Origin of the sequence: Streptomyces sp. NPDC049887, assembly GCF_040656535.1 — a bacterium.
GTDB lineage: Bacteria > Actinomycetota > Actinomycetes > Streptomycetales > Streptomycetaceae > Streptomyces.
Genome location: NZ_JBFAMM010000015.1, coordinates 65,924 through 123,045, shown reverse-complemented (window position 1 = coordinate 123,045; position 57,122 = coordinate 65,924). Strand labels below are relative to the sequence as shown.

Here is a 57,122-nt window from a genome sequence, read left to right as displayed (position 1 = left end):
CGGCACCAGGGGCAGCTGCTCTTCCGGCATGGCGTCCTCCTCCCTCGCGGGCGCTGGAACGGCGCCCCCGTGCTTCCGGCTCACCATGGGGTCTGACCCAAGTTGTGTGGGCCGGTGACGCTGAGTTGAGACTGCGCCCTTCAGTTGGCACCTGACCAGCTCAGTTGGCCTCAGGAGCACCTCAGCTGGCACCGGGCGGTTCCTGCACGGCCTTGACCGGGTGCTTCAGCACCGTGAATGGAGCCGCCCAGGCCTCTGGCGCGCCATCCGCCTGCTCTGGGAATCGGCGACTCGGGCACAATCAGGGACCATGCCTACCCCTCCCGATCCCTCCGTCCTGTACCCCGACGTCGCGGCCTGCGGCAGCCTCGCCGCAGCGCTCCGGACCGAGGCGGACGGCTGCCTCGGTGCCGTCCCCGTTACGTCCCCGGACTTCGCTCCGCTGCGCCACGCGGCCGTCGCAAGTACCCTGCCGCACCGCGAGCCGCTGGCGATCAGCGCCTGGTCGCACGAACGGCGGTGGTCGATCCGCGGCGAGGAACCGTTCCAGAGCATGGCCCTCATCGACGGCAGGACGGACGACCTGGCGGAGGTCGCCAGGGCCGCCCGAGCGTGGCACGACGGGGCGCCCCTGGACGACATCCGACAGGCGGCACCCTTCGTGCACCTGACCGGCCGGTTCGAGGTGCCCGACAACGATCCCGCGCGCTTGACGGAATCCGAATGGCAGGGCAAGCGCCAGGAGGCGGCCGAACTGGAATACGCCTGGCGGGAGACGTACCACAAGCTGGTCGAGGCGGCGCACGCCGAGCCGGCGCTGCGCGTCCTCTACCCATTCACGAGCCACTGGGCACTGCGCTTCTCGACCACCACCCGCCCGAACCTGACCGTCGTCGGACCATGCCTGAGCGCCAACAGCGACGGCACGTACGGAGTGGGTAGGGGCTTCATCAGCCAGGACCTTGGCCAATTCGCCACGGCGCAGGAGGCCGTGGCAGTTGCAGTGCGCCAGCTGCCGTCCGGCCTCGGCCCAACCACGCTCGGCGGATATCCCGCCCGGCAAACGACTCGGTCGACAGCGCAGCAGCGGACTGCGCCGTACTTGGCGAACGGTGCCACCTGAGCTGCTCAGTCACATGAGTCAGGCGAGGAGGACGCGTTTCCGGAGGAGGGGGAATCCGGCGCGCCCGAACATCTGCCGTTTGAGCATCTTGATCCGGTTGACTGTTCCTTCGACGGGTCCGGAGTTCCAGTCGGTGGTGAGTCCCGCGGTGACCGCGTCGAAGTCGCTTTCGAGTCCGGCCGCGAAGGTGCTGATGCCGGGCAGGCTGGCTGTCATCGCCTCGGTGATCCACTCGGGCAGGCGCAGGCCGTTGAGCGTGGTGAGCATTTCTGCGAACGAGCTGGTCAGCTCGGCGGCGGAGGCCAGTTCCGGGATGCGGTCGAGGACTGCCTTGCGGTGGAGTTTCTCCTCTTCGGTCAGGGTTGCCGGGTGCCGGGTGAGCCAGCCGGTCACCTGCCGTACCGACGGTGGTGACGGGGCAGGGGTGAAGCCTTCCCGCTGGGGCAGGTCGCGGCGGACCCAGTCGCAGACGATGGAGTAATGGCCGCGGAAGCCTTGGGCGGTGATCTCCCGGAAGAGAGCGAGGACGGTCACTCTTCCACCTGTCTCGGCCCAGCGTGCGGCCAGGTAGGGCTTGAACGGGTCGAGCTTGCTCGGAAGCTGCCGTTTGCGCCCTTGACCATGTCCTGCCAGGACGCGGCGCGGGCGTATCGCTGCACGGTGTGCCAGCCCCAGCCCCAGATGCGCACAATTCGCCACCAGCGCCACGCACCTCTTCATCCAGGCCGGCAAGAACATCAGCGCGTACAAACTCACCAACCCCTGAGCGTCCCCGCGCCGCCGAGGATGGGGCTGCCGCGCAGGCCGCGTAAGCCGCGGTGCGGGATCAGCCAGGGCCCTGCACTGCTCCGTCCGGGTGGTCCCGCACGCCGGGGTGAACCACCGGACGTGAGGCAGCCGTCGCCCTCATAAGAAGGAAATCGACGCGCAGCACATCGCCGAGCCCGGTTTGGTCGTCCTCGACATCACCGCCGCGGACGAAGACACCCTCCGCATCGTGATGGACAGCCTGCAGCGGCAGTGGCCACCTCCGGCGTCACTCCGGCCTGGCGCACCCCGGGCCAGCCCGGCATCACCGCCCGGGTCCACGCCGACATCCGGCGACCCTGCGGGAAGTAGGGATCACTGTGTCCACGTGCGTCTGAGGGGCGAGGCTGGGGCTGTCGCCAATTGGCGACAGGCCCCCCGCCGCTCGGTGGACGGGTCCCACACGACTACAGGGCTGAGCGGAGCGCCCATGACGGGCCCGGCCACATACCTTTCCTCAGTCTGTTCCTCCCAGTGGAAGCGGGCAGCCATGTCTGGCTGCGCGACGTGCAGGACAGGGAGAGGCGGCAGCGACGTCATGCTTTGGCGTCGGCCATGCCACTGGTGACGACGATCGCGGCCACGTCGCCGGTCTCGGTCCGCCCCAACCAGACAACGCCGCCTGACTGTGCCGTGAACGTAACCAGATCGGCTTGTTGTGACTCGTCGCTGATCCGCTCGCAACCGTCCGGCAGCTGTCCGCTGTCACGCGGCTCCCAACGGCCATCCACACATGTGCGAAACGGCGCGGACAACGTCGTCCACGCGCCGGCGTCGGCGAAGCAGCCAACATTATGGTCCGCGCCGAACCGGGGATGCTCACCCGGCGGAAGCCGGTCGACGTCCTCGCCGACACCCAGGCCCATCTCCCACCCGACTACAGCAGCATCACTGATGCGCAACCGGGTCGCCGCGCACTCGACGCCATCGAAGTGTTCGCCGAAGAACTCGTACGGGCCCGCCGTCCACGCGATCTCCACTCGGTAGACGCCCGGTGGAATGCGCACCGCCAGCTCCCGCGGGGGCCTCGTCGGCAACCCACGCTCATATCTCCAGGTGTCGTCATCGTCCCACGGCGCATCCACCACAAGGCGGCCGCTGGGTACACGGATGGTCGTTACCTCCTCGATGCTCGTCACAACGACGGGTGTTGTCAGATCGTCGTACACCGTCCCCAGGTGAGCACCGGGCGTGAAAGCCGTCTCCAAGTACCAGGCGGCCTCAGGCCCGGCTGCCAGCCGCGCGTCCCCGACCCACTTCATGTCTCACCCTCCTCGCCGCCCGGCCGGGCGGTCAGCCGAAAGCTACGTGGGCCCGCTGACATCGACACTTCGCGCATCGTCACGATCCGTGATCGCTCCCCAAGATCTGTGCCAGAACCGAGTTTCGACAGCGGTTGTTCACCATCTCGGGAGGCATCCGGATTGGCCCTGGGGCGAGGTTTACGAGAACGGGAGTCACCTCAAACCCGCCGGCCAGCCGGGCCGAGGTGGGCGTCGGCTGGCCTCACGCCTGACGTCAGCGCGCCCCGTAGGGTGGTCTGATGTTCGATCGTTTGGAGATCAGGGTGTTGCCGCCGGGACCCCGGTTCGCTGCCCAGTTGCGGTTCTGGGTCACCGGCGAGGACGTGGTCGAGGCGGCGGTCGGCGAGGGCGGCCGCGGACCGTACGCGGCTGATGCGCTGCCGGCCGGCCATCCCAGCCCTCTCCGGGCGACCAGCGACGCGCGCCGCCTGGAGCTGGGGGAACGGGACTGCACCGGCGGCTGCTGCGGCTTCCTGACTGTGGTTGTGCAGCGGTTCGGGGAGATCGTGCAGTGGTCGGACTGGGAGGTTCCGTTGGGGACGGGGATGACAGCGCCCTACCCGCCGCCGGAGCTCCACTTCGATGCGCGTCAGTACGACGCCGGATGGTGTCCCGCCGAGTGGTGTAGCAGCGATCTCCGCATAGCCCCTGGTCATGAGGCGGCCATCGCGCAACTCTCCGAGTAGCGAAGCTCGTTGAGAGAGGTGACGCGATGGCCTTGTCCCAGCATGACTTACTCCGGCTGATGGAGTCACTGCGTACGGCGGACGGAATCGAGTTGATCAGGGTCCTGGCCCAGCGGAGCCTGCAGGAACTCATCGAGGCCGAGGCCACCGCCCACATCGGCGCGGAGCCCGGCGAGCACGCCGAGACCCGTACGACCTGGCGCAACGGTCACCGCGACAAAGTGCTGACCACGCAGGCCGGAGACCTGGACCTGGCCATCCCCAAGGTCCGCACCGGCACCTTCTTCCCCAGCCTGCTCGAACGCCGCCGCCGTATCGACCGGGCCCTTTACGCCGTCATCGTTGAGGCATACGTCCACGGAGTGTCCACCCGCAGCGTGGACGACCTGGTCAGGGCCCTGGGCGCGGACACCGGGATCTCCAAGAGCGAGGTCTCCCGGCTCTGCGCCGGACTGGACGCCGAACTCACCGCCTTCCGCACCCGCCCGCTGGACCACACCCGATTCCCCTACATCTACCTGGACGCGACGTACTGCAAGGCGCGGGTGAACCACCAGATCGTGTCCCAGGCCGTGGTGATCGCCACCGGCATCACCGAGGACGGCGGACGCGAAGTGCTGGGACTGATGGTCGGCGACAGCGAGACCGAGGCGTTCTGGAGCGAGTTCCTGCGCTCCCTGCGCGAACGGGGCCTGAACGGGGTCCGCCTGGTCATCGCCGACCACCACTCGGGTCTGGTCAAGGCCGTGCGCAAGGTCATGCTCGGCGCCGGCTACCAAAGATGCCGCGTTCACTGAAGCCGTAAAGAATCAAGGTGCTGCTTTACGAGTGTGGGCTCGTTGTCAGGGTATGGCGGTTCTGGAGGAAATACGTTCCCAACTCCACTGCAGGTTTTCGGTGTTGTTGCCGCATCTGAACGAGCGACAGCGGCGACTGGCCTTGGCCACCGAGGCCCGGCTGCTCGGGCACGGCGGCGTGCGGGCGGTGGCGCGGATTGCGCAGGTCAGCGAGACCACGGTGCGTCGTGGCGTGTCGGAGCTGGAAGCGGGGGCCGGGCCACTGCCCGGCGGCCGGGTGCGGGCGCCCGGCGGAGGCCGCAAGCGGCCGATGCCAACGATCCGGCCCTGCTCAAAGCCTTGTTGGGCCTGGTCGAGCCGGACGAGCGGGGAGATCCTCAGTCTCCGCTGCGGTGGACGACGAAGTCGCTGCGGAACCTGGCCGAGGAGCTGACCCGGCAGGGGCACCCGGTGTCCGCGCCGACGGTGGGTCGGCTGCTCAAGCAGGAGGGCTTCAGCCTGCAGGCGAACGTCAAGACCCTCGAGGGTGCCCAGCATCCCGACCGGGATGCCCAGTTCCGCTATATCAACGAGCAGGTCAAGCAGCACCAGGCCGACGGAGAGCCGGTGATCAGCGTGGACACGAAGAAGCGGGAGCAAATCGGACGGCTGCCCATGGCCGGCCGCGAGTGGCGACCCAGGGGCGAACCGGTCGAGGTGGAGGACCATCACTTCTTCTTCAGCGGCCCGGACGTTCAGCAGGCGATCCCGTACGGGATCTACGACATCGCCCGCAACACCGGCTGGGTCAACGTCGGTGTCGACCACGACACGTCGGTCTTCGCGGTCGAGTCCATCCGCCGCTGGTGGCGCTGTCGCGGCAGCCTGGACTACCCGAAGGCGTCACGGTTGCTGATCACCTCGGACGCGGGCGGCTCCAACGGTTACCGCTATCGGGTCTGGAAGAGTGAACTGGCTGCTCTGGCCGCCGAAACCGGACTGACGATCACGGTGTGTCACTTTCCTCCGAGCACAAGTAAATGGAACAAAATCGAGCACCGACTGTTCTCCCATATCACCCACAACTGGCGCGGCAGGCCGCTGACCAGCCACGACGTCGTCATCGAGACAATCGCAGCCACCCGCACCCGGGCCGGTCTGCGCGTCGAGGCCCACCTCGATACCGGCGACTACCCCACCGGCATCGCGATCAGCAAGGACCGCTTCGCCGCGCTGCCACTGGTCCGGCACGAAATCCATGGCCAGTGGAACTACACCCTGCTGCCCGAGTCCTCCGCGCCGCAGGCCCTGCCCGCCAGTGAGACGCGCGGCGTCGCCGACCGGCGCCGTGAACTTCTGGCCCGCCTGGCAGACCCGCGCCTGACCGGCATGAGTAGTACGGAACTCGCGGATCTGTGCACCGAGTTGGCGCCGCTGCAGGCTGCCCGGTCCCAGGAACGCTACAGCGAGCAGCGAGGTGGACGGGCCCGGCGGGCCACCGGCAATCAGCGGGCCAAGCCGCTGTTCGACGACGCCGCCCGGGTGATGCTCACCCTCCTCTACCAGCGGCAGGTCTGCTCGATGAAGCTGCTGGGCGACATGCTGGAGGTCACCCCCACCTGCATCGGCCACCTCGTCGCCGAGACCCGCCGGGTCCTGGAGGACCACGGCCATCAGCCCGGATACGCCTCCAGCCGGTTCACCACGGTGGACGCGCTGATGGCCTTCCTCGACACCGACCAGACCCCGACGCGCACCCGGATCATGCAGAGCTTGTCCCATCCACGGCTTACCGGCATGTCCCGCGCGCAGCTCGATGAGCTCACTCGCCGCCTCGCCCCACGCCAGGCCGCCCAGGTCGAACGTGCCTCCTACCAGCGCCGGGGTGCCGATCGCCAGCCAGGCAGCCGCGGCGGCGTCTTCCCTCAGAAGCTCGGAGACCGAGAGCGTGTCGTGGTCGCCATCCTCTACCTGCGGAAACTGTGCACCCTGGACGTCCTTGCCGATGCGCTGGGGGACGTAAGCAGGTCTTCGATCGGGAACTTCGTCCGGGAGATCCGGCCCCTGCTTACGGAAGGGGGACTCCTTCCGCCCCCGGCCACCACCCGCTACCGCACCGCCCCCGACCTCCTCGCCGCCGCCCGCGAAGAAGCCGACACACCGACAAGTTGATTCTTCACGGCTTCACTTCCTGCGCAACGTCTTCGCGATGATCCCGAAGGACTCCGCGGAAATGGTGGCCGCGACCATCCGCACGATCTTCGCCCAGCCTGACGCCGCATCCGTCCGGGCCCAGCTCGACACCGTCGCCGACATGCTCGGCCGCCAGTTCCCCAAAGTCAGGGCCATGCTCCTGGAGGCGAAGGAGGACCTGACCGCGTTCGCGGACTTCCCTGATCGGCACTGGAAGAAGATCCAGTCGACCAACCCGCTGGAGCGGATCAACCGCGAGATCAAACGCCGGACCGACGTCGTGCAGATCTTCCCCAACCCCGACGCCCTCGAACGACTCACCACCGCCGTGCTCATCGAGATGCACGACGAGTGGATCGCCTTCCCACGCCGCTACCTCCCCGAAGGCAGCATGGACAAGATCTACCCCAACAACGACCAGATCGGTCCGGCTACACCACCACAGGGGGCATGACCCAGCCGAGAGGAGCTGGAACGGCGCATCGCCGCCCTGGAAGAAGAGAATCAACCCTTCGAACCTCTGGCTGGGGGGGCCGGCGCCGCAGGTAGGGGGAAGCAACGGGCCCTTTTCTAGCGTAGTTCTCGGTCGAAGGGGTGCATGCCAAGACCCGCCCTGGTCACGTTGGCTCGCGCCGCGGGGGACGGCGGGGCACCTGGGTGACCAGGGCGGGGGCTTAGCCTCGGCGGAGGAACCTGCTCTGGCCCCGATGCTTGCCGGTCCTCCTGCCGGAGGTCGGCTGTCCCACTGCGGCGGCTTCGCTCGGCCGAGCGGAGCGTTCCGGCCGGTCCTTGCTGAGGAGGGACTGCCAGACCCGTTCTTGCAGCTCGTGGATGCAGGGGCCGCACGCGTACATCGGCGCCTGGGCGCCGGCGACTCTGGCGGGGCCGATCCACAGGACGCGCGTCCACCGCTGCCCGCAGTAGAGCCAGCAGAATCCGTCGACCCATTCGTTGCCGTCGTCGGTGGCCGCCGGTGCGGGCAGTCCTCCGCGGGCGAACTCGGCGATACCAGGGATCACCCTGTGCTGTAAGGCGACTTCCATCAGCATTGCTCGTCCGCCTCCGTCATCAATGGTTCGGGACCGCCGTAGCAGCGCCCTCTTGCTTCTCGGCGTCGGAGAACAGGAGGGTGGGCTCGGCGAGGATGTCGCGGCCGGCCTCGCTCTTGTAGATCTCGTCGACGCTGCCGAACCGGGCTTCGGAGTAGTCGAGGTCCAGCAGCGCGGCGGCCTGCCGCACCGACGCCTCGTCGGGCCCCTCGATCTCCAGGAAGGTGGGAAGGTCGGGCCAGGAGTCGAAGTCGAAGGCGACCTCGCCCAGGCGCCACTCCTCGCGGTAGTTCTCCTGGTAGCGCACCTCGGTAAGGCCGACCCGGCGCAGGATGTCGGCCATGGCATGTAGGTCGGCGACCACGGTCTCGATCTCCTTGGTGCCGTCGATCGTCGTGGCGTCGGTGACCTGCTTGAGCGTGAGCGTCGAGCGGGTGCCCTCGTCACGCAGCCGAATCCAGGCCCCGCCATCCAGGGAGTCGTTCTCGAAGATCTTGCGGGTGAGGAGCGTGCGGGGGAACGCCTGGACGGCGCCGAGGGCAGTCAGCTTGGCCTGGAGGCCTGCGGCGTCGACGGCCAGGAACTTCGCCTCGTACTCGTGCTTCATGGGTTTCCTCTCTCAGAAGTGGTCGGTGAGGGCGGACATCCGGGCTGCAATGAGCAGGCCCATGCGGTGGGTGTGGTCGTGCAGCTGACCGACGTGGGGCCGCTCGGTGAACTCGGTCGTGCGCAGGGTGAGCAGGACCTCCCAGTCGCCGAGGAAGTGGTAGCGAAGGCGCTCGGGAGAGGTGTAGTGCTCGATCATGTGGTGGCGTCTTTCGACGGGCATCATGAACTCCGCGCCGAACACACCGCCCGGGCGGACCAGGCGCTGCATGCGGTCGACGAACTCGGCGAGCGGGCGGTGGTGGTTGGCACTGTAGTGCCACGAGCAGCTCGTCCAGACCGCCTCGCACTGCAGGCCCAGGGGTTCGCCGTCGAGGAAGTCGTCCTCAACGACCTGTACGCGTTCGTGGAGTTCTTCGAGCTTCAGTCGATCGATCAGGCCCAACGCGTGTGCCTGGCTGTCACCCGGGAGGTGGACGTCGCCCCCGTGCAGGGCGACCGAGTCGCGTTCGACGGCGACGACGTGGTAGCCGGCGGCGGCGAGGGGCAGGACGAACTTGCCGTCGCTCGCGCCGACGACCGCGATGGTGGCGTCATGGGCGACGCGTTCCCGCAACGTGGCGAGGAACTGTGGGAAGAAGGTGAGGGTGTGCTCCCACAGGCTCTGTGTCGGCATGGGAGTGCGCTCCTTGCGTGTCGGTGTCCGTGATCACGCGGAGGACCTCGTCGGGGCTGCGCCCCGTGGTATCAACGCGGTGCATCGGGAACGAGGCATAGGCGTCCGTCACCCGGTGCGTGACGGTCTCGATCAGTGCGTCCCACCGCGATGCCGGCTTGTTTCGTCCAGCGAGGCGGCGCTGTCGTTCGTCGTCGTCGCAGACGAGGTGGTACGTGACGGGTGTCGGCAGCCAGCTCGGCAGGGTGATACCGAGATGGGCGCCCAGGGCCCGGTGGGTGGCGAGGCACCGGGCGAAGTAGCTCTCGACGACGACCGGGACGCCGGCGTCGAGATGGTGCTGGATTTCCTCGGCCGCGGTGAACAGCGCGGAAAGGTAGAGGCACATCCGCGCGTCGACGTTCGTCCGCTCGTCCACCGCGTGTCTGAGCGGCTGGTAGAGGGACGGGACGGTGGCGACGAGGACGGCTTGTCGGGCGGCGGCGAGCATCGGCGCCAGGGTGGACTTACCGGTGCCGCGTAATCCCTCCAGGCTCTCGAAACGCGGGTGATCAGGCACGGCCGTACACCACGTCCGGCACCGCGAGGGCCAGTTCGTCTGTGGCAGAGGGCTTGTGGACGATGCGGCCTTTCGCCTTCTCGTACCAGAAGGCGTGCGCGTCCTTGCCCACGGCCTTGCAGGACATGGTCAGCGCACCGCGCGGGTCGGCCTCGATGCGGTCGATCTCGCGAGGACCGTCGGAAGGTGCGCAGACCTGCGGGGCGCCGTGTTCGGAGAGGTCCTCGTCGACGATCACCTCCAGGGGGAGGTCGACCGACGCGAGCTCTCCGCGGAGCCGGCCGTAGGCGGAGGGGGCGGTGACCAGCAGCTCGGGGTGGTCGGCGGCGTTGCCGACCGGCCGCAGGTGGTGGAGCTTGAGTTGCCGGACCCCGAGTTGCGCCAAGACTCTTGCGAGAGGGAGGACCTCATCGATGTTCCGGGAGGTGACGGTCATGGTCGCGCCCGTCGATACGCCGAGGTCCCGCGACAGACTGAGCGAGTTCAGGGCGCTCTGGTAACTGCCCTGCCTGCGGATGCCGTCGTTGGTCGTTCCGACGCCCTCCAGCGAGACCCTGAGCATGTCCACGTGCGGAGCGATCTCGGTCAGGCGGCGCTCGATCCGGTACCCGTTGGTGCAGATCTCGACGCGCTGGCCCAGCTCCTCCTTGGCGTGGCGGACGACCCGCGGGAGGTCCCGGTGGACGAACGGCTCCCCGCCGAGCAGAGTCACGGCCTCCGTACCGTACTCGTCCCGCATCAGGGTGAGGAGGCTCGCGGCTTCCTCGGCGGTGAACGCGTCGGCGTACTGGAGCCGCTTGCCGTGGAAGCAGTGCAGGCACGTGAAGTTGCAGCGGTAGAGCAGCTGCAGGTACAGCATTCGGATCTTCCTGATCCCGGTGACTTCCCCGATCACATCGGCTCCTTCGGCTGACTGCCTGTTGGGAGCCTGATAGTGGCTTTCTGCCTGGGGACCGCGGCACCGCGTTCAGGGACGGTCTGAGGACGTCCTGGGACGTTTTCAGTGGCCGGCGAAGGACTCCAGGATGCCGAGGACGCGCTTCGTGTCCGACAGGTCGGGCAGGACGTGAGCAGCGCCGGCCGCGGTCAGTTCCTCCGGCGTGTGGATGCCGGAGGCGACGGCGAGGATCCCGGAGCCCGTGGTCAGAGCTGCTTCCACGTCACGGGGAGTGTCTCCCACCAGGACCGTGGGGACGTCAGCTGGAACACCATGAAGCCGCTGCGCGCGCTCGCGGGCGGCAGCGACCAAATGGGGACGGAGTTCAGCGTCCGCTCCGTAGGCGCCCACCGGTAGATCCAGCAGTGGGTCGAGGCCGAACGCGGACAGCTTCACACGGGCGTTTGCGGCGATGTTGCCGGTGAGGACGGAGGAGATCCAACCGCTCTGAGCGGAGGCGGCCTTCAGCGCCGTATCGGCGCCGGGCAGGGCGGTCCCGCGCCTGCGCAACTCCTCCAGGCGCGCTTCTCCCGCCTGGGCCAGCGCGGTCTCGATGAAGTGCCAGGCAGGTACGGGCAGCCCTTCGCGGACGAACATGTCGCGCATGATCAGTCGATCCGTACGCCCCTTGGTACGCGCCGGCTCCGTGGGCTCGCGCCCCGACAGGGCAGCGAAGGCAGCAGCGTAGATCTCCTTGCTCACCCCCGCGTTCTCGATGAGGGTGTGGTCGATGTCCCACAGGACGAAGAGCTCCATGTCGCCAGAGTAGGCAGTCGGCGAGGTTCCGCTTCAGCCACCGCGTCCCAAAACGTCCTTGCGCGATCACGCGGTGCGCCGATTCGATGGTTGCTGTGAACGACCGACTGCGCACTGTGCTCGGCCAACGCGGAGTCTCGCCCGACTCGCTTGCCGAGGTCTGCGAGGTAGATCCCAAAACGGTGAGCCGGTGGCTGGGCGGGCGGATTCCCCATGCCCGGCACCGCTTCCGCGTCGCGCGACACCTGCGCGTGGAAGAGACCTTCCTCTGGCCCGAGCCATCCAAGCGCCCCGGCCAGCCGCGGGACGGGTTAGGTACCGAACTGGTCGGCACCTACCAGAACAGGGCCAGCGTGCCCCGGGACGTCTGGCTCGCGCTGCTGCGAGAGGCTCGGCACGAGATCGGCGTCCTCGTCTTCTCCGGCACCTTCTTCGCCCAGTCCAACCCCCACGTCGCCAAGATGCTCTCCGAACGTGCTGCCGAGGGAGTGCGGGTGCGCCTGTGCTTCGGTGACCCTGACGGGCAGGCAGTCGCCATCCGGGGCCGCGAGGAGGGAATCGGCGACACCCTCGCCGCCAAGATCCGCGCCTCACTGACGTACTACCGGCCCCTGCTGGGCGACCCAGGGTGCGCCGTACGGCTCCACGACACCACCCTCTACACGTCCATGTTCCGCTACGACGACAACCTGCTCGTCAACCCCCACATCTGGGGACAACCGGCCAGCGCCAACCCCCTCCTCCACCTCAAGAAGGCGGACGGCACAGGGTGGTTCGACAACTACGCTCAGAGCTTCGACGCCGTCTGGGCCGCTGCGCGGCCATGGGCACCCGACCAGGAGAGGACCGCCGACCATGGGCAGGACTGAGTACTACAACGACCCCACCGCCCCGAAGGCGAACACCCTCATTCCGGCCAGCAACCTGCTCGTCGTCGACGAGACCGGCGCGATCCTCCTCCAGCGCCGCCGCGACACCGGCCAATGGGCGCTCCCCGGCGGGGCCCAGGACATCGGCGAAACCGCGGCCCAGTGCGCCGTCCGCGAGTGCTTGGAGGAAACCGGCATCATCGCCGAGATCACCGGCTTCCTCGGCGTCTACACCAACCCGAACCACATCGTCGCCTACACCGACGGCGAGATCCGCCAGCAGTACGAGAACACCTACATCGGCAGCCCCATCGGCGGGGCACCTACGATCAACGACGAGGCCGACGGCGTCCGCTTCATCCACCCGACCGACCTGGACCAGTACGACATCCACCCCAGCATGCGCCAACAGATCGGTGACTACCTCGCCGGCACCTACCCCTACCTCGGCTGAGCCGCCAGGACGGCCTCCACCCGCCCCACAGCGCCGAAGATCTCCGGAGCGGCCCGGCGGATGAACCGCCCGACCACACTGTCGTCTCCGTATCGACCAAGAATCTCTGCGACACGCTCCTCGGCAGTCGTAGGGCCGCCGTCGGGAGTGGTCGTCATGTCGCAGTACACGAGCGCGTCCACCAGCAGACGCTCCTCCAGCAGGGGGAACTCGCTCGCGAGTTCCCCCCGCAGCCCCCGCTCCTCGGCTTCCAGAAGCGCGAACGAGTGGTTGGCCACCAGCCGTACCAACCGCTCGTCAGCCCCATGCTCGTCCCGAAGGAACCGCGCTCCGTCCAGTGGATGGAACCCCGTCACGGCCAGCCGTGGCGCGTACCCGACGTCGTGCAGCGTGGCGGCAGCGACGAGGAGGCCGGCGTCCTCGCCGAGAACCTGACCTACTTTGACCGCGCGTTTGGCCACTCCCTGCGTATGTGCCCACCTCCGTGGAAGCGTGCTGCTGAGCTCGGCCTCCGCGACGTGGGTGGCCCATACCTCGGTCAGATCAACCATGCGAGCTCTCTGCCCGGGGCGTGGACCGCACAAGCCTGGCCAAGGGCAGGGTTCGTCTCGGCTCCGACCGAGGCTGGCCACACCCGTTTAACCACAGATCAAAGATCAGTTTCGTACTTCCCACCTGCCATTAGGCTTTTCGCTTGTGGTGATTCGACACAGCAGGCACGCACCACGGCCCGTGTAGCGCGGAATCCCCTGAGCGCGACAAATCTGCCGTACGACACCTCCATGAAGGTCATGTCAGCAGCAACCGCACGGAGCCAAAGAGCATGACCGGGCACGCACCTGAGCACCGATCCGGTGCAGGTAACCCCGGGGAGGTCGACGTAGCCCTCCCTGCTGAGCCGCCTCTCGTGACCGAGTCCGTCGCCACCAGCCTTTTGGATTTCCTTCGCGTACTTGGCGGCGACCCGAGTCAGGCTTGTCCGAGAGCAGGCGGCAGTGCACCACAGGGCTGAGGGTCCGCTGGCGCTTCTCGGCCCCTCCGGGTAGGACAGAACGCCATCAACTCACGTATCCCAACCGCTGCACCGAACCGCCGTGGAGGTCTCAGCGCTCGTGATCCGTTTCGCCTTCGCCGGACGCTGCTCAACCGAGGACCTTCAAGACCCCGAAGCCTCACGGAACTGGCAGCTCACCCGCGCCCGCGCCCTGATCGAACCCGCCGAGGGCCACATCGTCGCCGAGTACTTCGACATCGGCCACAGCCGCGCCCTGCCCTGGCAGCGCCGCCCCCGCGCCAACGAACTCCTCAAAGCCCTCCGTGACCCTGGACGCGGGTTCGACGCGGTCGTGATCGGTGAGCCCCAACGCACCTTCTACGGGAACCAGTTCGGCAACACCTTCCCCGTCTTCATCCACTTCCGCATCCCACTGTGGGTGCCCGAGGTCGGCGGCCCCATCGACCCGGACAACGAGGCCCACGACCTCGTCATGTCCGTCTTCGGCGGCATGAGCAAGGGAGAACGCAACCGCATCAAGATCCGGGTACGGACAGCCATGAGTTCCCAGGCCCAACTACAGGGCCGCTACCTCGGCGGACGCCCACCGTACGGGTACCGCATCGCCGACGCCGGACCACATCCGAACCCGGCCAAGGCCGCCGCCGGCCAGCGCATCCACAGACTCGAACCCGATCCCACCGCCGCGCCCGTCGTCCAGCAGATCTTCTCCCTGTACCTCGAGGGCCTCAGCGACAAGGGCATCGCCGCCCGCCTCACCCGCGACGGAGTCCCCTGCCCTTCGGCTCACGACCCGGACCGCAACCCCCACCGGGCGAAAGTCGCATGGCAGCAGGGTGCAGTGAGAGCGATCCTGCTCAACCCCCGCTACACCGGCTACGAGGTCTGGAACAAACAGCGCAAGGAAGAACGCCTCCTCGACATCGACGACGTCACCCTCGGCCACACCACCCGCATGACACACAACCCCACCGAGAAGTGGATCCGCTCCAACGAACCCGCCCACGAAGCGATCATCAGCCCCGACCGTTTCGACGCCGTCCAAGCCCTCCGCAAACAGCGAGCCCGCAACCAGGGACGACAGGAACGAGCCGCAAAACCCAGCGCCCGCCCCTACGCGCTGCGCGGCCGCGTCCGCTGCACGCTGTGCGGGCGGAAGATGCAGCCCGCGACCATTCGCGACCGCGTCTACTACCGGTGCCAGTTCACCGAGCACGAAGCAGCACTCCACCCCGGCCTCGACCACCCCCGCACTGTGTACCTGCGGGAAGACATCGTGTGCCAGGCCCTGGACCAGTGGATCGTTCGCGCCTTCGCACCCGACCGGCTCACCGCCACGATCCAAGCCCTGGCCCAGGCCAGCGCCGCCGCAAGCGCCGCCGAGTCGCAGACACCCGAGCAGGCCCAAGCCCGCAAAGCGATCAAGGACTGCGACCGCCGCCTCGCCCGCTACCACGCCGCCCTCGACGCCGGCGCCGACCCCGCCGTCGTCACCCAATGGATCAACGAAGCTCACCGAGACAAGGAAAGCGCCCAGAAGCAGCTCGACACGCTCCCTCACGCGAACCGACACAAGGAGCCACCACTCGACGCACACCGCATCCGACAGCTCACGGACAGCCTCGGCGACATCGCACAACACATTCACGCAGCCAGCACCGACACAAAAGGGCCACTCTACGAAGCCCTCGGCATCACCATCAGCTACGAACACGAAACGAGGACCGCAACCGTAAGGTCGAGGCCCTCGAATCCGTATCGTCAGTGGTTGTGTCCGAGGGGGGACTTGAACCCCCACGCCCGATAAAGGGCACTAGCACCTCAAGCTAGCGCGTCTGCCATTCCGCCACCCGGACCAGGTGTGCAGTCGGCCCCGGGGTGTTCCCCGCGGCGACATGGACAACTCTACCAGGGGTTCGGGGTGCCTCCGAACCGCATTTTCCGTGGTCAGTGGGGTGGGGCGGGGAAGGAGCCGCCCCATCTGCCCGTCTCTCGCGCCCACCGGAACCCGACGCACGGAGAGTGATCGCGCGCGCACGTGGCGTATGTCGTCGTCTAGCCTCACGGCGTGAGCCGTGAACTTCGTCATCGCAGGCCGCGTGCACTGTCGCCGCTTCGGGAGCATCTGCGCGACACCTTCTGGTTCGCACCCACCACGGCCCTGACGCTCGTCCTGCTGCTCTGGGGTGTCGCCGACACCCTCGATGCCGCGATCGTGGACGCGCTGAGGGAGGACGGGGACCTCGAGGGCATCCGTCGGCTGATGGCCGTCGCGGAGGACGCCCGGACCATCGTCACCACCGTCAGCGCGGCGATGATGACCTTCATCGGCGTTGTCTTCAGCATCTCGCTGGTCGCCGTCCAGATGGCCGCCGGGAACTTCACACCCCGTATCGTGCGGATCTTCATCCGGAGCAGGATCAGCAAGCTCACCTTCGCGGTGTTCCTCGCGACGTTCCTGCTGTCGCTGCTGGTCCTCACCTCGTACGAGGGCGAGGCCGACCCGCGGAACGTCATGACCGTGCCGGTGGTGCAGAGCGCCCTGACCGTCGTCCTGGTCGTGCTCAGCCTGGTGCTGTTCATCGCGTACGTCACCCAGACGCTGCAGCTGATGAAGGTCGGGCCCGTCGTGGAGCGGATCAACAAGGAGTCGCTCGGGGAGGTGGCGAGGATGCCCGTGCAAGGGCCCGACGGGGCGCCTCTGGCGCCCGAGATCGCGCGCATGAGCCACCAGGGGCGTGCCGGTGTACTGCGGGACGTGCACATCGCACGGCTGGTGCGTGTCGCACGGCGGAACGGCGTGGTGCTGCGGCTCATCCCCCGGATCGGGGATCACGTGGTGCCCGGTACGCCCGTGCTCGCGGTGCACGGGCCGCGCGTGCCCGCCCGGTCGGCGCTGCGGCACAGTGTGTCGGTCGGGGTGGAGCGCACCTTCCACCAGGACCTCGGCTTCGGACTGCGGCAGCTGTCCGACATCGCGCTTCGGGCGCTGTCGCCCGCCGTGAACGATCCGACCACCGCCGTGCAGTGCCTCGACCGGATCGTGGAGTTCCTCGCGGCGGTCGCCGTACGCCCCCTGGGCGCGGTGCACCACCGGGACCGCAAGGGGGTCGTGCGGCTGGTGCAGAACGTCCCCGGCTGGACCGATCTCGTCGATCTCGGGCTCACCGAGATCCGCGGGTGCGCCACGGCAAGCCCGCAGGTCTCCCGGCGGATGCTGGCCGGCATCGACGATCTGCTGCGGCTGGTGCCGGAGGAACGGCGCGCCCCGCTGGTACGGCACCGGGCGCTTCTGGTGCAGGCCCTGGAGCGGACGCTGCCCGAGGCGGCCGAGCGCGTCTTCGCACTTCAACCCGACCGCCAGGGCATCGGCTGAGCGTGGGGCGGAAGGCCGGTCCGGTGCCCTGCTGCCGGCCCTCCGGGGCAGCGACGTATCCGCCCGGCGCGCGTTCAGGACACCGGAGGCGGTTCGCCCAGCCGTCAGTCGCACGGTGCGCAGGCCGCCGCGTTCGACCCCGACGTCCGTCACCTTCAGCCGGGTCCCCGGCAGGAGGACGAACCCGTCCTCCCCGGTGAACGCGGAGAAGCCGCGGATTCACGGCCCGGGCGGGGACCGCCTCGAACGGCGCCCGCTTGCCGCGGCTGCCGAGGACCGCCTTGGCAACGCCGCGCTCGGCAGTGCACGAGGGCACACCCCACCAGGTCACGGCCCGGCCGAGGGGATGCTGCGCGGACAGCTCGAGGGACACCGCGCGCCCCAACGGACGTGTGATGGCGGGAAGCTGCGACACACCGCGGTGAACAGCAGCCGCGGATACGTCAGATACGGGACGAGTCAGGTCCGGGGAGCAGTGCGGCGTTGGTCTCCCGGTGGAACGCGGATTCGCAGGTGCGGAGGTGGACGGCGACGCCGGCCCACCGGGGCCGGGAGCCGAGCGGACGGTGGCACTGGTGTGCCGATCCGCCGCGTTCGGCGGAGCCGGAGCGCGCTGATGGCGCGGGAACCCGCTGGTAGATTCGTCCGCCATGCGTTCACGTGAGTACGATCTCGACTTCCGCGACAGGGCCGCCCGGATACGCGCCTGGGGGATCGGGCTGTTGGCTGTCGCGGCCCTTCAGTGGGCATGGTGCGCCCTGCTGCTGCTCACGCCCTACACCGTCGACGAGGAGCCCGACGACCAGCACCCCGCGAGGTGTGAGTCGCGGTTGCTGACCGAGGACGGTACGGCCAACGGGGGGCTGCGGAGGGGATATCGGTGCCAGAACGAACGGGACTGGCCTGAGGCCCTGGCCGTGCTCGGACTTTCCGTACCGGTGTCGGTGGCCGGTGTCGGGCTCTTCACGAGCGGCAGTGTGAGCCGCCGGATGAGTGCCCACGCCGAGGCCATGCGCGAGCTGGACCAGCTCGTCGACGCACGGAAGGCGTAGCCAGGGGCGGCCTCGGCCGTCCCCGCGCGACCGGCCGGAGCGCCTCGTCCCGCGCCCGCAACCACGCTCCGTCCGGTCACCGGGACCGCTCCGGCCCGGACTCCGGTCGTGATGGTGCCCGTCGACGGGGCGGGGGCGGGCGGTCCGGTGCCGGCCGGGCCCGGGCGCCGTATGCGTTCCTCATGCCGGTGTGAGATCTTCATGTCCGGTCAACGGGCGGCTTCTTCATACGCAATCGGTGATGTCGGCACTACCGGGCCTCATGGGCGTTCACAAGAATCGGTGTGACATCAGGTTCACCGGTTGCCGGGACGCAGGGTCGTGCATCCGGGAATCCCGCGGCTCCGTCACGAGGAAGTCAACGACAGAGGCTCTCGCCAGGACGAGCGCACTCGCGCTCGGGTACTTCGTCCGGGAACAGGCCGGGAACGCGGGATGCCTGTTCCTTTCCGGCCCAGCCACGCGCCGCGCAGGCCCAGGGGCCGGACCTCGACGGACGGAGACGCCATGACCGCACACCAAACGACCTCGCTCCTGGTCGGCCTCGCCGCAATGGTGCTCCTGGCGCGGCTGCTCGGAGCACTGGCCCGTCGGCTGGGCCAGCCGGCGGTCGTCGGCGAGGTCCTCGCCGGAGTCGCACTGGGGCCGACCTTCTTCCACGGGGCGATAACCGACGCCCTGTTCCCGCAGGACACAAGGCCGTTGCTGGGTGCGCTGGCCACGATCGGTGTCGCCGTCTTCATGTTCATCGTCGGGCTGGAGTGGGACGCGGCCCTCATCCGCGGAAGCGGTGCCATCGCACCCACCGTGTCGATCGTTTCCATCATCCTTCCGTTCGGCCTCGGCGCGGTGCTGGCCGTCCACCTGATGCAGGACCACGGTACGGGCGACAGGGCGGCGTTCACGCTCTTCATGGGCATCGCCATGTCGATCACCGCGTTCCCGGTGCTGGCCCGCATACTCACCGACCGGGGCATGACCCGCACCCCGCTCGGGGTCGTGGCCCTCGCCTGCGCCTCGATCGACGACGTCCTCGCCTGGTCCGTGCTCGCCGGCGTGGTCGCGCTCACCGGTTCGACGGGCCCCGAACAGTGGCGGATCCTGCTCGCCCTCCCGTACATGCTCGGCATGCTGTTCCTGCTGCGTCCGGTGCTGCGCCGGCTGGCGGGCCGGCGCGGCCCGCTCCGCCTCACCCCCACCGTCCTCGCGGGTGTCCTCGCCGGACTGCTGCTCTCCGCCGCCACGGCGGAGTGGCTGGGCCTGCACTACATCTTCGGCGCGTTCCTCTTCGGCATCGTCCTTCCGCGCACCGGCACCGAACGGCTCCGCCGTGAGGTGCACGACCGTCTCGGCCAGATGAGCGGCACTCTGCTGCTGCCCGTGTTCTTCCTCGTCGCCGGCCTGAAGGTGGACCTGTCGGGGCTCGACGCCGGGATGCTCGGCGACCTGGGGCTGATCCTGCTCGTGGCGGTGGGCGGAAAGTTCGTCGGTGCGTACGCCGCCGCCCGCGTCAACCGGATGCCCGTGAGGCAGTCCGCCGCGCTTGCCACGCTGATGAACACCCGCGGCCTGACGGAACTCGTCGTCCTGAACGTGGGACTGCAACTGGGCTTCATCCGGCAGGACCTGTACTCGCTCATGGTCGTCATGGCCGTGGTGACGACCGCGATGGCGGGCCCGCTGCTGACGTTGCTGCTGGGACGACCGGCCGGTGACGACCTCGCCGATCCCGTCGCCACCGCCGGCGCGCCCGAGCGCGCGAAGGAGGCGGTCTCCTGACCCGCGGGACACCGTCCGGCGGCGCCGGCGGGTCTCCCGGCCCCGGTGGAGCGCACGGTCCACGAGGCGCGCCCGGCCGTGGTGTTCAGGGAGACCGCGTGGTGCGCGGTGCCCCGCGGGGCGGGGTGCCGCGGTCGGTCCCAGCCGGGACGGAACACCGCCTTCGGGGGAGTGAAGGGAGCGCGAGGCACCCTCCGGGACGAGACAGGCGTGTTCGGGCCGTACGGCGCGTCGAGCACATCGCAGCAGCCGTACGTGACGACGAGCGCGGGCACCGTCGCCGGGAAGTCCTCCGGACGCCGCCGGAGGTCGATCCCCGGGGGGAGGAGCGTGACGACGAGCAGCGGGCACCCGGACCCGCCCGCGATCTCCGCCGGCGGCAGACGGCCCGCGGGGAAGGATCAGCCCTTGTCCACCTGCTCGCGCAGGACCTCGCCGGTGGCGGCGTCGATGTCGAAGGCCGTCTTGCTCCAGTCCTGCTGGTTCACGACGTCGACCGACCAGACGAGCGTGTTGTCCTCGTCGCCCAGGTGGACGTCGGTGACGGTTCCCTGCTTCCTGTCCGTGGCCGTCTTCACCGCCTGCTCCGGCGACACCTGAGCCCTGGTCAGGCGGTCGGTGAGCTCGCGCATGTCGTCCGCGTCCTGGTCGGTGTCCGGCTGGGACCGAAGCACCGTGCCGGACACCCCGTCCACGAGGACCCGGTGGACCATGCCGTTCTGGCCGCCCACCTCGGCCGTCCACTCGGGGCTGCCGGGGTCCGGTGCGGGAGAGGTGGTGGCGCCGCCCTTGTAGCGCCGCAGTTCGATCCCGACCAACTTGCCGCCGGAGACGGTGCCGACGGCCGTGTCGGCGGCCTCGTCCCAGGGGACCTTGGCCGCCTGCACCAGCGACATGCGCGCGACCTGGTCGTCAGTGAGGCGGGCTCCTGTGCCCGTGGGGTCCGGTGAACCGGTGGGGCTGACGCCGGTCGGGGCCGCCGGGGTGGCGACGGCCGCCGGACCCTTGGTGCCCCCGCCGCTGCCGCAGCCGGCGAGGAGCAGGGCGGAGCAGACGACGAGACATGCGGGCAGGACGGTACGCGTACGGAGAGCATGGAGCGATTCGTTCATGTCGCCACGCGTAACCGCTGCCCCGGCGAGGCAGACCGGCCGCCCTGAAGATCACCCGTTCGCCGCCCCGACCGCCGCCGGGGGCGTGGCCTCGGCTCCTCCGGTAGCCCGATTCCCGTTCCGTGCGCGGCGCGGAGGTCTGCGGGTCTCGGGGCGACGGATCCAGCGGCCACCGCCCGCGAGCCCCGGATTCCCGGTACGTCAGCGGCTCCGGCGCACCCGGTCCGCGGGCAACTGCCGGTCCTCTTCCCCGCGGTGCCCGTCGCCGGCGTCCGCAGCGCCCCCGCGAAACCGCCCGGCCTGCGTCCACTCGGCAAACCACCAGGCACCCGTCACCACGCCGGACCACAGGAGTCCGGCCGACACCGCGGAAGGCCACGACTCCTTCTCGGTCCACCTCTCCACCGCCGCCAGCACCATCCAACTGCTCAGAAGGACAATCGCAACCCGTACACGTCGATGCTTGAACATCCGGCCCGGCTACCCGCTCCGGGGGGAAGATCACCCGACGACCGGCGCCGTGCGGGCGGGCCGGCGTACGCGGGCGCGGTCGCCTGGCCGGACAAGGTGCTGAGGTGCCCTCAACCGCACATCAGTCAGCATAAGTGCGCAGATATGACTTTATGAGTTTCCGCACGCATATTCCGCTGCCATGCCCGTTGGGCAGATAGTGGACGGGAAATGCTGGACTCCGAAAAGGAGGTTCGCCATGTCCTGTCCACCGTCGGTCGATGCGCGCAAAGCGCTGGATTTCCTCAGAACCAGTGGACTGGTCGATCTCAGCGTTCCACTGGAGCGTGTGGTCGGCCAGGTCAGCCAACTGGACGATGTCGCGGGCTACGTACTGGCCTGGGAACGCTACGTCCTGGTCGTGGCCAACGAAGTAGCGGACGCCTCGGCGCCCACTGACAGCTGAACGAACGAAGCAAGATGACTGCCGGGAGGATCACGGTGAGAACAGAACGGCCCGGCGTCCGGTCATCTCGAAGGCGCGCGGTGGAGGACCGGGCGGTCGCCTGGCTCGCTGCGCGCCGGGCCCTGCTGGACCCGCGCAGCGCCCGGCCCGACAGTGTGCTCTTCACCCGCAAGGCGCTGATCGAGACGGCGTTCCTGGCAGGACTGCGAGCCCGGCTCGACGAGGCGCCGCTCAAGGACGACTACGCGTCGATTCTCGAGCAGGTCGAGGACGTGGCCCGGGAACCCTCCTATCGGGAGATGATCGCGCGGGACGAGAGCGCCCTGCTGTTGTACGCCGGTACGTACGCGGCTCTGCGGCTCTGCGGCCGCGACGCCCCGGAGTTCGAGCGCATCGTCCGGCAGGCCGTGGAAGGCGGGTACGCGGCGGCTTTCGAGCGCGTGCCGTACCGGCAGCTGGACCTGCTCCACACGCTGTACCTGTGCGGAATCGAGCACGACCTGTCCCCGATGGACGATGTTCTGCCGTTCTCGCTCCTGTGCCGGCGCCCGAACGTGCTGAAGCTGGCCGATCGGGACGTCTACGCCATCACCCACACCATCTTCTACGTCACCGACTTCGGCCTGCGCGAGCCGGTATGGCCTCGCGAGTTCCACCCCGGTGAGGCGGTCGAGCTCCTCGAAGCACTTCTCGTCCTGGCCGAGGCCCGCACCAACGCCGACCTGGTCGGTGAGCTCCTGTGCTGCCTGTACTGCCTCGGTGTCGGCGAATCCCGCGCGACGGAGCGAGCCTGGGCCTTCCTGGAGTCGGTCCAGGAAGACAACGGTCGCGTGAACGGCCCCGAAGGCGTGCTCCACCCCGGAACCGACGCCGGGGACAGCGACTTTCGGCACTGGGCCGAGGGGTACCACACCACCATCGTCGCCGCCCTGGCCGGCCTGCTCGAGCGCAGTCCAAGGCGCCGCACCCAGTCGCCCCCGTCTCCGCCGGCCGAGAACGTCCTCCTGCGGGCACCCCTGCGGCACGCGGTGATGTGGCTGTGCGACGCGAGTCCGGAGCAGGACCGCCGCTCCGGCCTCGCCGGGGTCACCGCCGCGGCCGTCGGCGCGTCCGCGATCCGGGAACACGACCTCGCCCGCCCCTCACTCGAGCGCTGCGCGGCAGACCTCGCGGACGCCTCCCCGGCCTTCTGGCAGCAGCAGGGCATGGAGATCGCAGGGGAGTTCGCACTGGCGCTCCGGCGGGCGGAAATCCACTGCCCCTCCCTGGACGCACACCTCAAAGCCACCGCCGACGCTGTCGCCTCGTTCGAGAGCATCCCCGCGGACATCGCCGCCGGTGTGCACCGGCTGATCGGCCTGGGGGTCCTCAGCCGATCCGTCGCCTCGGCGATCCCCCGGCAGAACAGGCACCGGGAACCTCGCCTCTATCCTCTCCACGCCGCGGTCTCCCTGTGCGAAGCCCGGGAGAGCTACCACCTGGGGCAGCTGGCGGCGACGCTCCGCACCCTCGTCCAGGACGGTTGGGGCCACCACCGCATCACTCGGGACGCCGTGTCCTTCCTGGTCGCCCAGCAGAACACCGGTGGAGCCTTCGGCTATCCGGCCTTCGACGACCGGACGGCACGCCGCAAGGCCCAGTTCTCCTGGACGCGGAGTGCGGTGATCGCACTCGCCGCCGCGGCGACGACCGGGCCGACCGACTGACCTGTGGTCGTCCGCGCCGGGCGCGGGGACGGTGCGTGAGGAGTGGACGGCCCGGGACGACGGCGGGCCGACCCCTCTGCCCGGCGGTCGCCTCCTCTCCGGCCCCGCCGGGGCGTACCAGGGGCGGCGGCCACGACCTGGCACAAGGCCGGCGCGGGGCCCTCGGCGCGAAAGGATCGGGGCAGGGGCCACCGCTCACCGCAACGGCGACGAGGAACTCGTCTTCGGTCTTCAGGCGTCCAACGGCGGCAGCCCGGGCAGCACCTTCTCGATGGTGACGGGGAAGTCGCGCACCCGCACACCGGTGGCGTTGAACACCGCGTTCACCACGGACGCACCGGCGCCGCAGATGCCCAGCTCACCGACGCCCTTCGCGCCCAGGACGTTGGCCTTGTCGTCGTAGCCGTCCAGGACGACGGCGTCGACGTCGGTGATGTCGGCGTGCACCGGCACCAGATAGCCCGCGAGATCCCGGTTGACGAAGGCACCGGACCGCGGGTCGACGACGGCCTCTTCCTCGAGGGCCGCGCCGACACCCCAGATCATGCCGCCGATCAGCTGGGAGCGGGCCGTCTTCGGGTTGAACACCCGGCCCACCGAGAACACCCCGAGCATCCGCCGCAGACGGATCTCGGCCGTGTCCGCGTCGACACCCACCTCCGCGAAGTGGGCCCCGTAGGTGTTGATCGAGTAGTCGGAGTAGTTCGGTTCATCGCCCATGTAGCGGATCCGGCCCTCGGCCTCCACATCGTCGGGACGGCTGCGTGCGGCGATCCCTCCCAGTGTCTCGGACGCCCCGCCGATGCGGACGCTCCCGTCGGAGAACACGGCGTCGGCCGGGTCCAGTCCGTGCAGTGGGGAGCGCGCGTCGCCGCAGGCCGCCTGCAGCAGCTTCTCGCGCAGGGCCAGGCACGCCCGGTGCGTGGCGGTGCACGAATTGGTGGCGCCCCACGAGCCTCCCGAGCCCCAGCTGGTGGGGAGATCGGAGAGCCCCAGCTCTATCCGCACCCGTTCGAGGGGGAGTCCGAGTCCCTCGGCCGCGACCTGGGTGAGGATGGTGTACGTGCCCGTGCCGATGTCGGTCATGTCCGTGCGGACGACGGCGGTGCCGTCCGCCTCCAGCCGCACGCGTACCGTCGTCGGTCCCTGGAAGTGCCCGCGGATGGCCGCCGACATGCCGTAGCCGACCAGCCACCGCCCGTCGCGCACACTCGCAGGCGTGACCGGGCGTTGCTCCCACCCGAACCGGCGGGCGCCTTCGCGCAGGCAGTCGACCAACCGCCGTTCGCTGTACGGCACGTTCCGCTCGGGGTCGACGGTGGGCTCGTTGCGGATCCGCAGCTCGACCGGGTCCAGGCCGAGCGCATGGGCCAGTTCGTCCATCGCCGACTCGACCGCCAGCATGCCCGGCGCCTCGCCCGGCGCGCGGACGTCCGTCCCGCGCGGCAGGTCGAGCGCCGCCAGCCGGTGGCTGGTCAACCGGTGGGGCGCTGCGTAGAGGCTGCGCGTGGTGGCGGCGGTCTGCTCGGCGTACTCGACGTCGGGGTTGGTGTGCATCGTGACGTCGTGGGCGATCGCCGTCAGCCGCCCGTCGCGCTCCGCGCCCAGCCGGACCCGCTGGCGCGACGTCGGTCGCATGCCGACGAGTTGGAAGACCTGCTGCCGGGTCATCGCGACCTTCACCGGCCGGCGCAGCGTGCGGGCGGCGAGTGCCGCCAGGATCGTCTCCGAGTGAATGCCCAGTTTCGAGCCGAACCCCCCGCCGACGAAGGGTGCGACGGCGTGGACGCGCTCGGGGGCCATCAGGAGCGTCGCGGCGACCGATATCTGCGCAGCGTTGACGATCTGGGAGCTGACGTGGACGACCAGGTCCTCGCCGCGCGGTTCCGCCAGACACGCGTTCGGCTCTATCGGCAACGAGAATTCGTACGGTGTCGTGTAGTGCTGGTCGACCCTGACCTCCGCGTCGTTGAAGCCGGCCTCGAAGTCGCCGACTTCGGTGTCGGTGGGGAGGCCGGCGTTGACCACCTTCGGGATGTAGACGTCGTCCTCGAAATCGGCGAAATCGAACCGTCCGCGCCCGGCGCTGTACTCGACCTCGACGAGGCCGGCCGCGGCCCGGGCCTGCTCGAGGGTCCCGGCGACGACGAGCGCCACCGGTTCGCCGTAGTAATGGATCTCGGGGCCGGTGAGCTCCGGCTGGGCGCGCCAGTACTCGAAGGGAACGGACTCGTCGCGGGGGCCCTGCGCCGGGGCGTTGAGATGAGTCATCACCAGGTGCACGCCGGGTGCCCGCCCGGCCTCCTCGGTGTCGATCCGGGTGATGCGGCCCTTGCCGATCGTCGCCCCAACGATGAAACCGTAGAGCGGCGGGCCGGCCTCCCAGTGCTCGTAGGCGTAGGCTGCCCGCCCGGTCGCCTTGAGCGGCCCGTCGACGCGGTCCACAGCGTGCCCGATCATCTCGCCTCCTCCTGCGGGGCCGGTGTGCCCGCCGGTCGGCTCCCGGGCCCGGTCGGTCCCGGCCGCCTGGCGGGGCTCAGCCGGTCCCGGCCACCTGCGCCAGCGTGCGGCACAAAGTGCGCCGGGCCAGCTCGATCTTGAAGTCGTTGTGCCCCTGTCCGGCCGCACCGTGCATGGCCGCCTCGGCGGCGGCGCGATACGTGGCCATCCGGGCGGGCCGGCCGGTCAGCGCGGCCTCCGCCTCGACGGACCGCCACGGCTTGTGCGCCACACCGCCGAACGCCACCCGGGCCTCACCGACGGTCCCTTCGTCGGTCGTCGACACGACGACCGCCACGGAGACCAGAGCGAACTCGTAGGACGCCCGGTCGCGCACCTTGCGGTACCTCTGCCGGCCCGGCGGGGGCGGCGGCAGGACGACGCCCGTGATCATCTCTCCGGGCCGCAGCACGGTCTCGATGTGCGGTGTGTCGCCCGGCGGTCGGTAGAAGTCGGTGATGGCGACGCGGCGCACCGCCTGGTCGGCGTCGAGGAGTTCGACCTCCGCGTCCAGCACCGTCAGGGCCACGGCCATGTCCGAGGGGTGGGTGGCGATGCAGGATCCACTCGTGCCGAGGATCGCGTGTATGCGGTTGAACCCGCCGATGGCCGAGCACCCGCTCCCCGGCTCCCGCTTGTTGCAGCCCGCGGCGGTGTCGTAGAAGTAGGGGCACCGGGTGCGCTGCAGCAGGTTTCCCCCCGTGGACGCCTTGTTGCGCAACTGGCCCGAGGCACCGGACACCAGCGCCTCCGACAGCACCGGACAGCGGGTGCGCACCAGGGCGTGGGCGGCCACCTCGGAGTTCGGCGCCTGAGCGCCGATACGCAGCCCGCCGTCCGGGAGTTCCTCGATGTCGCGCAGCGGGAGCCGGCTGATGTCGACCAGATGGCTCGGCTTCTCGATGTCCAGCTTCATCAGGTCCAGAAGGTTGGTGCCGCCGCTGATGAACTTCGCGCCCTCCCTGGACACCGCGGCGACGGCGGCCCGCGGGTCCGTTGCGCGCTCGTAGGTGAAGGACCTCATGCCGTACCGCCTTCGGCCGTGCCGCGGATGGCCGCGACGATGTTCGGATAGGCGGCGCACCGGCAGATGTTTCCGCTCATCCGCTCCCGGATCTCCGCGTCGGTCAGCGCGATCTGCGGCGAGGCCACGTCGGTGGTGGCGTGGCTGGGCCAGCCCGCCTCCACCTCGGCCAGCATGCCGACCGCCGAACAGATCTGCCCCGGCGTGCAGTAACCGCACTGGAAACCGTCCTTCTCGACGAAGGCGCGCTGCAGGGGGTGAAGGTGGTCGGGATCTCCGAGACCCTCGATCGTGACGATCTCGTCGTCCTCGTGCATGACGGCGAGTGACAGACAGGAGTTGACGCGCCGGCCGTTGACCAGCACCGTGCAGGCTCCGCACTGACCGTGGTCGCACCCCTTCTTCGTCCCGCTCAGGCGCAGGTGTTCGCGCAGCGCGTCGAGCAGCGAGGTCCGCGGATCCACCTCGAGCCGCCACATGTGATCGTTGACGTTCAGCCGTATCGCCGAGAGTGGGGCCGTGTCGCCGTCGCTCGGCCCGGCAGGGCCCGTCCCCGGATCGCTCATCACAGCCCGCCTTCCTCACTCGGGTGCGGGTGCCAAACCGGACATGCGTCACCGCTGTCGGCGCGCCTCCCCGCGGTTGGTCGACCCTGCGGGGCGCGCTCTTCCGTACAGCGTCTCGCACATGCCTGCCAACCGCGATTCATGTCCTCGCGGAGCGGTTCCCCGCACCCCCGTCCGGTCCGCCGGCCGGAGAGCGGGCCCTGCCCGCCCGTGCCGGGGCACCGCGACGCCGGGCCCCGGTGCGACCGGCTTGCCCGGCCGTTTTCCTCTGACTAGAGTCAGAGGATGACCGATGAGCAGGTGGACCAGGTGCGGCGATTCAACCGGACGGTCGCCGAAAGGGTGGGAGTGCTGCACGACCACTATCTGGGCGGCGCACGTCCGTACGGGCAGGCGCGACTGCTCTGGCAGATCGGCGACGGCGACACGCACGACGTACGCGGCGTGCGGGACCGGCTCGGCCTCGACTCCGGCTATGTGAGCCGGCTGCTGCGGGCGCTCGAACGGGACGGCCTCGTCGCCGTGCAGCCGCACCCCCGCGACCGGCGGGTACGCACGGTGCGGCTGACCGAGGCCGGACGGCGGGAGCGCGCCCTTCTCGACGGCCGCAGCGACGCGCTCGCCGCATCGCTCCTCGCCCCGCTCAACGCCCGGCAGCGGGACCGGCTGACCTCGGCGATGGCGGAGGTCGAACGACTGCTGACCGCTTCGACGGTCACCTTGTCCGTGCTCGACCCGGACCATCCGGACGCCGCCCACTGCCTGAGGTCCTACGCAGCGGAACTGGGGGAGCTCTTCGACGGCGGTTTCGACCCCGCGAACAGCCTGCTGCCAGACCCGGGCGAACTGCGCGCGCCGCGCGGACTGTTCCTCGTGGCCCGGCTGCACGGTGAGCCGGTGGGCTGCGCCGGGCTCAAGCTGCCGGCCGGAGCACCCGCCGAGATCAAGCGGCTGTGGGTCCGTCCCGGCGCCCGAGGGCTCGGCCTGGCCCGGCGCCTGCTGTCCGAACTCGAGGAACGTGCCGCCCGGCACGGCAGCGAGCTGGTGAGGCTCGACACCAACAGGGCCCTGGAGGCGGCCACGCGTCTCTACCGAGACAGCGGTTACACCGAGGTCCCGCCCTTCAACGACGAGCCCTACGCCCACCACTGGTTCGAGAAGCGGCTCACCCGGGGAACGCCGTAGGAACGAAGCTCCGCCCCCAGGGCGTCAGCCGTCGGCCGCCGGGGCCACGTCCGCGCGACGCGGCCGGCCGGGTGCCGGGGCCGGGCGTCGCTGAGCCGCGGCGACCTCCGCTCCCCGCCCCGCAGGGCGCCCGTCACCCGGGCGCTCGGTGGACGCCTCGGCCACCCGGCGGCGAGAGTCCGGGGCGGCGGGAGTCGGGGGCGGCCCTTCGTGCGAGGTCGAGCCGGGCACCGTCACCGGGTGGTGTCGGTCGCTGCGGGAGCCGATTCCGCCCGCTGGTAGATGTCGGGGATGCCGTCCGCGTCGTCGTCGCGCGTCTCCTCCTCGTAGAGGCGGCGGTAGACGGCGTTGCGGCGTTTGATCAGCAGGGCGGCGAGGCCCGCCGCGATCAGCGATCCGACCAGGACCGCCGCCTTGATCTGCTCGGCCCGGGACGGGTCTGGGAAGGCGAGCTCCCCGATGAGGAGGGCGACGGTGAAGCCGATGCCCGCCAGGACCGCGAGGGAGAAGACGTCCGCCCACTCGAGATCCGGGTTGAGCCGGGCGCGGGTGTAACGAGCGGCGAGATAGGTGCCGGCGAAGATGCCGACCGTCTTGCCGACGACGAGTCCGAGGACCACCCCGAGCGGTTCGGGACGGGTGAAGACCTCGCTCAGGGCCGCTCCGGAGACGCCGACACCCGCGGCGAACAGGGCGAACAGCGGCACCGCCACGCCTGCCGAGACCGGGTGGAGCAGATGCGAGGTGCGCTCGGCGGGGGACGCGTCCTCGCCCTTGTCGCGGGTGGTGCGCAGGATCAGGCCCATGGCGACGCCCGCGACCGTGGCGTGGACGCCGCCGTTGTACATCAGCGCCCAGATGGCGATGCCGAGGGGCACGTACCACCACCAGCCCCTGACCCGCAGGCGCTGGAGGGCGTAGAAGAGGGCCAGTCCGGCGAACGCCCCGCCGAGCGCCGCGAAGTTCAGGTCGTTGGTGAAGAACACCGCGATGATCAGGATCGCGCCGAGGTCGTCGACGACGGCGAGGGTGAGCAGGAACGCGCGGAGAGCGGCGGGCAGATGGGTGCTGAGGACGGCCAGGACCGCGAGCGCGAAGGCGATGTCGGTGGCCATCGGTACGGCCCAGCCGTCCGGCGAGCCCCCCGCCGGCACGGCGACGGCGGCGTAGAGGGCGGCGGGAACGACCATGCCGCAGACCGCCGCGATGACCGGCAGGGCGGCGGTTGCGGGGTTGCGGAGTTCGCCGACGACGAGTTCTCGCTTGAGCTCGATCCCCGCGACCAGGAAGAAGACGGCCAGGAGACCGTCGGCGGTCCAGTGGCCGACGGAGAGGTCGAGGCCGAGGGCGGGTATGCCGAAGTGGAAGTCGCGTATCGCCTCGTAGACGCCGCTCCACGGGCTGTTCGCCCACACCAGCGCGACGACCGCCGCGGCGAGGAGGACGAGTCCGCCGACGGTCTCCGTACGCAGCGCCTGGGCCACGGCGTTGCGCTCGGGCAGGGGCAGCAGGCCGAGGAAGGTGGTGCGCTGACGCGGAGCGTCTGACATGAGGGGGGCCTCCGGGCCGTCGTTGTTGCGGGCACACTGCGCCCTTTGCCGCCGACCAGACTTCCCGGCACACCTCGCGTCGTGTTGACGCGTTCTTAACACCCTAACCAGAAGGCGGGCACTGTCACCAGACAGCACCCCACCTGCGGGAACGTGGATGAAGGGGCCGCATGCGCAAGGCGCGGGCGCATGCGGCCCCTTCAGGAGCCGGACCGCGAGGGCGGTCAGACGGTGGTCTTCGCCGGCTCCTGGTCCTCGCCGGAGTCGTCCTTCTGACCGGCCTTGCGGGCCCGGACGAACTCCAGGAAGGTGTTCAGCTCCCGCTTGACGACCGGGGCGAGCAGGTAGAGACCGATGATGTTGATGACCGCCAGCATGAAGAGGACCGCGTCGGCCATGTCGATCAGGGTCTGCAGGGTGAGCAGCGAGCCCGCGACGGCGAACAGCGTGTAGAGCACCTTGAAGGTGGTCTCGCTGGCCTTGCTGCGGCCGAAGAGGTGAGTCCAGGCCTTGAGGCAGTAGTAGCCCCACGTCAGCACCGTCGAGATGGCGAAGAGCAGCACCGCGAAGGTGAGGATGTACGGGAACCAGGGCAGCACCGTGCCGAAGGCGTCCGAGGTGATGGTGACGCCGCCGCCGACCGCCTCGCCCTCGCTGGCCGCCTTGCGCGCCGCCTCGTAACTGGCCGGGTTGGCGATCACGATGGTGAGGGCCGTCATGGTGCAGATGATGACGGTGTCGATGAACGGCTCCAGCAGGGCGACCAGGCCCTCGCTCGCGGGGTGCTTGGTCTTCACCGCGGAGTGCGCGATCGGGGCGGAGCCGAGGCCGGCCTCGTTGGAGAAGGCGGCCCGCTTGAAGCCGACGATCAGGGCGCCGATGACGCCGCCCGCCACGCCCGTGGGGCTGAACGCCTCGCGCACGATGGTCGCGATCGCGTCCGGTACCGCCGTGACGTTGACGAGCAGGACGACCAGGCAGGCGGCGATGTAGATGGCCGCCATCGACGGCACCAGCTTGCTGGTGACGTTGGCGATGGAGCGGATGCCGCCGAGCAGCACGATGCCGACGAGCGCGGCGATGAGGATGCCGAAGAACAGGGCGCCGGTCGAGGAGCCGAGCGCGCCGTTGTCGCCGCCGGTGACGGAGACGAGCTGGGCGTAGCTCTGGTTGACCTGGAAGAGGTTGCCGCCGAAGAGGCCGAAGAACAGCACCATGATCGACGCGAGGATCGCGAGGACCTTGCCGAGGAGCTTGCCGTTCTTGCCGAAGCGGTCGACGAAGCCCTTGGGGAGGTAGTGCATCGGGCCGCCGGAGACGGTGCCGTCCGCGTGGACCTCGCGGTACTTCACACCGAGGGTCACCTCGACGAACTTCGTCGCCATGCCCAGCAGACCGCAGAGGATCATCCAGAAGGTCGCACCGGGGCCACCGATGGAGACGGCGACCGCCACACCCGCGATGTTGCCGAGGCCGACGGTGCCGGAGACGGCCGCGGTCAGGGCCTGGAAGTGGTTGACCTCACCGGTCGACCCCTTCTCGTCGTACTTCCCGCGCACCACGTCGACGGCGAGGCGGAACTTGCGTATCTGTACCAGCCCGAACCACGCGGAGAAGACGAGGCCGGCGACGACGAGCCAGGCGACGATGAGGGGGAGATCCGTCCCGGCGACGGGAACGGAGTAGAAGACTACTTCTCCGAGCCAGCTGGCGATGGGCTCGAAGAATCCGCTGACTGCCTTGTCGACGGATTCGGTCATGGACTCGAGTGACACAGTGGCTACCTCATGGCGCAGGACCGGCGCAGGCGAGCTGCACCGGAAGGTGTGCGGTCTTGGAGCGAACGCCGTTGTCCGTTCGGCGACCCGGGGCGCGTCGGTTCGCGGACTCGAACCTGATCGCCCTGGTCGTGCCGCGCCGGCGGGACCGGCGCGCCCCGCGTCACGGCACGAGGCCTTCTGCGGAGTTGCGCAGTTCTAACACTTTTTTTGCGCATCACTGGGTGACCGGAATCACATAACGGCGAGTAACGAAGGGAAGTGCCTGCGAGCGTGACGAGACCGTTATCCGGAAGAGTGTCCCCGTTCACCGAACGTCCATGAGGGCTGGCTGTGTGTGCTCGTCGAGTCCCGGTGCTGAGGCGTTGACCTGCGGAAAGGGTGCGCCGTGCGGCCTCGGGCCCGCCACGGGGAGGCTCTGAGCACGCCGGATACCACCCCGGAGCGCATTCGATGCCCGCTCCCGGCAGAGTTCCGTCGCGGAGGTTGCCGGTTCCGGGCAGTGACGGCCAGGGAAAGGGGCGGCAAAATCCGCGCGCCGGGCCTTCCGTGCCGGGTTCCCATGCCGTATGAAGCGGGTCGGCCGGCCCGGAACCGTCCTGGCCAGGCCGGTGAAGCGCCGCGTCCCGCGGCGGCTCACGCCTCCCGCTCGGGCCAGTCGAGGAAACGTGCGCCGATGACGGCCGTCTGGAGCGTGTAGCGGTGCACGGGGTCCGCCGGATCGGCGCCCGTCAGCTTGTGGATGCGTTCAAGCCGGTACGTCATGGCCCGCACGCTGAGCGACAGACGCCGCGCCGCCTCGGCCGCGACGCAGCCGCTGTCGAAGTAGGCGGCGAGCGTCCCGATCAGTGGCCTGGCGCCGCCGCGGGCGTCCCGCAGCGGACCGAGGACGCTCTCCACGAGATCGGTCATCGCCTGCCGGTCGCGGGTGAGCACGGGATACACCAGCAGATCCGCGGCCCGGAGCACGGGATCCTCCAGACTCAGGCGCTCCGCCAGGTCCAGGGCGTTCAGCGCCTCCTCGTACGAGTGGACGACTCCGCCCGCGCCCGGATGGGCGCGCCCGATGGCCACGCGGCCGCCCTCCGCGGCCGCGTAGGCCTGTTTGGCGAAGAAGGCGAGGACGTCCGACTGGTCCCCCGGGGCGATGCAGATCAGCCGCCCGTCCTTGGTGGTGAGCAGGATGCGGCGGTCGCCGAAGCGGGCCAGCAGCGCGGACTCGATCCGCCGGGTCGCGGGCGAGCCGTCGCCGAACGGCTCCGTGCCCTGCGCGGCGGCGACGGCGTGCGCGTGGGAGAGGAGCAGCCCGAATCGCTCCGCGCGCTCGGCCATGCGCCCCAGGTCGCTTCGCCCGTAGAGCAGATCGTCGATGAACTCGCGCCGCGCCGCCTCCTCCTGGCGCACGGCGAGCCGCTGCGCGCGCTCGTGGCCCTCCCCGAAGGCGTCGACCGCCTGCTCGACGGCGGCGAGGAGATGGTCGGCCGCGTCGGGCGCGAGCGTCGCGCGCACCGTTCGCGCGGCACCGAGCAGGACCCGTACCAGTGCCCGCATGCCGATGCCCGCCTCGGCGGCGCGCTCGCCCTGGAACCGGAGCGACTCGAGCTCGTCCCGGCCGAGCCTGCGTCCCGTCGCGCAGGCCGCGATCAGGATCTCGTCGTACCCCGCCACGTAGTACTCGGGCGCAGTCCGGTCCGCCATGCGCTCTCCCGTTTCCCGGCTTCCGGCGCTTTCGCCCGCCGTCGAGGTCCGGGTGCCGGCGGCTCCGGGTGCCGGTGGCGAGACGCCGGCACGGAGCGGGCCCCGGGCGTCAAGGATACGTAAAGACTGCCGGTCAACGGCAACGTCGGCGAGAGTGGCGGTCCGACAGGCCCCCTGCCACGCCGTGGCGGCTGCCGGGCCTGCGCAGGGTGCCGCTCCACGAGGGCTGCCGCGGAGGCTCCGTCCCCCGGCCCTGCTCCGGATCGCCCGCCGGTGCACCGGCCCATCGCCGGGTGGGGTCCGTCCCGGACGGGGCCGGTGCTCGTGACCCGGCGCCGTCCGTCCGGAGGCCGTTCGGATCCCCGGCGACTCACCGCCGCCGGCCGGGGTAGAAGGAAGCTCATGGACGGCAGCGCCCTCTGGTGGGTCCTCGGCGCGATCACCCTCGCCACGGCCGTCGGCGCGGGGTGGCTGCTGCTGCGTGTGGTCAGGGCCCGCAGAGCGCTCGTCGACGCCGGCGTGCCGGTCAGGGACAAGGCCCTGTTCTGGGCGGCCGTGCTCTACACCGTGTCTCCCGTCGACCTGCTGCCCGACCCCGTGTACGTCGACGACATCGGCGTCCTGGTGCTGGCGTTGAGGGCTCTGCACACGGCCGCCCGGGGTGCGGCACGGGAGAAGCCCGGATGACCCTGCCGGGACGAGGCGACTCGAACAAGCGAGCGGCCGTCGCCCGGTCAGGGGCACACGGCAGGCGTCCCGGGAGCGCCGGCGCGAGCCCCTGCCCGTGTTCCGGGCGGCCGGGCCGTTCAGCCGTACAGGGACGGGGGCCCTTCGGTGCGCTACCGGGTGCCTCGGGCCAGCACCGGACCGCTCCATGATCCGGTCGAGTCGGCGGCGGTCGGCGCCGGCAGCGACCTCGACGCAGTCGTGTTGACCCCGCATCCGGCGGGAGCCCTGGTCACCAGCTTGCGATGTGCGCCGAGAAGGTTCACGTCCCAGTAGCGGCGGTCGTATCCGATGCCGACGGCCACGATGCCGCGGTTCATCAGTGCCTTGTGCACCGCGTTCCCGGGGGCCGGGTCCGTCGCCCTGTCCGCGAAGTACCCGTCGTGGGTGTAGCCGTACGCCATGGTCTCGGAGATCAGGCCGGAGTACAGGCCCGCGTCGGACATCCGGGTCCGCAGGTCGCGACCGTCGCTGCCCACGGAGGTCAGCCGCCCCATGGCCGCCATGTCCCTGGCGTGCGAACGTCCCACCTCGCTCGCCCGGTCGGAGACGCGCAGACCGGGCAGGCCCCTGGCCACGCGTTCCTTGTTGATCTCACACACGATCCAGTCGACGTTCGGGTAGTACGGCCGCCCCGGGGACTGCCTTTCCGCCGGGTCGGACGAGGGGGCGTCCGCCGCCTGGGCGGGGACGGCGGGTCCCCACAGGACGGCGGCCGACAGTGCGGCTGACACAGCCGAGACCAGGGTCTTCACGATGAATCCTCCGATTCGCGCAGGGCGGGCGAGCCTCGCGTCGCCGATGCCGTCACCGTGGCACGGACCCGGACTCCCGCCGGCCCGGACACGCCACGATCACCCGCACCGCACCCGCGACATGCCGACGGACGCGTGCGGCGTCTTCCGCGCATGTCCGTCGAACCGGCCGGCGTGCCTGCGCGGCCGCGGTCTGATCCCGGCGGCGTCCGGGGGCCACCGCACGCGCCACGAACCGGTGGACCCGCGCCGAGGCGCCGCGGCCGCTGCGGGATGCGTGGCCGCGGAGACGTCGGCAGCGGCCCGTGCCGCTCGGGCACCGAACCTCTGATCTACCTCAACTCCGTTTTGATCCCGGGAGTGTTCGGGGATCACGTCCTCACATCGGTCATCCTCGCTTGGGGGGACGGGAAAGGTGAGGTCATGGGAGTCGTTGTTGCCGTGGTGGCCGCTGCTGTCGTGCTGGTCGGCGTGATCGGGTGGGCGGGTCGGGCGAGTCGCGCCTCGGCGCTTGCCGCCGCCCGGCGGCCGGGCCGGGCCGGCAGGGGCGTCGGTGCGGGGAGCGCGGGGGCGTCGACCTGGCTGGCCGCGTCGGGCTCGTGGACGGCCGGTGGGAGTTGCGACGCCTCGTCGTCGAGCAGCTGCGGGGGCGGTGGGGGCTGCTGAAGGACGGCCCGCGGCGGGCCCGTCACCGCGACGGGCCCGGTGCGGGCGGGGCTGTGCGCCCAGCACCGCGTCGGTCTGGACCGCGGTGCCCGGCGAACTCCGCAGCCGGGCACCGCGATCGGCCGGGACGGCCGGACCGCACGCCGCCAGCGGCGGAGCGGGCGCAGGCCGGTGCGTACCAGACGTGAACGTCCGACCGTCGTAGGGTCGGATATATCGGATATATGCCTGGTGGGGTGGCCCGCGCCTGCGCCACCCGCGTGCGGGGCGCAATGGAAAGGGGTGGACCGGGCAGGCGTTGCGCTTCCTGCGTGCCTCGGGGGTGATGCCCGCCGGGTCCCCCTCCGGAGAGGCTCGGCAGGGCGCTGCGGCGCTCGGAAGGGAACGAACGGCGTGCGACTCAGGTTCGAGGGCTGGATTGCGGGGATCGGTACCCGGTCGGGCGTTCGCCTGGTGGTGGGGCACTGGGTGCGGTCGCCGTTCGGGGCGTTCGCTGACGTCATGATCGAGCGAGGTGGTGGGGAGCGTCTCCTGCTGGCCCCCTCTCGCGGGATCGCGGACTTCGTCGCCGCCACCTATGCCTTCGACGAGGTGCGGGTGGTGCCGGTCCGGGTGGCGGTGGCGGAGAGGGGCTGGGCCGTCGCGGCGCCGTATCACCCTGCCGCATACGACGCCGGTCCCACCCGGCGGCGTCCGACCGGCGTACCGTTGTGCCGGTGCGCAGGGGCGTCCGCCGTCCCCACCGCACCCCCGAACGGCGCCTTTGCACGGAGGTCCCTCCACCATGCCCGCCGACGCCACGTCACCGAAGAAGCTGCGCAGCAACCGGGCCGCCCTCACCCACAAGGCCGGATACGCCCTGCGCCATCCCGGCCGCGTCGTCCCGTACCTCCGCCGCGCCGTCCGGGACCTCTGGCTGCGCCTGAAACATCCCGACCACGTCGGCTACTACCGGGCCGTGATGGCCTCGGACACCCGTCGAAACCCCGAGGCCGCGGTCGGCAGCCAGAGTCACGCACGCTGGCTCGCGCTCGGGCAGATGCAGTTCGACTACCTCCTCGAGCACGGGCTGCGCCCCGAACACCGGATGCTCGACATCGGCTGCGGCAATCTGCGCGCCGGCTGGCGTTTCATCGAGCATCTCGGCACCGGCAACTACTACGGCATCGACATCTCGCCCGACATCCTGATCGCCGCCGAGAAGACCCTGACCGAGCGCCGGCTCCAGGACAAGCTTCCCCATCTGACCCTCGTCGGCGACCTCACCCTGGACTTCCTGCCCAGCGACCACTTCGACGTCGTCCACGCGCACAGCGTCTTCTCCCACTCGCCGCCGGAGGTCATCGAGGAGTGCCTGGCACACGTCGGCCGAGTGCTGACGGACACCGGGTTCTTCGACTTCACCTTCGACCGCACCGAGGGAGCCGAACACCAGGTGCTGCGCGAGGACTTCTACTACCGCACCGAAACGCTCATCGCCCTGGCGCGCGGACACGGCCTGCAGGCCCGCTTCATGGAGGACTGGGAGAAGCGTCCGCACGGCCAGTCGAAGATCCGGGTCAGCCGCGCTCCCGTGGCGGGAGGCCGGGCGGACCGCGGCGATCCGTGACTCCGCGCGTCCTGGACGCCGCCCGCCCGTGGCCTGACCGCTCCGTGGCCGGTGTGCCGTCGAGGCCGGGCGGGCGGCGCGGCTACCCGCCAGGGGCTGACTCGCCGGGCGATGCCACTGCCCCTGGAGGAAGACGGAGGAGTGCTGCGCGACACCACATGCGCCGGCCGGGTGGGACGCAGGAGCGGGCGTGGTGCCTCGCGTGGCAGCGCGGCGGCCAGGTTGTGGTCGACGTCCGCCGGGAGCGGAGCGAGGTCGCGGGCCTCCACGGCGGTGTACTCCCACCGCGACGTTGCTGATCGCCCGGCCGCGGCGGTCGCCGAGCGGGGAATCGCGCTCCGCACGCCGAGGTCAGCGAAACACGTCGATGTTCTCGCGCACCCAGTCGTCATAGGTGCGCGGCGGGCGGCCGATGATGTCCTGCACGGACGGTCGCTGGGCGACCGTCCACTGGACGAGCTCGGCGAAGCGGGTGCCGTACTCCTCGAGTGCGTACAGCGTCACGTCGATCGCACCGTCCGGCCAGCCACGGCGACGCCAGATCGCCCGGCTCTCGTCCGCCGTCAGATCGACCGTGTCGATGTCCCGGCCGAGGGCGGTCGCGATGCTGCGGACACGTGAACGCGTGCTCAGCGGTTGACCCACGGCCTCGATGACCGTCCCGGTGTAGTCACTGCGGATCAGGGCTGCGGCCACGACGGCGGCGAGGTCCTCCTCATGGATGAAGGGGTAGTGGCCCCGGTCGAGGAAGGCCTCCCTGACCGTCCCGTCGGAGCGGACGCTGTCGGGCCAGTCCGACCCCGTCGCCGGGTAGGTGCCCTCGACGACGGCACCCATCACGGCCGACGGCCGGATGTGCGTCCAGGCGATGCCCGAGCGCTCCACAGCCTGCTCGACCGCCAGCCAGAACCAGGTCTCAGGCGGATGGGCCTTCTCGTACTCGGGACCGTGGGACGACAGGAGGACGACTCTGCCGGTGCGGGCGGCTCGGGCCAGAGCGAGTGCGTCCCGGACCGTTGACGGAAGGGCACCGGCGAGGAAAACGGCCTCGACACCGTCGAAGGCCCGGGCACACTCCAGCGGCCGGGTGACGGACCCTTCCACGACGTCGACCGTGTCGGGCCAGCCACCGCACTGGTCCGGCTCGGCCACCACCCTCACTGGCCGCCCCAGGGCGAGCAGTTGCCGGGCAAGGCACCGGCCGACGATCCCGGTCGGGCTGTTGCCCTCGTCCCTGCGCGGGCTGACGACGGTCAGCAGACAGGTACCCGCGGACACCGGCGTCTCCCCGCTCTGCTCGAACCCGTCCACAGCAGGACCCTTCCCCGTGCGGCGGAGATCTTGCACCGGGCCCGTGGCGCCTTCTCGGATTCTCCGCGGGGTCCCGGTCAGTGGTCGAAGAAGGGAGCCGACCGAAACGAACGGGGTGGTCGTGCCGTTGACACGGAGGCCCGGTCGGCTCGAGAAGGCCGACCCGGTGCCGCAGCATTCTTCGGTTTCACCCGGGAGAGTTCACCCACGGAAGGAGCGAGCACCATGCGAAAGACCGTTCGACGGGCAGCAGGCGGTGCCACCCTCGCCTTTGCACTGCTGGGGTCGACGGCCGGTGTCGCGCACGGCGCGCCCGCCTCGCTGTACGCGCCCTCGGCGCTGGTCCTGACCACGGCACACGGGCAGAGCACCGCGACAAGCCCGGAGCGTGCGGTCATCCTCACCTGCGCGCCCGGCACCACCGGTACGCACCCGGCCTCGGACGGCGCCTGTGCCGCCCTCGCGCGGGTGAAGGGCGAGTTCGGCAGTCTGGGCCAGATCAGCCGCGGGCAGCCGCGCATCTGCACCAGGGAGTACAACCCCGTCACGGTGACCGCCAAGGGCATCTGGCAGGGCAAGCGGGTGAGTTATGAGCACACCTTCGCCAACGAATGCGTCAAGAGCGCCGAGGGTGCGGCCGTCTTCGAATTCTGAGTGAGTCCGCGGAGGAGGGGTCGCACGGCATGGGAGTCGGGGTGGCCGTCACCACCTCGATTCCCGATCCCCCGGAAAGTGCGGGCTCCCGGAAGCGGCGCCCTGGACGCCTCTCGCACAGCGCTGCGCGGGCCCGGTGGACGCTCACCCACGAAGTCCCCGCCGACGAGGCGCGGCAGCGGATCAGGAGCACGGTACGGGCAGCGCCACAGCGGCGGGGCGAGCGTCCCCGCCGCGAGCGTCCGACCGGGGCGAACGTCGCGGCAACGGCTCTTCGCCGCCCGGCGTACCGTGACGTCGGCGTCGGCTCCGTCGGCTCGCGGGGGTGTGTCAGAGGAGCCGTCTACGGTGGGGGACATGATCGAGGCCGAGGAGATCCGCCGTATCGCGATGTCGCTCCCTGGAACGGTGGAGAAGGAAGCATGGAGCATGCCCACGTTCCGGGTGGCCGGAAAGATGTACATCACGATCCCCGACGATCAGACGTCGTTCGCCGTGCGCTGCCCGAAGCACGAGCGGACCGAACTGATCGCCGCGGAACCGGAGAAGTTCTGGGTACCACCGCACGAGGCGAGTTCGTCCTGGGTCCGGGTGCGGCTCGGTGCGCTGGAGGGCCTGGCCGAACTGCGCGACATCCTCGTCGACTCCTGGAGACAGGCGGCGCCGGACCGGCTGGCGGAGGAACACCCCGAGCTGCGGCCGGGTGCGGGCTCGGACGAATGAGGGGCGTGCGGTTCCGTGACGGAGGGGAACACGGCTGAGGCAGGCGTGCCCCCGGGCCGGTGGTCCGGAGCCGGCCCCTGCTTCCTCGTGCCTCCGGCCGCCCCGGACCGCACCCGCGATTTCCGTCCGTCGGCTCGGGCGGGAGCGGCACCACCCGCGGTACCCGTCCCTCAGCTCGCGCGCGAGCGCCGCCGGAGCAGGAACGCCAGCGCGGCGACCACGGCCACTGCGGCCGCGGCGATCGCGGTCCAGCCGGCGGCCGACAAACCGCCGCTCTCCACCGCCGCACCCGCGGCCGGAGTGCTCGCCGGGGACGCCTCGGGGGCGGGGCGCGCCGCGGCGCTCGTAGCGGGCGTCGGCGAGGCGGTGGGCGCGGGGCTCTTCACGGTGGCGCCGGGCGCGGCCGCCTCGAGCTTCAGCACGGGTGCGGAGTTGCCGTGGCCGTGGCCGTGGTCGCTTGAGGCGCCGAGTTCGATCCAGCGGTCGACGCGTCCGTCGCCGTAGCCCTGGAGCGTCTTGAAGGCGAGCTCCCTGGCGTCGGGCAACTGCCGGACGCGCACGGAGTACTCGGCGTCTGCCCCGACGGCGACGGCGGGCCCCTTGACCGTGTAGCCGTCGGCCGAGGTGCCGAACGTCCAGCCCTCGGGACCGTCCTCGTACGTGACGTCGGCGGGGGCGATCCCCTTGGGGAGGACGACCCGCAGGGACGTGATCCCGGCCTTGTCGGACTCCGACTCGGCGTTGAAGGTGAGCGTGACGTTCTCGGCGAGGGCCTGTGCCCTGTCGGCCTCGACTTCGACGTGCGCGGCCGCCGGGCCGGCGCCCAGCAGTACGGCACCGGCGGCGGTGGCGAGGCAGAGGCATGCGCGGCTGATGCTCGCGGGGGTACGGGTCATGGCGTCCTTCGGATCGTGGTGGATGAGTGCCGCCTTGGGCCGCGAGGCGACGGCGATGGCCCGCGGAAGGGTTCGCCGCCGCCGGCCGTGCACCAGCCCCACGGCGAGGTGCGCGGCCAGCGCCGCGGCGTCCGCCGCCGGGACGCGTGGCCCAACGGCCGCGAGGGGGGCGGGTGGCGAGTCCGAGCCCGCCGCCCGCGGGGGCGAACACGGCCGTCCGCACGGCGGGCAGTGGGGGAGGCGGGTCCGTGTGCGGCGAGTGCATGGCCCGCCCATCATGAACCATCGTGTGGCCGGTCGGCAGGCGCGGGGCGCGTCGGGTCCCGATCGGCAGGCGCTCTGCCCGACCCGGGGACCGCCGGCTTTGTTCTCCGGGTGAAGCGGAGCCGCCGACCGTGATTCCCCGATGCGGCGCCGGGCCCGGACCGCTGGTCGTCCGGCTGACGAAGGAGGTTCGCCGTCGCGTCGGCCCCGCTCGTCGGCGGTGGGCGGACGGACGACCGGGGGCAGTCGGATCCCGGTGCCGCCCCGGGAGGGTGCGTTCACGCGACGAATGCGACAACGAATGTCGATTCATTGAGGAACCCCTGGTTCTGCATGTGAAATGCCAGGTCATGGGCCTGTTGTCGGCAGCGATTACCACATTCGTTGCAGCCTTTGCGTGAACTCGCTCCGTGCGTTTCACTGCGAACCGGATAGCGGGTGTTTCACAGGTCAGGGGGAATCGATGGGCAGGGGTCACGATCACGGTCACGGCGGTGCACACGGCCACGGCCACGATCACGGGGTGACGGGCGACTCGGACAAGCGGTGGCTCTCGATCGCACTCGCCCTGATCGTGGGCTTCATGTCGGTCGAGGTCGTCATCGGCGTGGTGGCGAAGTCCCTGGCCCTGATCTCGGATGCCGCCCACATGCTGACCGACGCCGTCGCCATCGTCCTCGCGCTCGTGGCGATGCGGATGGCCAAGCGGCCGGCAAAGGGCGGCTACACCTACGGCCTGAAGCGGGTGGAGATCCTCTCCGCCCAGGTGAACGGCCTCTCCCTGATGCTGCTGGGCGCCTGGCTCTCGGTCGAGGCCGTCGAGCGGCTCATCGATCCTCCGGAGGTCAGGGGCGGGCTGATGCTCGTCACCGCCCTCGCGGGGATCGCGGTCAATGTCGCCGCCACCTGGTGCATCTCCCGTGCCAACCGCTCCTCGCTGAACGTCGAGGGCGCCTACCAGCACATCCTGAACGACCTGTTCGCGTTCATCGGCACCGCGGTCGCGGCCCTCGTCGTTCTCACCACGGGGTTCGCACGCGCCGACGGCATGGCGACGCTCGTCGTCGTCGCCCTGATGTTCAGGGCCGGCTACGGGCTGCTCCGCGACTCGGGACGGATCTTCCTTGAGGCGGCGCCCGCCCATGTCGATCCCGACCGGCTCGGTGAGCGACTGGCGGCGCAGCGGGGAGTGCGGGAGATCCACGACCTGCACATCTGGCAGATCACGTCCCAGGAGCCGGCCCTGTCCGCGCATGTGCTCGTCGAACCCGGCGGCGACTGCCATGCCGTGCGCCGGGACCTCGAGGACCTGCTGCGCCGTGACTTCGGCATCACCCACACCACCCTCCAGGTGGACCACCGACCGGAGACCCTGCTCCAGGTCGGCGCCCCGGCCGGCGCGCCGGGTGCGGCCGGGCACTGCGCGGACCCGCACGGTCCGGTGCACCGCCACGGTCCGCACGGCCCCGACGACGGCTCGTACGCCGACGGGACGGTTGGCGTACCGGGGCCATGACGGCCGCCGCTCGCCGCGGGGAAGGTGCGGTACCGGTACGCCGACCCGGGACCGTGAGGCCCGACGGCGGGGAGGCGACCGGGGACAGCCGTGCGGTGTGAACTCCCCGCGACTTCCGGCGCCCTGCTCCCGATGCCCGATGCGCGATGCCCGATGCGCGGTCCTCGCTCTCCGGCGCCGAGCGCTCACGGCGAAAGGTGTAAATCATGCGATTTCTGCGTTTTTGGTATGGGTAGATACGAGATGTAAGGGGTGACCCTCCGGCGGTCACCTCCCGGCCGGCGCCCCCGGGCCCCCGCGGGAGGAGGCCGGGACATCGGCCAGGGTCCCCGAGCACCTGCGTGAGTCGGGATGCGTCAGTCAGGAGGGGCGAGATGGACCTCTGGGCGATCTGGCTGATCATCGCCGCGGTGCTGATCGCCGCGGAGATCGTCACGCTGACCGTCGCACTGGGCATGCTGGGCGGGGCCGCGCTGATCACCGCGGCATGCGCCGCGGCGGGAGCGCCGCTGCCCCTCCAGTTCCTGGTCTTCACCGTCGTCGCCGTGGTCAGCGTGGTGTTCGTGCGCCCCCGTGTGCGGCGCGCGCTCACACCTCGGCGCGAGCGGTTCGGCGTCGACGCTCTGGTCGGCAGCACCGCCCGGGTCGTCTCCGAGGTGACGGGCACGGGCGGCCGGGTCCGCATCGGCGGTGAGGAGTGGACGGCCCGTGCCTACGACGAGTCGCTGGTGATCCCTCCGGGAACGGCCGTGGACGTCATGGAGATCAGCGGCGCCACCGCAGTCGTCTACCCCCGGGAGTGAATCATGGAAGGCACGGCACTCCTCCTCGTCGGCGTGATCGCCGCGCTCCTGGCGGTCTTCACCGTCGTCCACGCGGTGCGCGTCGTCCCCCAGGCGCGTGCGCGCAACGTGGAGCGGCTCGGCCGCTACCACCGCACGCTGCAGCCGGGACTCAACGTCGTCATCCCCTACGTCGACCGGGTCTACCCGGTGATCGACCTCAGGGAACAGGTCGTCTCCTTCCAGCCGCAGCCCGTCATCACGGAGGACAACCTGGTCGTCGAGATCGACACCGTCGTGTACTTCCAGGTGACCGATCCGCGTGCCGCCGCCTACGAGATCGCGAACTATCTGCAGGCCGTCGAGCAGCTCACCGTCACGACGTTGCGCAACGTGGTGGGGTCGATGGACCTGGAGCAGACCCTCACCTCGCGGGACACCATCAACAACCAGTTGCGCGGCGTGCTGGACGAGGCCACCGGGAAGTGGGGGCTGAGGGTCAACCGCGTGGAGATCAAGGCCATCGACCCTCCGCAGTCCATCAAGGACGCGATGGAGAAGCAGATGCGGGCCGAGCGGGACAAGCGGGCCGCGATCCTCGGGGCCGAGGGGCAGCGCCAGGCCCAGATCCTCACCGCGGAGGGTGAGAAGCAGTCCGCCGTCCTCCGGGCGGAGGGCAACCGCACCGCCGAGATCCTGAAGGCGGAGGGCCAGTCCCGGGCCATCGACGAGGTGTTCCAGGCCGTGCACCGCAACGATCCGGACCCCAAACTGCTCGCCTACCAGTACCTGCAAGTGCTGCCCCAGCTCGCTCAGGGACCCGGCAGCACGTTCTGGGTCATTCCCGGTGAGGTCACCTCCGCGCTCCAGGGTGTGTCCCGCGCCTTCGGCGAGGTACTGCCCCGATCCCCGGCGACCCGGGAGGATTCCTCCGACGGCGCGGCCGACCGGAGGGCCGCCGACGACGCGGCGCGGGCGGCGGAGGCCGCGGCGGAGGCCGTCGCCGACGCGGTCCAGGCCGACGGCGGCACCTCACGGCCCTGACCGCCGCCGGACCACGCCGACCGTCGGCGATGAGGAGCCGCGCCGCACGGGCGACGACGGCCGAGCCCGCTGCGGCTGCGGGCCGGCCCCGCCGAAGGCGTACGCTTCCGACACCGGCTGGTCCACGTCGTGTTCGCTGCGGTGCCCGGGAGGCATGACCGCGTGCACGGAGGAGCGGCCACCGGTGCCCCCCACCGCCGGCCGGCGCGCCGGCCGCGGAGCGCGCTCCGCGCGGCGTTACGTCCGTCCACCCCCAACCCGCCCGGAAAGCCGGTACGCATGAGCACGGACCACCGCCACCTCCTCGTCATCGGCATCGGCGCCGGTGACCCGGACCAGCTGACGCTCGCGGCGCTGAAGGCCATGCGCCGCGCCGACGTCTTCTTCCTCCTCGGGAAGGGGCCGGAGAAGTCCGCGCTCACCGATCTGCGGCGCCGGATGCTCGACGAACACGCCCGTGCGCCGTACCGCGTCGTCGAAGCGGACGACCCGTGGCGCGACCGGACGCAGAGCGGCCGGAGCGAGTACACGGCGGCGGTCCACGACTGGCGCGGCCGGCGCGCGGATGTCTACGAGCGCCTGATCCGGGACGAGTTGGCCCCGGGACGGACCGGTGCCTTCCTGGTGTGGGGCGATCCCGCCCTGTACGACAGCACCCTCGGCATCCTGTCCGAGATCGAGGCGCGGGGCGCGGTCGCCTTCGACATCGAGGTCGTCCCGGGGGTCAGCAGTGTGTCCACCCTGGCGGCGCGGCACCGCACCACGCTCAACCGGGTCGGTCGTCCGGTCCGCATCACTCCCGCGCGCAGACTGCCCGAGGTGGGTCTCGACGACGGCGACACAGTCGTGATGCTCGACGCCCAGGAGGCGTTCACCGGCGTCGAGGGCGACGACGTGTGGATCTACTGGGGCGCCTACCTCGGAACGCCCGACGAACTCCTCGTGTCCGGCCGTCTGCCGGACGTCGCCGGACGCATCCAGCGGCTTCGTGCCGAAGCACGCGAGCGGCACGGCTGGATCATGGACACGTACCTTCTGCGCAGCGTCGACGAAGCGGTGGACGACGGCGGTCCGTCCACGCACGCGGCCGAGGCTCGGTCGCAGGACCGGACGCCGTCCGTGCCCGACGCGGCGCGAAGGGCGGGGGCGGGGGACGAAGAGGCGGTCCCCGTGCTGCGGGTGGCCGATGCCGACGCCGCGCTCTCCTGGTACCGGCGGCTCGGATTCGTGAAGCAGTGGGAGCACCGGTTCGAACCGGGGCTCCCGGCCTTCGTCGAGATCGCGAGGGGTCCGGTGCGGCTGTTCCTCTCCGAGCACGTCGGCGATGCCCGCCCCGGCACGCTGGTGTATCTGCGGGTACGGGACGTCGACACCGTCGCGGACGAGTTCGGAGTCCCGGTGACCACCGCTCCCTGGGCGCGCGAGGTGGAGCTCCGCGACCCCGACGGCAACCGGCTGCGGGTGGGCACACCGGCGGAATGATCGACGGCCCGGGCGACCGGTCCGCGGCGGGCGGGGGTGTGTGAGGCGAGTCACACATGAGGGCCGGAACCCCACCTCCCACACGTACGACATCTGGACCGTACGGCGAACCGGGCCGAACGGAGGTCCGGAGCCGCGCGCGACCGGACCGTACGCACTCGACGAGGGAGACCCGGCCATGGACGATTCCCGAGAGGCGGCGCACGGCGCCACCCCCGCGCTCTCGGTGCTCTCGGCGCTCCGCAAGGTGGCGCCGCCGCCCGCACTGTGCGGCTTCCTGCTGCTGCTCGCCGTGGTCTTCGCGGGTTCCTACTCGGTCGGAGCCCTGGTGGGACCCGTGGCGCCGGGTATGCACTCCACCTCGCCCGGCGGGCCGGTGGAGGACGACGGAGCCGACCACGGCACCGGCCACGGCCACTGAGAGCGCGACTGACGGGCGCCGGAGCGGGGATGCTCGTCACCACCGACTGACCGTGGGGGAACGACCTGCGCGGCCTGCGTGCGGCGGGTCGAGAAGCGGCTCGGCCGACTCGACGGCGTCACGGCGGCCGTGACCTGGCGACGTGCATCGCCCGGTGAGTTATCCGCCGGGGACCGAAGTCACCGCACTCGTCGCCGCGGTGAAGGACGCCGGCTGCACGGCCGCACTCTCCGAGCCGCCCGAGTGGCCGGAGGAAGGGGGCGCCGAGCGCCGGACGCGGGCGCCGAGGACGCGCGGCGGGACGCGGAACGCCCGGTGACCACCGCACTCGACGGGCCGTACGACGCGGGGCCGGGCGAGGGCGACGCGTCGGCCGGTCCGCCGTCCGTGCCGACACGGCACCCGGCCGAAGCCCGAACGGCCTTGGCCTCCCCGGGGCACCCTCCCTCCGCCGCCGGGGGTGAGTCGCCCTCCTCGTGGACCGGGCACCTGACGGTCCCTCGGGGTGCCGCGAGCCGGTCCTTCCGGTCGGTGCACGCCGGTCCGCCTCCGGTCGCGCCCACCCGTGCCCGCGCACCCGGTGCGCCGGACGGTGGGTGCCCCGCGGCGGCGGGCGCGGCGGTCTGCCCGGACGCCGACTCCCCGTGCTATTCGTCGATGCGGACGCGTTCCGACTCCCGCAGCTGTGTTCTGGATCAGTTGATTCGGTCCGAGTCGGTGACCGGGGCCCGGTGCGTACCCGTGCACGACGACGAACGTCAGGATGCGAGGATGAGGCGCCATGACTGCCGGGTGGTGCTCTCGTGCGGTACGGGCCGTGGTCTTCGCGGCTGTGTGCGTGCTGCTCGCCGCCCTCGGTCACATGATGATGTCCGGGGAGTCCATGCCCTGGTGGACGCCGGCCGGCGGGTTCGTCGCAACAGGCGGACTGGGCTGGGCACTGGCGGGCCGTGAGCGGGGACTGCCGTCGGTCGTGGCCGTGGTGGTCGCCGTCCAGACGGCACTGCACACGGTCTTCTCCCTCGCACGGTCCGGGGCCGGCACCGCAGGCCGCGCCGCACCCGCCCACCAGGGGCACCACCACACGGGATCCAGCGGCATGGGGCAGACCCATGCCGGCGCCACACACGGTATGGCGATGGGGCATGGGCACGGCTCATCTCTTGAGTGCGCAGGGCACATGGGGTGTGGGCACACATCCCTCGTCGGCGACGTGGTCCACGTGGTCGACATGGGGGGTGCACACCACCTGCACCATCTGGATGCGCTGCCCGGAGACTCCTCGTCCTGGGGCATGCTCGCCGCCCACCTGCTGGCGGCGCTGCTGACGGGGCTGTGGCTCGCCCACGGGGAGCGGGCCGCGTTCCGCATCCTCCGAGCCGTCGCCGGATGGCTGACCGCGCCGATGAGGCTGCTGCTCTCGCGGCCTGCTCCGCCGCACCGCCCGCGGCTGCGCGGCCGACGCCGCCCTCCCCGTGCGTCGCGGCTCCTCCCACTGGTCCACGCGATCGTCTCCCGAGGGCCGCCCGTGGGGTCCGCTGTCGCCTGACGACAGCCGGAATCCCGAGGCGGCCCGAGTGCCCCTCGGGCACGGCCGTGCGCGGCGCGTGGTGGGACACCCCCTGCGCCGTACGGCCGCACCCCCCACGCACCGGGTGGCGGACCCTGCGGCCTCGGGCCCCGGTCCCGGACCCGGACGACCCGAGAAGGACACCTGGTGATCTCTTCTGCCCAGCCCGCTTCAGGCGACGCGACGGAGAGGGCGCCATCGGCCGACGAGTCGATCACCTCCTGGGCGCTCGCCGCCCGCGCCGGTGACGCCGACGCCGTGGATCGCTTCTTCCGCGCCCTGCACCGCGACGTCCTGCGCTACGTCGCCCATCTGTGCGGCGATCGCCAGTCGGCCGACGACCTGGCACAGGACACTTACCTGCGTGCGCTCGGCAGCCTGCACCGGTTCGAAGGAAGGTGCTCGGCCCGTGCCTGGCTCCTGTCCATCGCCCGCCGCGCGGTGATCGACAGCTACCGGTACGCGGCCGCGAGGCCCGGACTGCACGACGTACCGGACTGGCAGCTCGCCGTCGAACGTGCCCAGCCGAGCGACCTGCCCGGCTTCGACGAGGGCGTCGCGCTGCACGAACTGCTGGCGGGCCTGCCGCAGGAGCAGCGGGAGGCGTTCGTCCTCACCCAGATGCTGGGGCTGCCCTACGCGGAGGCGGCCGAGCTCAGCGACTGCCCGGTCGGTACGGTGCGCTCCCGCGTGGCCCGTGCCCGGGCGACGCTCATGGAGCTGCTGACGGAGGCGGAGGAGCCGGCCGCGCCCGTGCCGGCGGTCTGACGGCGACCCGACGGCGACCTGACGGCGGCTCGGGTGCCGGCGCGTCCTCGCGGTCGCGCCGGCTTCAGCGTTCTGCCGGATCCGCACGAGACGCAGCGGCCCCGTGCGACCCGTGGGCGCGTGACCGGGAGGGACGGGCCGGCGCGGGACGAGGAGGGCCCCGGCCGCCCCGGTCATCCGTCGGCGATCATGTGCGTACGCAGCTTGGCCAGGGTGGCGGCCAGTAGCCGTGACACGTGCATCTGGGAGATGCCCAGCTCGGCGCCTATCCGGGCCTGCGTCATCTCGCAGCCGAACCGGAGCTCGAGGATGGTGCGCTCGCGGTCGTCGAGTTCGGCCATGTGCGGCACCAGTGCGCGGATGTTCTCCACGAGCTGCATGCCGGGGTCGTCGACGCCGATCCGGTCCGGCAGGTACCGGCCGCCGGCCAGGGTCGCGTGCTCGTCGTCGCTGTCGGTGTTCGGGGTGTCCAGCGAGCCGGCCCGGTATCCGGCGGCGGCCACCATTCCCTCGACGACCTCGTCCTTCGTGCGCCCGAGGTGTTCGGCGAGGTCCTCCACACTGGGATCGCGGTCCAGTTCGGCGACGAGCCGCTCCCTGGCCCTGGCGAGTTCGACGCGCAGTTCCTGGAGGCGGCGCGGCACGTGCACGGCCCAGGACGTGTCGCGGAAGTACCTCATGATCTCGCCCTGGACGTAGGGGATGGCGAAGGAGGTGAAGGCGACCTCCCGGCTGAGGTCGAACCGGTCGATGGCCTTGATCAGCCCGACCGTCCCGACCTGCACGATGTCCTCCATCTCTCCCTCGCCGCGGTTGCGGAAGCGGTTGGCCACGAACCTGACCAGGGAGAGGTTCATCTCGATCAGGGTGTTGCGGACGTACTGGTGCTCCCGCGTGCCCTCCTCCAACTCGCGCAGTCGTTCAAGGAACAGGCGGGTCAGTTCCCGGGCGTCCTCGGGCGAGATCTCGGTGGGACGGCCGACGGGGGGAAGTCCGGCGAAGCCGCTGCCCCTCGGACCGGGGCCCGGCGCTCCGGCAGGAGAAGCGGGATCCAGGTGGGTGGCGGGCGTCGTCATGAGCTGGCACTCCTCACGAAGGCACTGGGCTGGCTCCGGACGCCTTCCCTGTCGGTTGCCGCTCATGCATTGTTGTTCTGCGGCAAATATTTGCGCGCAGGTGAATCGCTTCCGGGGACCTCACCTGCGAGGAAGGCGGAAGGAGGCGGGTGGATCGTCAGTGCCCGGTCAGGCGTTGAGCTCCTCCAGCGTCCTGCCCTTCGTCTCGACCGCGAAGCAGGCGACGACCGTGCCCACCACCGCCACGGCCGCGAACTGGGCGAAGACCAGCGTCAGGCTGCCGCCGGCGCCCAGGACCGCGCCGACGACGATCGGGCCCAGGATGACGCCCAGCCGGTTCCACAGCCCGCCGAAGGCCGCTCCCTTCGCCCGGTTCCGCGTCGGGTACAGCTCGGGGGAGTAGAGGTAGAGCCCGCAGTTGACGGCGTAGACGAAGAACGTCGTACAGGACGCGAAGAGCGCCACCCGGCCGCCGGAGGCGGCTCCGGTCAACGCGAGCGTGGTCAGTGCGAGCGCGCTGCCGGCGAGTGCGGTCACCAGCGCCGGCCGGCGGCCGATCCGGTCGATCAGCAGCGCGACGAGCAGGGTGCCGAGGAGCCCGGTCACATTGCTGAGCAGGGTGTAGCCGAGAGCCGTCGCCAGATCGAGACCGAATTTCCTGGTGTAGAGGGACGGCAGCCAGGTGGAGATTCCGTGGTTGACGTAGTACGCGACGAACCACAGGGCCGAGACGACCGTCGTGCGCCTCAGGTACCGCCCGGTGAACAGCTCGCTCAGCCTCCCCCGGGCGCTCTCCTCCTTCTCCACGGAGGCGGGTTCGGGCAGCGGCGCCCGGGTGGAGCGGACGACCTCCGCCTCGATCGCCGCGACGACCCGCTCGGCCTCCTCGGTCCGTCCGCGCGCCAGCAGCCAGCGCGGTGACTCGGCGACGTGGCGGGGCAGCACGGCGGCGAGCAGCACGGGAAGCGCGCCGATCAGGAACATCGCCCGCCAGCCGAGGTTGGGCACGACCCACACGGCGACCAGGGTCGCGACCGCGAGCCCGGCGGGGAAGATCATCTCGTAGAGCAGGACGAACCGGCCACGCTTGTCCGACCGTGCGATCTCGTTGATGTAGGTGGCGGCGACCGGGACGACACCGCCGATGCCCAGGCCCTGGGCGAAGCGGAAGAGCGCGAAGAGCTCGATCCCCGTGGACAGCGCGACGGCGAGGCCGGCGAGCGCGGTGACGGCGACGCCCACCGCGACCGTTCGCACCCGGCCGATGGCGTCCCCAGCCCATCCGGCGACCAGAGCGCCGAAGAGCATGCCGACGGAGCCTGCGGTCACGGCCAGGGTGGCCTGCCCGGTCGTCAGGTGCCATTCCTCCATCAGGACGGGGAGCGCGGAGGCGGCGAGCAGCTGGTCGAACGCCTCGAAGAAGGTGACGGCACCGATCAGGAAACGGACCTTGACATGCCAGCGGGAGTGCGGAAGACGTTCGAGGCGTGCCGCTATGGATCCCGCGGCGGGCCGGCCGGCCACAGTCGTCATGAGTCCCCTCCCTCGGAGCGTGGGCCGGCCCGGGAGCGGTACGGCCCACGCGCGGCTACGGGTGTCGTCGCCGGCAAGGGACATTACTGGGCGGTGGCGGTCGGCGCCGAGGGTGAGACCCCGTTCTCGACGGAGGTGATCGACGACGCGGCGGCGGCGGGTGTGGAGTGCCGGACGGGACACGCGGACCACCGCCGGCCGCCCGGGCGGAGCTCGGAGCCCGGCGATCCAGAGGCCGGCGGTCCAGAGGCCGGCGGTCCAGAGGCCGGCGGTCCAGAGGCCGGCGATCCAGAGCCCGGTGATCCGGAGCCTGATGACTCCTCGGAACTCAGAGCCTGACGATGCCCTCGAAGAGGACGAGGACACCGATGGCCGCGATCACCACCGCCATCACTCCGGCGGCCCGGCTCTCCAGCCACCGTCTGACCCTCATCAACGGGATGAGGACCCGTTCGCCCAGGAGCAGATGGAGCACCACGGGCAGCGCCACGGTGCTGGCGGCGCACACGGTGAACACCGCGAGGGCCGTCACGCCGCTCGTGGTGACGGCCCCGGCCGCCCCGACCGTGAGACCGGCGGCGGCGGACAGCAGCAGGATCTTCGGGTTGGCCAGCGACAGCAGCAGTCCGAGCCGGAACGCCCTGGGCGGGCTCGCGTCGGCGAGGAGGCGCATCCAGCCCGGTGCGGGCCTGCCGTGTCTGGTCAGCCATTGACGGAGGCCGAAGAGGATCAGGAGCGAGCCGAGCACGACCCTGGCCCAGGCGACCCAGCCGTTCCCCTCCTCCGGACGCTGGACCACGGAGGCCAGCGCGGCACACGCGGCCGCCGGCACGACGATGCCGATGACCCAGCCGGTCAGGAAGGCGCTGCTGGTGGCCCGGGGCCGCTGGGTGAACTGCATGAAGAGGGCGGGGATGAGGGTGAACGGCGACAGGGCGATCACCACCGCGAAGAACACGACCTCACCGAACGCCACAGGCACCGCCTTCCGCCGTCTTCGTCGTACGAGGGTGCACGGACATCCCCGTGTCCGTGCGGTGTGACGGCCCGTCCGGACCGGAAGGCCGGGTGGGGCCGGGAGGCCGGGCAGGTCACGGACCTGCCCCGAGGATGACACACGGCCCGGCGGATCCGGCGGCAGCGGCCTGTCGGGTGTCCGTGCTGTGCCCCGGTCCAGCGGTTCCCGGCCGCTCGTGCCGCGCGGCGGCCGGGGCGTGGGCGGCGAGGGCGTGGGCGGCGAGGGCGGCCGCCGGCCGGCGCCGGACCCGATCCCCACGCCGTGTGAGCCGGTCAGGCGATGTGCTGCGCGGGTTTCGCCCAGGGACGGCAGGACGGTTCGCGATCGTGGTCAGAATGCCGGATGGTCCGACGTCGGGCGTGGTGGCTGAGTGGGAGGAGAGACCGGCATGGGCGGCGAAACCCTGATGCGGCAGATTCTCGACTACGGGAGCCGGGCTGATCCGTATCCCCTGTACGCGGAGCTCCGCAGGACGCCGGTGTCCCGGCAGGAGGACGGCAGCTATGCCGTGAGCACCTACCACGAGTTGCTGGCTCTGCTCCACGATCCGCGTCTCACCTCCACGCACGCGGACCAGGAGGAGGCGTCCGGGGGACAGTTCCCGCCCAGTTTCATCGGTATGGATCCCCCGGAGCACGACCGGGTCCGCGGTCTGGCGATGCGTCAGTTCGGGCCGCCGCACTCGCCGCACCGGATCCAGGACATGCGCGGGGAGATGGAGGCCACCGTCAGGGAGCTGATCGACGCCTTCCCCGCGGGGGGAGAGGTCGACGTGGTGGATGAGTTCTCCTATCCGTTCCCCGTGACCGTCATCTGCCGGCTCCTGGGGGTGCCGCACGAGGATGAGCCGAAATTCCGCACCTGGGCCGACAAGCTGGTCGCCTCGATCGACCCGCGGCCGGGCGAGGACCCGTCGGTCCGGCTGCGGGAGGGCGCCGAGACACGACGGGAACTCGCCCTCTACATCAACGACCTCATCGAGAACGGCGCGGGCAGGTCCGACGGCGGCATGCTCTTCCGGCTCGCGGCGGACCACGACGCGGAGGGCGGACCGCTCAGCCGCCTGGAACTCGTGGTCACCGCCGTCCTGCTGCTCATCGCCGGTCACGAGACGACGGTAAACCTGATCACCAACGGCATGCTGACCCTGCTGCGCCGGCCGGACCAGTGGGAGCGGCTGCGCCGGGAGCCGGAGATCGCGCCCCGGCTGGTCGAGGAACTGCTGCGGTTCGAGCCGCCGGTGCAGATCATTCCGCGGCGGGGTGCTCTGACGGACATCGAGATCGGGGGTGTGACGATCCCGAAGGGATCGGTGGTCGCCCTCGTCCTGGCGTCGGGCAACCGGGACCCGAAGCGTTTCACCGACCCGGACGTGTTCGATCCCGACCGCCCCGACATCGAGCACCTCGGCTTCGGCAGCGGTGTCCACAGCTGCTTCGGCGCACCGCTGGCCCGTCTGGAGGCGCAGATCGCCCTCACCGAACTCGTCCGGCGGCTCGACAACCCCCGCCTCCTCGCCGACCCCCCGCCCTACCGTGGCAGCGCCGTACTGCGCGGACCGAGACACCTGCCCGTCGCGATCGACCGGGTCCTGCCCTGACTCCGTCGGGCGTCCGCCGGCCCGAACGGCCGGCGGACGCCCGACGGCGAACCGACGGCGAACCGGCGGGGGCGCCGGACGTGGGGTCCGTGGACGGGTCAGGACGGCACGGACCGCGGTGCGGGGTTCGCGCCCCCGTCCGGGCTCCGCCGGCCGTGACGGGCGCGGGCCCACCTCGGAGCGGGTGTCCGCCTCGTCACCGCAGCGCTCCTCGTCGGCCGTCCGCCGGCTCGCGGCAGACGGGCACCCTCGCCACCGCGACGCCCTCCCGGGCCGGGTTGCCGCCCCAGCCCTCCCGCGCGGGCACTTCCTCACCCTTCATCAGGAAGGAGTCGGCGGCGAGTCGGGCGTGGTCGCCGACCGTGGTGCCGTAGTGGACGAAGGCGCCGACGCCGAGGGTCACGCCCTCGCCCAGTGAGGCCCGGTCGGACTTGAAGGCGCCGTCCTCCTGGGAGTGGCACTGGATGACCGTGCCGGCGTTGAGGGTGCACTCGTCGCCGATGGTGACGAGGGACCGCTCGATCAGCGAGCAGCCGTCGTCGAAGACCCGCCGGCCGATGCGGACACCCAGCAGCCGCCAGACGACGTTCTTGAACGGAGTGCCGTTGAAGAGCTGCATGTAGCGGTGGGTCGTCAGTTTCCAGAAGCGCTCGTGACGCCAGAAGGACTGGTCGTAGATCGAGCAGTACAGCGGCTTCAGCGGCTGGACGCGGGTGACGATCCGTTCCACCAACGCGTAGTAGGCAACGGTGAACAGCAGGGTGATCAGGCTCGCCATCGCGAGCGGCACCGGACCGTGGCTGTGGTACAGGTCGACCGCGGCCATGACGATGAGGGCGACGACGTAGAAGTGGACCCAGCGCATCAGCAGGTACAGGGACGCCGTGAACGCGTTGTGCCTGTTCTTCGCACCCAGGCGGCGGCGCAGTTCGTCCCCGGTGGCGAGGTGGTCGAACCGCCGGTCCCGCATGACCGTGCGCGGGATCTCGAAGCTCGGTGAGCCCAGCAGGCCCACGTTCTCCCGGACCGGTCCGTCGATGGGCACCATGACCTTGGTCGCCAGCAGGCAGTTGTCCCCGGCGCGGCTGCGCGCGGGATAGACGATGTTGTTGCCGAGGAAGCTGCTCGATCCGACGGAGGCGGGGGAGAAGCGGAAGGACGTGCTGGAGAAGTCGGCGTTGATGACGGAGAGGCCGTCGGCGACCATCGTTCCGGTGCCGACCCGGCTCAGGTACGGGCTGTCGTGCTTGACCAGCGAGCCGAAGTTGGATCCCGTCTGCTCGACCCGGCCCAGGTCGTATCCGAGGCCGCGCAGGTAGTGGACGATGGCCGAGCTGTCGCCGAACAGCAGGACGAAGAACCTGACGTTGGTCATCCGTGTGAGGGACCGCTGCAGGCCGTGGTGGATCCCGAACAGGGGGTAGACCCTGCCCGGCCGGATCACCGGGCGAAGCAGCCGGGGCACGGCGTTCACGGTGACCAGGGCCATCAGAAGCCCGCCGAAGAAGGCCACGAACGAGGCGATCAGCGCATCGAGGTAGAACCCGGGGCTGCTGAAGGCCGGCTCGGGAGTGAGCAGGGCGTCCAACTGCGGCAGCACGGCGAACAGCAGGCCGAGACCGCCCAGAGCCAGGGGCAGGTACACCCCCAGCAGCAGGAGGATCTGCGCCACCGTGTAGAGCACCTTGCGCAGGCCGCCGCACGGGGCGGACTCGACGGCTCGGAAGTCCGTGGTGGTCGGCTCGGCCGGGGAGCCGTGCCAGGACTCGCCCGCGGGCACGTGCTGTCCGCTGTGCAGCGAGGAGGCATGGCCCAGCTGGGCGCCGTCGCCCATCGACGTGTCGATGTCGAGGACCGTCTGCTCACTGACCGTCGCTTCGCGGCCGAGGGTGACGGGACCGGTCTCGATCACGCCGTCGTGCGCCCGGTAGCAGGAGAAGAACACGTCCTTGCGGACGACGGAACCGTCCTCGACCGTGAGCAGGTCGGTGCACACCGGCACGTTGCGGGAGAAGATCGCGACATCGCGGCCGATCCTCGCGCCCAGCGCCCGCAGATACAGCACGTAGAGCGGGGTGCCGACGAACAAGCGCATCGGGCTGGTACGAATCAGGGCCTTCACGCACCAGAAGCGCAGGTAACCAAGGCTCCACACCGGGAACCGCCCCGGCCTGAAGCGTCCGATCAGCAGCCACTTGCCGACCACGGAGAGCGCGCACAGGGCCGTGAAGGCCGCGCCCGCGAAGACGGCCGACCGCAGATACACGTCGACGGCGCCCGAGCCGTCCCGGATCCACTCGTATCCGCTCGCCAGGACGAGGGCCGCGACGAAGGACATGCCCAGGAAGAACAGGAACTGCAGCGCTCCGCACAGCACGTACTGCCATGTGCGCGCCCTGGCGGGGGCCTCCGCCGGGCCGGCCTCGGGGGGCGTCGTTCCCGCTGTCGTCCCGGACGTCGCCACGACGGAGGCATCGGCCCGGCCGGGGCCGTCCGCGGCGCCGGGGCCGGCCTCCGGAACGTCGAGGTCCGCGGCCAGGCCGCGGATGGTCGGGCTGCGGTAGACGTCCTTCATCGACACGGCGGGGAGGTCGTTCCGTTTGCGGACGCGTGCGCAGAACTGGGCCATGACGAGGGAGTCGGCGCCGAGGTCGGTG

Annotated in this window: 46 protein-coding genes, 1 tRNA gene and 6 pseudogenes; 29 read left to right on the top strand and 24 right to left on the bottom strand. The window is 70.7% G+C overall.

Translation table 11 applies throughout. The annotated features are described in order from the left end of the window. Positions 1-310 precede the first annotated feature (310 nt). Positions 311-1,123: a DUF6193 family natural product biosynthesis protein gene (locus AB0J10_RS19955; RefSeq protein WP_363063303.1), complete on the top strand. Its 813-nt coding sequence runs from the start codon at positions 311-313 to the stop codon at positions 1,121-1,123. A gap of 18 nt (positions 1,124-1,141) precedes the next feature. Here AB0J10_RS19955 and AB0J10_RS19950 read toward each other — a convergent pair whose 3' ends face one another. Next, entirely contained in the window at positions 1,142-1,879 is a 738-nt protein-coding gene (locus tag AB0J10_RS19950; RefSeq protein ID WP_363063393.1) for a transposase, read from the bottom strand. 163 nt (positions 1,880-2,042) lie between these two features. On the opposite strand from AB0J10_RS19950, the pseudogene AB0J10_RS19945 reads away from it, so the two are divergent. Then, positions 2,043-2,242 (top strand): annotated as a pseudogene (locus AB0J10_RS19945) (DUF6207 family protein). Between the two features lie 224 nt (positions 2,243-2,466). Here AB0J10_RS19945 and AB0J10_RS19940 read toward each other — a convergent pair. Then, positions 2,467-3,192, bottom strand: coding sequence for a DUF4241 domain-containing protein (locus AB0J10_RS19940; RefSeq protein WP_363063301.1), 726 nt, complete (start codon positions 3,190-3,192; stop codon positions 2,467-2,469). Positions 3,193-3,473: 281 nt separating this feature from the next. Between AB0J10_RS19940 and AB0J10_RS19935 the strand changes: the two genes are divergently transcribed. From AB0J10_RS19935 to AB0J10_RS19920, 4 genes and pseudogenes are all read left to right on the top strand, one after another. Then, positions 3,474-3,920, top strand: a complete 447-nt coding sequence (locus AB0J10_RS19935) for a hypothetical protein (RefSeq protein ID WP_363063299.1) — start codon at positions 3,474-3,476, stop codon at positions 3,918-3,920. A 59-nt stretch (positions 3,921-3,979) separates the two neighbouring features. Next, a pseudogene (locus AB0J10_RS19930) lies at positions 3,980-4,714 on the top strand (IS256 family transposase); the annotation flags it as partial. A gap of 55 nt (positions 4,715-4,769) precedes the next feature. Further along, positions 4,770-6,868: pseudogene (locus AB0J10_RS19925) on the top strand (ISAzo13 family transposase). A gap of 7 nt (positions 6,869-6,875) precedes the next feature. Then, positions 6,876-7,343: pseudogene (locus tag AB0J10_RS19920) on the top strand (transposase); the annotation flags it as partial. Between the two features lie 220 nt (positions 7,344-7,563). On the opposite strand, the gene AB0J10_RS19915 reads toward AB0J10_RS19920, so the two are convergent. The 6 genes from AB0J10_RS19915 to AB0J10_RS19890 form a co-directional block, all read right to left on the bottom strand. Next, on the bottom strand, positions 7,564-7,932 hold the full coding sequence (locus AB0J10_RS19915) for a hypothetical protein (protein ID WP_363063297.1): 369 nt from the start codon (positions 7,930-7,932) through the stop codon (positions 7,564-7,566). 25 nt (positions 7,933-7,957) lie between these two features. Further along, positions 7,958-8,545 carry a CYTH domain-containing protein gene (locus AB0J10_RS19910; protein WP_363063295.1) on the bottom strand — a complete coding sequence of 196 codons (588 nt, stop codon included), beginning with the start codon at positions 8,543-8,545 and terminating at the stop codon, positions 7,958-7,960. 12 nt (positions 8,546-8,557) lie between these two features. Continuing rightward, a complete protein-coding gene (locus AB0J10_RS19905) occupies positions 8,558-9,220 on the bottom strand; it encodes a class I SAM-dependent methyltransferase (protein ID WP_363063293.1) in 663 nt (220 codons plus the stop codon). Next, on the bottom strand, positions 9,138-9,779 hold the full coding sequence (locus AB0J10_RS19900; protein WP_363063291.1) for a hypothetical protein: 642 nt from the start codon (positions 9,777-9,779) through the stop codon (positions 9,138-9,140). Before AB0J10_RS19900 ends, AB0J10_RS19905 begins: the two co-directional genes overlap by 83 nt. Beyond that, positions 9,772-10,674: a radical SAM protein gene (locus AB0J10_RS19895; RefSeq protein WP_363063289.1), complete on the bottom strand. Its 903-nt coding sequence runs from the start codon at positions 10,672-10,674 to the stop codon at positions 9,772-9,774. Before AB0J10_RS19895 ends, AB0J10_RS19900 begins: the two co-directional genes overlap by 8 nt. A 105-nt stretch (positions 10,675-10,779) precedes the next feature. After that, on the bottom strand, positions 10,780-11,472 hold the full coding sequence (locus tag AB0J10_RS19890) for a haloacid dehalogenase-like hydrolase (RefSeq protein ID WP_363063287.1): 693 nt from the start codon (positions 11,470-11,472) through the stop codon (positions 10,780-10,782). 95 nt (positions 11,473-11,567) lie between these two features. Here AB0J10_RS19890 and AB0J10_RS19885 point away from each other — a divergent pair, with 95 nt between their 5' ends. Beyond that, positions 11,568-12,341 (top strand): XRE family transcriptional regulator, encoded by a 774-nt coding sequence (locus AB0J10_RS19885; RefSeq protein ID WP_363063285.1) that lies wholly within the window; start codon positions 11,568-11,570, stop codon positions 12,339-12,341. Beyond that, complete coding sequence (locus AB0J10_RS19880; protein ID WP_363063283.1) at positions 12,328-12,795, top strand: NUDIX domain-containing protein; 468 nt, start codon at positions 12,328-12,330, stop codon at positions 12,793-12,795. Before AB0J10_RS19885 ends, AB0J10_RS19880 begins: the two co-directional genes overlap by 14 nt. Here the strand turns inward: AB0J10_RS19880 and AB0J10_RS19875 are convergent. Next, positions 12,783-13,346 (bottom strand): HD domain-containing protein, encoded by a 564-nt coding sequence (locus AB0J10_RS19875; protein ID WP_363063281.1) that lies wholly within the window; start codon positions 13,344-13,346, stop codon positions 12,783-12,785. The two genes, AB0J10_RS19880 and AB0J10_RS19875, sit on opposite strands and share 13 nt — an antisense overlap. A gap of 543 nt (positions 13,347-13,889) precedes the next feature. On the opposite strand from AB0J10_RS19875, the gene AB0J10_RS19870 reads away from it, so the two are divergent. After that, complete coding sequence (locus AB0J10_RS19870; RefSeq protein WP_363063279.1) at positions 13,890-15,617, top strand: recombinase family protein; 1,728 nt, start codon at positions 13,890-13,892, stop codon at positions 15,615-15,617. Here the strand turns inward: AB0J10_RS19870 and AB0J10_RS19865 are convergent. Next, a tRNA-Leu gene (locus tag AB0J10_RS19865) sits at positions 15,582-15,666 on the bottom strand. The genes AB0J10_RS19870 and AB0J10_RS19865 overlap by 36 nt on opposite strands. A 212-nt stretch (positions 15,667-15,878) precedes the next feature. On the opposite strand from AB0J10_RS19865, the gene AB0J10_RS19860 reads away from it, so the two are divergent. The 3 genes from AB0J10_RS19860 to AB0J10_RS19850 all read left to right on the top strand — a co-directional run bounded on the left by AB0J10_RS19860 (position 15,879) and on the right by AB0J10_RS19850 (position 20,017). Further along, positions 15,879-17,186, top strand: a complete 1,308-nt coding sequence (locus tag AB0J10_RS19860) for a DUF2254 domain-containing protein (protein WP_363063277.1) — start codon at positions 15,879-15,881, stop codon at positions 17,184-17,186. A 650-nt stretch (positions 17,187-17,836) separates the two neighbouring features. Further along, complete coding sequence (locus AB0J10_RS19855; RefSeq protein ID WP_363063275.1) at positions 17,837-18,238, top strand: hypothetical protein; 402 nt, start codon at positions 17,837-17,839, stop codon at positions 18,236-18,238. A 507-nt stretch (positions 18,239-18,745) separates the two neighbouring features. Continuing rightward, a complete protein-coding gene (locus AB0J10_RS19850; RefSeq protein WP_363063273.1) occupies positions 18,746-20,017 on the top strand; it encodes a cation:proton antiporter in 1,272 nt (423 codons plus the stop codon). Between the two features lie 401 nt (positions 20,018-20,418). Here the strand turns inward: AB0J10_RS19850 and AB0J10_RS19845 are convergent, their stop codons facing one another. After that, positions 20,419-21,129 (bottom strand): PepSY domain-containing protein, encoded by a 711-nt coding sequence (locus AB0J10_RS19845; protein ID WP_363063271.1) that lies wholly within the window; start codon positions 21,127-21,129, stop codon positions 20,419-20,421. A 709-nt stretch (positions 21,130-21,838) separates the two neighbouring features. On the opposite strand from AB0J10_RS19845, the gene AB0J10_RS19840 reads away from it, so the two are divergent. Further along, complete coding sequence (locus AB0J10_RS19840) at positions 21,839-22,045, top strand: hypothetical protein (protein WP_363063269.1); 207 nt, start codon at positions 21,839-21,841, stop codon at positions 22,043-22,045. 35 nt (positions 22,046-22,080) lie between these two features. Further along, entirely contained in the window at positions 22,081-23,751 is a 1,671-nt protein-coding gene (locus AB0J10_RS19835) for a hypothetical protein (protein ID WP_363063267.1), read from the top strand. A gap of 231 nt (positions 23,752-23,982) precedes the next feature. On the opposite strand, the gene AB0J10_RS19830 is transcribed toward AB0J10_RS19835, so the two are convergent. The 3 genes from AB0J10_RS19830 to AB0J10_RS19820 form a co-directional block, all read right to left on the bottom strand. Then, complete coding sequence (locus AB0J10_RS19830; RefSeq protein WP_363063265.1) at positions 23,983-26,211, bottom strand: xanthine dehydrogenase family protein molybdopterin-binding subunit; 2,229 nt, start codon at positions 26,209-26,211, stop codon at positions 23,983-23,985. Positions 26,212-26,287: 76 nt separating this feature from the next. Next, complete coding sequence (locus tag AB0J10_RS19825) at positions 26,288-27,274, bottom strand: xanthine dehydrogenase family protein subunit M (RefSeq protein ID WP_363063263.1); 987 nt, start codon at positions 27,272-27,274, stop codon at positions 26,288-26,290. Next, positions 27,271-27,840, bottom strand: a complete 570-nt coding sequence (locus AB0J10_RS19820) for a 2Fe-2S iron-sulfur cluster-binding protein (RefSeq protein ID WP_363063261.1) — start codon at positions 27,838-27,840, stop codon at positions 27,271-27,273. The genes AB0J10_RS19825 and AB0J10_RS19820 overlap by 4 nt, the downstream gene beginning before the upstream one ends. A 285-nt stretch (positions 27,841-28,125) precedes the next feature. Between AB0J10_RS19820 and AB0J10_RS19815 the strand changes: the two genes are divergently transcribed. Beyond that, positions 28,126-29,025 carry a GNAT family N-acetyltransferase gene (locus AB0J10_RS19815; RefSeq protein ID WP_363063259.1) on the top strand — a complete coding sequence of 300 codons (900 nt, stop codon included), beginning with the start codon at positions 28,126-28,128 and terminating at the stop codon, positions 29,023-29,025. Between the two features lie 233 nt (positions 29,026-29,258). Here the strand turns inward: AB0J10_RS19815 and nhaA are convergent, their stop codons facing one another. From nhaA to AB0J10_RS19800, 3 genes are all read right to left on the bottom strand, one after another. Continuing rightward, positions 29,259-30,575, bottom strand: a complete 1,317-nt coding sequence (gene nhaA / locus AB0J10_RS19810; protein ID WP_363063257.1) for a Na+/H+ antiporter NhaA — start codon at positions 30,573-30,575, stop codon at positions 29,259-29,261. A gap of 224 nt (positions 30,576-30,799) precedes the next feature. Next, on the bottom strand, positions 30,800-32,350 hold the full coding sequence (locus tag AB0J10_RS19805; RefSeq protein ID WP_363063255.1) for an alanine/glycine:cation symporter family protein: 1,551 nt from the start codon (positions 32,348-32,350) through the stop codon (positions 30,800-30,802). A 639-nt stretch (positions 32,351-32,989) separates the two neighbouring features. Then, entirely contained in the window at positions 32,990-34,051 is a 1,062-nt protein-coding gene (locus AB0J10_RS19800; protein ID WP_363063253.1) for a helix-turn-helix domain-containing protein, read from the bottom strand. 402 nt (positions 34,052-34,453) lie between these two features. Between AB0J10_RS19800 and AB0J10_RS19795 the strand changes: the two genes are divergently transcribed. Continuing rightward, positions 34,454-34,738: a YkvA family protein gene (locus AB0J10_RS19795; protein ID WP_363063251.1), complete on the top strand. Its 285-nt coding sequence runs from the start codon at positions 34,454-34,456 to the stop codon at positions 34,736-34,738. Between the two features lie 152 nt (positions 34,739-34,890). Here AB0J10_RS19795 and AB0J10_RS19790 read toward each other — a convergent pair whose 3' ends face one another. Further along, positions 34,891-35,532 (bottom strand): CAP domain-containing protein, encoded by a 642-nt coding sequence (locus tag AB0J10_RS19790; protein ID WP_363063249.1) that lies wholly within the window; start codon positions 35,530-35,532, stop codon positions 34,891-34,893. 1,059 nt (positions 35,533-36,591) lie between these two features. Between AB0J10_RS19790 and AB0J10_RS19785 the strand changes: the two are divergent. Both AB0J10_RS19785 and AB0J10_RS19780 read left to right on the top strand, forming a co-directional pair. Further along, positions 36,592-36,822: pseudogene (locus AB0J10_RS19785) on the top strand (hypothetical protein); the annotation flags it as partial. A 160-nt stretch (positions 36,823-36,982) separates the two neighbouring features. After that, the gene (locus tag AB0J10_RS19780; protein WP_363063247.1) at positions 36,983-37,807 is read left to right on the top strand and encodes a class I SAM-dependent methyltransferase; all 825 of its coding nucleotides are present in this window, start codon (positions 36,983-36,985) and stop codon (positions 37,805-37,807) included. A 351-nt stretch (positions 37,808-38,158) separates the two neighbouring features. On the opposite strand, the gene AB0J10_RS19775 is transcribed toward AB0J10_RS19780, so the two are convergent. Further along, on the bottom strand, positions 38,159-39,118 hold the full coding sequence (locus tag AB0J10_RS19775) for an NAD(P)H-binding protein (RefSeq protein ID WP_363063245.1): 960 nt from the start codon (positions 39,116-39,118) through the stop codon (positions 38,159-38,161). A gap of 225 nt (positions 39,119-39,343) precedes the next feature. On the opposite strand from AB0J10_RS19775, the gene AB0J10_RS19770 reads away from it, so the two are divergent. Both AB0J10_RS19770 and AB0J10_RS19765 read left to right on the top strand, forming a co-directional pair. Then, the gene (locus tag AB0J10_RS19770) at positions 39,344-39,772 is read left to right on the top strand and encodes a subtilase-type protease inhibitor (protein WP_363063243.1); all 429 of its coding nucleotides are present in this window, start codon (positions 39,344-39,346) and stop codon (positions 39,770-39,772) included. A 357-nt stretch (positions 39,773-40,129) separates the two neighbouring features. Continuing rightward, positions 40,130-40,495, top strand: a complete 366-nt coding sequence (locus tag AB0J10_RS19765) for an MmcQ/YjbR family DNA-binding protein (RefSeq protein WP_363063241.1) — start codon at positions 40,130-40,132, stop codon at positions 40,493-40,495. Positions 40,496-40,665: 170 nt separating this feature from the next. Here AB0J10_RS19765 and AB0J10_RS19760 read toward each other — a convergent pair whose 3' ends face one another. Further along, positions 40,666-41,391, bottom strand: coding sequence for a DUF1775 domain-containing protein (locus AB0J10_RS19760; protein ID WP_363063239.1), 726 nt, complete (start codon positions 41,389-41,391; stop codon positions 40,666-40,668). A gap of 727 nt (positions 41,392-42,118) precedes the next feature. On the opposite strand from AB0J10_RS19760, the gene AB0J10_RS19755 reads away from it, so the two are divergent. The 8 genes and pseudogenes from AB0J10_RS19755 (at position 42,119) to AB0J10_RS19720 (ending at position 49,238) form a co-directional block, all read left to right on the top strand. Then, the gene (locus AB0J10_RS19755) at positions 42,119-43,171 is read left to right on the top strand and encodes a cation diffusion facilitator family transporter (protein WP_363063237.1); all 1,053 of its coding nucleotides are present in this window, start codon (positions 42,119-42,121) and stop codon (positions 43,169-43,171) included. Positions 43,172-43,545: 374 nt separating this feature from the next. Further along, complete coding sequence (locus tag AB0J10_RS19750) at positions 43,546-43,974, top strand: NfeD family protein (RefSeq protein ID WP_363063235.1); 429 nt, start codon at positions 43,546-43,548, stop codon at positions 43,972-43,974. Between the two features lie 3 nt (positions 43,975-43,977). Beyond that, entirely contained in the window at positions 43,978-44,997 is a 1,020-nt protein-coding gene (locus tag AB0J10_RS19745; protein ID WP_363063233.1) for an SPFH domain-containing protein, read from the top strand. 279 nt (positions 44,998-45,276) lie between these two features. Continuing rightward, positions 45,277-46,038, top strand: a pseudogene (gene cobF, locus AB0J10_RS19740) (precorrin-6A synthase (deacetylating)); the annotation flags it as partial. After that, complete coding sequence (locus tag AB0J10_RS19735) at positions 46,018-46,479, top strand: glyoxalase superfamily protein (protein WP_363063391.1); 462 nt, start codon at positions 46,018-46,020, stop codon at positions 46,477-46,479. The pseudogene cobF and the gene AB0J10_RS19735, both read left to right, overlap by 21 nt. A 178-nt stretch (positions 46,480-46,657) precedes the next feature. After that, on the top strand, positions 46,658-46,900 hold the full coding sequence (locus AB0J10_RS19730) for a hypothetical protein (protein ID WP_363063231.1): 243 nt from the start codon (positions 46,658-46,660) through the stop codon (positions 46,898-46,900). 781 nt (positions 46,901-47,681) lie between these two features. Then, positions 47,682-48,449 (top strand): hypothetical protein, encoded by a 768-nt coding sequence (locus tag AB0J10_RS19725; RefSeq protein WP_363063229.1) that lies wholly within the window; start codon positions 47,682-47,684, stop codon positions 48,447-48,449. A 168-nt stretch (positions 48,450-48,617) separates the two neighbouring features. Further along, entirely contained in the window at positions 48,618-49,238 is a 621-nt protein-coding gene (locus tag AB0J10_RS19720; protein WP_363063227.1) for a sigma-70 family RNA polymerase sigma factor, read from the top strand. A 173-nt stretch (positions 49,239-49,411) separates the two neighbouring features. On the opposite strand, the gene AB0J10_RS19715 is transcribed toward AB0J10_RS19720, so the two are convergent. The 3 genes from AB0J10_RS19715 to AB0J10_RS19705 form a co-directional block, all read right to left on the bottom strand. After that, positions 49,412-50,314, bottom strand: a complete 903-nt coding sequence (locus AB0J10_RS19715; protein ID WP_363063225.1) for a SigB/SigF/SigG family RNA polymerase sigma factor — start codon at positions 50,312-50,314, stop codon at positions 49,412-49,414. A gap of 168 nt (positions 50,315-50,482) precedes the next feature. Further along, positions 50,483-51,847: an MFS transporter gene (locus tag AB0J10_RS19710; protein WP_363063223.1), complete on the bottom strand. Its 1,365-nt coding sequence runs from the start codon at positions 51,845-51,847 to the stop codon at positions 50,483-50,485. A 328-nt stretch (positions 51,848-52,175) separates the two neighbouring features. Continuing rightward, positions 52,176-52,823 (bottom strand): GAP family protein, encoded by a 648-nt coding sequence (locus tag AB0J10_RS19705; RefSeq protein WP_363063221.1) that lies wholly within the window; start codon positions 52,821-52,823, stop codon positions 52,176-52,178. A gap of 430 nt (positions 52,824-53,253) precedes the next feature. Here AB0J10_RS19705 and AB0J10_RS19700 point away from each other — a divergent pair, with 430 nt between their 5' ends. Further along, entirely contained in the window at positions 53,254-54,465 is a 1,212-nt protein-coding gene (locus AB0J10_RS19700; RefSeq protein WP_363063219.1) for a cytochrome P450, read from the top strand. Positions 54,466-54,661: 196 nt separating this feature from the next. Here AB0J10_RS19700 and AB0J10_RS19695 read toward each other — a convergent pair. Further along, a partial coding sequence (locus tag AB0J10_RS19695) for a Pls/PosA family non-ribosomal peptide synthetase (protein ID WP_363063217.1) occupies positions 54,662-57,122 on the bottom strand: 2,461 nt, incomplete at its 5' end.

Bases quoted from the DNA above. Each gene is read 5' to 3' on its own strand.
- AB0J10_RS19770 (WP_363063243.1), top strand. From the start codon at position 39,344: ATGCGAAAGACCGTTCGACGGGCAGCAGGCGGTGCCACCCTCGCCTTT.
- AB0J10_RS19795 (WP_363063251.1), top strand. From the start codon at position 34,454: ATGGACGGCAGCGCCCTCTGGTGGGTCCTCGGCGCGATCACCCTCGCC.
- AB0J10_RS19780 (WP_363063247.1), top strand. From the start codon at position 36,983: ATGCCCGCCGACGCCACGTCACCGAAGAAGCTGCGCAGCAACCGGGCC.
- AB0J10_RS19890 (WP_363063287.1), bottom strand. From the start codon at position 11,472: ATGGAGCTCTTCGTCCTGTGGGACATCGACCACACCCTCATCGAGAAC.
- AB0J10_RS19910 (WP_363063295.1), bottom strand. From the start codon at position 8,545: ATGAAGCACGAGTACGAGGCGAAGTTCCTGGCCGTCGACGCCGCAGGC.
- AB0J10_RS19855 (WP_363063275.1), top strand. From the start codon at position 17,837: ATGCGTTCACGTGAGTACGATCTCGACTTCCGCGACAGGGCCGCCCGG.
- AB0J10_RS19850 (WP_363063273.1), top strand. From the start codon at position 18,746: ATGACCGCACACCAAACGACCTCGCTCCTGGTCGGCCTCGCCGCAATG.
- AB0J10_RS19710 (WP_363063223.1), bottom strand. From the start codon at position 51,847: ATGACGACTGTGGCCGGCCGGCCCGCCGCGGGATCCATAGCGGCACGC.
- AB0J10_RS19845 (WP_363063271.1), bottom strand. From the start codon at position 21,129: ATGAACGAATCGCTCCATGCTCTCCGTACGCGTACCGTCCTGCCCGCA.
- AB0J10_RS19820 (WP_363063261.1), bottom strand. From the start codon at position 27,840: ATGAGCGATCCGGGGACGGGCCCTGCCGGGCCGAGCGACGGCGACACG.
- AB0J10_RS19725 (WP_363063229.1), top strand. From the start codon at position 47,682: ATGACTGCCGGGTGGTGCTCTCGTGCGGTACGGGCCGTGGTCTTCGCG.
- AB0J10_RS19800 (WP_363063253.1), bottom strand. From the start codon at position 34,051: ATGGCGGACCGGACTGCGCCCGAGTACTACGTGGCGGGGTACGACGAG.
- AB0J10_RS19750 (WP_363063235.1), top strand. From the start codon at position 43,546: ATGGACCTCTGGGCGATCTGGCTGATCATCGCCGCGGTGCTGATCGCC.
- AB0J10_RS19830 (WP_363063265.1), bottom strand. From the start codon at position 26,211: ATGATCGGGCACGCTGTGGACCGCGTCGACGGGCCGCTCAAGGCGACC.
- nhaA (WP_363063257.1), bottom strand. From the start codon at position 30,575: ATGTCAGACGCTCCGCGTCAGCGCACCACCTTCCTCGGCCTGCTGCCC.
- AB0J10_RS19935 (WP_363063299.1), top strand. From the start codon at position 3,474: ATGTTCGATCGTTTGGAGATCAGGGTGTTGCCGCCGGGACCCCGGTTC.
- AB0J10_RS19730 (WP_363063231.1), top strand. From the start codon at position 46,658: ATGGACGATTCCCGAGAGGCGGCGCACGGCGCCACCCCCGCGCTCTCG.
- AB0J10_RS19840 (WP_363063269.1), top strand. From the start codon at position 21,839: ATGTCCTGTCCACCGTCGGTCGATGCGCGCAAAGCGCTGGATTTCCTC.
- AB0J10_RS19755 (WP_363063237.1), top strand. From the start codon at position 42,119: ATGGGCAGGGGTCACGATCACGGTCACGGCGGTGCACACGGCCACGGC.
- AB0J10_RS19700 (WP_363063219.1), top strand. From the start codon at position 53,254: ATGGGCGGCGAAACCCTGATGCGGCAGATTCTCGACTACGGGAGCCGG.
- AB0J10_RS19940 (WP_363063301.1), bottom strand. From the start codon at position 3,192: ATGAAGTGGGTCGGGGACGCGCGGCTGGCAGCCGGGCCTGAGGCCGCC.
- AB0J10_RS19875 (WP_363063281.1), bottom strand. From the start codon at position 13,346: ATGGTTGATCTGACCGAGGTATGGGCCACCCACGTCGCGGAGGCCGAG.
- AB0J10_RS19825 (WP_363063263.1), bottom strand. From the start codon at position 27,274: ATGAGGTCCTTCACCTACGAGCGCGCAACGGACCCGCGGGCCGCCGTC.
- AB0J10_RS19905 (WP_363063293.1), bottom strand. From the start codon at position 9,220: ATGCCGACACAGAGCCTGTGGGAGCACACCCTCACCTTCTTCCCACAG.
- AB0J10_RS19765 (WP_363063241.1), top strand. From the start codon at position 40,130: ATGATCGAGGCCGAGGAGATCCGCCGTATCGCGATGTCGCTCCCTGGA.
- AB0J10_RS19815 (WP_363063259.1), top strand. From the start codon at position 28,126: ATGACCGATGAGCAGGTGGACCAGGTGCGGCGATTCAACCGGACGGTC.
- AB0J10_RS19760 (WP_363063239.1), bottom strand. From the start codon at position 41,391: ATGACCCGTACCCCCGCGAGCATCAGCCGCGCATGCCTCTGCCTCGCC.
- AB0J10_RS19880 (WP_363063283.1), top strand. From the start codon at position 12,328: ATGGGCAGGACTGAGTACTACAACGACCCCACCGCCCCGAAGGCGAAC.
- AB0J10_RS19915 (WP_363063297.1), bottom strand. From the start codon at position 7,932: ATGGAAGTCGCCTTACAGCACAGGGTGATCCCTGGTATCGCCGAGTTC.
- AB0J10_RS19715 (WP_363063225.1), bottom strand. From the start codon at position 50,314: ATGACGACGCCCGCCACCCACCTGGATCCCGCTTCTCCTGCCGGAGCG.
- AB0J10_RS19745 (WP_363063233.1), top strand. From the start codon at position 43,978: ATGGAAGGCACGGCACTCCTCCTCGTCGGCGTGATCGCCGCGCTCCTG.
- AB0J10_RS19735 (WP_363063391.1), top strand. From the start codon at position 46,018: ATGGACACGTACCTTCTGCGCAGCGTCGACGAAGCGGTGGACGACGGC.
- AB0J10_RS19955 (WP_363063303.1), top strand. From the start codon at position 311: ATGCCTACCCCTCCCGATCCCTCCGTCCTGTACCCCGACGTCGCGGCC.